This window comes from Burkholderia anthinoferrum (assembly GCF_002925705.1).
Taxonomy (GTDB): Bacteria; Pseudomonadota; Gammaproteobacteria; order Burkholderiales; family Burkholderiaceae; genus Burkholderia; species Burkholderia semiarida.
In genome coordinates, this window is sequence record NZ_LFZP01000056.1 from 115,344 (window position 1) to 173,014 (window position 57,671).

Below are 57,671 nucleotides of genomic sequence, written 5' to 3' on the forward strand. Positions count from 1 at the left end.
ACTCTGCGATCCCGTTTTCGCCAGTGTGTCATTGAGCTGCGTCAGGAACGCCGTGTACTGTGCTTGATCGACTTGCCGAACCGTTTGATTGACGAGTGTAGGCGCTACTGCACTGTTGTCCAGCCATTGGACATTCAGCCGTATATCGCCCTGCGCCGCAATCTGACCGCCTCGGTTCGAGAGAGACGATGCCGTGAGCGAAATCGAATTTCCTGCGGAAATGACGCCCGAAGTACCAGCCTGCTGGCTTGTGACCGTTTCGTGAACAGTCGGCAGCGTGAAGGTCTGCGTAGTGGAAGAAGGCGTCGTCGCGCCCGTTTCGATCGCCCATCTGGGAGCAGCGCTATCAATGGCGTTCCCTGTTCCCAGGTACGCGTTGTACTGGCCAAACGTGATAGCTCCAGAACCAGCCGCGGGCTGTGTACCCACGATAAAGCACCGGTCCAAACCGGCACACTGCCGATTGGCAGAGTCCGTCGACAACCCGGATGGCGAAAGAAGATCTCCCAGGGTCGCGCTGACGGTATGCGGGCTGGGCACATAATATCCACCGCTATCGCCCGGCGCCGGAACACGCTGCAACTGCCACTCGGTCTTCGTCCCTACCGCCCCCGACCATAGCAACTCGGGATCGACAACGTCCCGCGTCGTCGTAGTAGCGACACCCGGGGCCGTCTGATCGTTCACGACCGATGCCGCCGAAATATCGACATTCCGCTGCGCAAAGATCGATCCACCCGTGTTCTGCAGCGTCCCACCCAAGCGAAACACCGCATCGCCCTTCGACTGCGTCGTCGCGCCCTGGTTGTCGTAGTTGCCACCATTGACGTTGAGAACGTTCCCCGCCTCAACCGTCCCGCGGTTCGTCGTATCGCCGTTCAGCGTCAACGCGTTATCTGCATGCATCACCGCCCCGGCCGCATTATTCAGCGTGCCGTTGAACGTCACATCCGACCCGGTAACCTGCCCGTGATTCTCGAAGCTGCCGCCTGCCGTCAGCGTCAACGGCGACGTCCCGGTGATCGTGCCGTCGTTCGTGATCCCGTTCAGCCCCGTCAGCGAAACGCTCTGCCCGCCGTAATTCCACGTGCCGCCGACATTCACGTACCCGGCGGTGATGGACAGGTTGCCGCCCTGGCTGATCGTCCCCTGCGACGGATCGAAGGCCATGTTGACCGCGCTGATCCCCATGTCCCGTTGCGCGAGCAACTGTCCGCCCGCGTTGTAGAACGCGCCATTGCCGCCATTGATCGTCAGCGACACGTCGCCGGTCGCACCGGTCGCGGCCTTCGGATTGCCGGCAAAAACGATCCCGTTCTGGTTGTTCAGCGTACCGGTATTGACGTTGAGTGCGTTCACCGCCATCAGCGAACCACCGACGTTCGTCAGCGCGCCCCCGACGGTGACGTTGGTCGTCGTCCCGTTCACCAGCCCGGCGTTCGCGAAGCTCGACGCATTGACCGTCGTCGTGCCGATCGACGCGAGCGACGCACCGGCCGCGTTCGTCAGGCTCGGCGCCGACACGTTGAGCGATCCGGCCAGCACGTTCGCGGCGTTGTACAGCCCGTTCTGCGAAGCCAGCGTCGCGTTGCCGACGACGTTCACCGCCTTGCCGCCCGCCAGCGTGAGCTGGTTCGACGCCTGCGCGGTGAGCGCGCCGCCGACCGTCGCATTGCCGAGCGTCACGTTCGAGCCGTTCACCTGCAGGTTCTGCGATGCGACGAGCGATGCATTGCCGGCATCGACCGTTCCCTGCGCGGAAACGGTCACGTTCTTCGATCCGACGGCCGAACCGCTCAGCGTGACGTTGCCGCCCGACACACCCAGTTGCCCGGCCACGATGCTGTTGCCGGTCAACGCGACGGTTTGCCCCGCATGCAGCGTCGCGTCGCCGTTCGCCGACACGCCCGCGACCGACACGTTGCCGCCGATGCCGTTGATGTCGACCGTGCCCATCGAACCCACGCCGCCCGCGAGCGACACGTTGTTCGCAGCCTGTACCACGACATTGCCGCCCGACTGCAACAACCCGCCGAAGGACACGCTGCCGGCGGTCGACTTTGCCGACACGTCGCCGACCGCGGTGGTCGCACCGAGCGACATGTCGCCGCCGGACACCGCCGTCAACTTGCCGGCGCCCTGAATCGCGCCGAGCGTGATGCTGTTTCCGGCATTGACGGCGATGTCCTTGCCGTACGTCAGTGCCGCGCCGCCGCCGAGCGCACCGCCCGCGTCGATAGTCGCGGCCCCGAGACCGAACAGCGCGCCGCCGAGCGTCATCGCGCCGCCCGACGTCAACGTCGTATCGCCGTTCACGAGCCCGCCGGAAAGCAGCGCGAGGCCGCCGCCCGCATTGGCCCGGAGATTGCCGGTCGACACGACCGCGCCGCCGACGCCGAGATTGCCCGCCGTCGCGGTCAGCGTCGCGTCGCCGGTCGAATGGATCGCGCCCGCGACACCGAGGTCGCGTCCCGCCGTCACGTTCAGCGCACCGCCGCTGGACGCCGCCCCGATACCCGCATCGCGCGCGGCCGTAATCGTCGTCGCGGTGCCCGACGTCACCGCGCCGTTCACCATCACGTCGCCGGCGCCGTTGCGGCCCTGCGCCTGCAATCCGATCGCGCCACCCGCCTGCACCGAGCCGGCCGACAAGTCGTTGCCGGCGGTCATCACGAGATCGCCGTTGGTCGCGACGTTGCCCGTTACCGCAATATTGCCGCCCGCGTTGACGTTCGCCTGGTGCGCGAACGCGATCGCGCCGGCATTCACCGAGCCGCCCGCCGTCAACGTGCCGCTTTGCTGCGCGCCAACGCCTGCGAGCGTCATGTCGCGGCCCGCGTTCAGCGAAGCATTGCCGCCCGCGACACTCTGCCCGGTCACCGCGATGTCCTGTGCCGCAACGACGTTCAGGTTGCCCTGCGTCGTCAGGCTCGTCGCGCTCGCGTTGCCGCCCGAAGCGGTTACGGCGAGATCGCCGGCCGAATTGACGGCCGAAAGCGCGACACTGCGCGCCGCATTGATCGTCGTCGTGCCGCCGGTGTTGATTGCACCCGCAACGGAAGCGTCCCGTGCGGCTTGCAACTGCATCGCGCCGAACGCGGTGGCTGCCCCGCCGATCGTCACATCGCCGCCGCCGGCAGCGCCCTTGGCGATGACGTCGAGATTGCCGCTGACGGCCTGGATCGTGCCGAGTCCCGCATTGTTGCCGCCCGTCACGTTGATGGCCGCCGCTTGCAGCGCGCCCGTCAGCGCGACGTCGTGCGCGGCATCGAGCGTCGTCGCCTGGGCGAATGCCGCGGAGCCCACACCGTTGATGTCGCGCCCCGCGCTCAGCGTGCCGTCGCGTTGACCCGCGAGTGCCCCCGTCAACGCGATATCGCGGCCGGCCTGCACGTTCGTCGACTTCGCCACCGCGATCTGGCCGCCGAGCTGCGTATCGAGCCCGGAGGTGGCGTTGAACGCGCCCGCGGTCGTGGTCGCCCCCGTGAGCACCACGCTGCCGTTCGCGGCGGTTGCCGTCAGATCGCCGTTCGACTCCACGCCGCCGCCAACCGCCACGTTGCGTTGCGCGCTCAATGCAAGCGCTCCGCCGCTGCCGAGCGTGCCGCTGATCGACACATCCCGCGCGCCCGTCACGTTCACCGCTCCCTGCGCGGACGCCGCCCCCGTGACGCCCGCATCGCCTTCGCCGGCGTTGCCGTTCGCCGTCAGCGTCAACGTGGTCGACGACGACGCATCGTGCACCGTCGCGTTGTTTCCGCCCGTCACCGTGATCGCCGCCGCCTGCATGCCGCCGGTCAGCGCGACGTCATGCTGCGCCGCATAGTTCGCGGTCGCGGCAAACGCCTGCTTGCCGCCGCCGTTGATGTCGCGCGCGGCCGTCACCGTGCCGTTGGCCTGTCCGACCATCGTGCCGTTCAGCGTGGCATCGCGGCCGGCCGTCAGCGTCGCGTCGCCGATCGCGCTGGTGCTCGCGCCGAGCGACAGGTCGAGGCCGGTCGCGATGGCAAGCTTGCCGCCGCTGTTGATGCCGCCGGTTGCGTTGAGGCTGCCTTGCCGCGCGGCCAGCGCCGTATCGCCGACCGACTCGATCGCGCCGCTCACGGCGATGTCCCGCTGCGCGGTCACGCCAACCGTCGAACCGCTCGCGGCCTTGCCGCCGATCGCGACATCGTTCTGCGCGAACGCCGTGATCGCGCCCGCGGCGGCGACCGAACCGTCGATGCGCAGATCGCCTGCGCCCGTTGCGGTGTTCGTACCGTTCGCGCGCAGCGCGATCGTGCCGGTCGACTCGACGTTGTTCACGGCCGCGTTGCCGGCCGCCGTCACGCTGACCGACTGTCCCTGGATCAGGCCGCGCTGCGCGACGTCGCGCCCGGCGTCGAGCGTCGCCTGCTGACCGAACGTCAACGTGCCCGCGCCGACGATGTCGCGCGCCGCATTGACGACGCCTTGTCCCTGCCCGGCCAGCGACCCGCTTACGTTGACGTCGCGTCCGGCCGCGAGCGTCGTGTCGCGCGACACGGTCGTGTTGCCGCCGAGATTGATGTCACTGCCTGCCTGCGCGTCGAACGCGCCATTGCTCGCGATCGCCCCCGTCGATCCGATGCTGCCGCCGGTCGCCAGCAGCGACGTGTTGCCGGCCGACTGCAACGACCCGCTGATATCGATATTGCGCGCCGCGGCAAGCGCCACGTCCGCGCCGCCCGTCACCGCACCGGTCACGCTCAGGTCGTTCGCCGCATCGAGCGCGAGCGTCGACGCCGCCTGCACGTCGTGCAGCGTGGCCGATCCGCCGGCCGTCGTCCGTACGTTGCCGCCGCGCAGCGAGCCGGTGAGAGTCGTATCGCCGCCGGAACCGACGTTGGCCGCGAGCCCGAACGCAACGGCGGCCGCGCCGCCTATCGCGCCGCCGACGTTCAGCGTGCCGTTGCCCTGCGCGACGACGGAGCCGTTCATCGTCAGGTCGCGGCCCGCGTCCACGGTCAGGTTGCCGAGCGACGACGTCGATTGCGCGCCCAGATCCACGGACTGCGCGGCCGTCACCGACAGATTGCCGCCCGACTGGATATTGCCGGTACTCGTCAGCGAGCCGGCCGCATTCGTCAGCGCGACGTTGCCGTTCGACTGGACCGTCCCGCCGATCGACGTATTGCGGCCGCCGCCGATGGCCAGGCCGCTCGCCGTGCGCAGCGTGCCGTTGACGATCACGTCGCGCGCCGCGTCGATCGTCCCGTTCGTCAGCGAGTTCACGTTGCCGCCGATCGAAACGTCGCCCGTGCGGGTCGCGAGCTGAAGCCCCGCGTTGGCCTGCACGTCGTTCAGCGCGATCGAACCGGCTGCCGTCATCGAGACGGCGCGCCCCTGGAACGCCCCCGTCACGTCGATGTCGCGCCCCGCGCTCAACACCGTGTCCTGCGCGAAGCCGCTGGTGCCGCCGGCGACGACGTCGCGCGCTGCCGTGAGCGTCGCGACGCCCTGCCCCGCCAACGCGCCGCCGATCGTGAGATCCCGGCCGGCCGTCGCGGTCACGTCGCCGGTTACAGTGGTCGCGCCGGTCAGCGAGACATCCTGCGCGCCCTGCACCGTCAACGCGCCCGCGCCGTTCAACGTGCCGGCCGACGCGACGCTGCCGCTGGTCGCCGTCATCGCCAGATCGCCGACCGCCTGCACGGTGCCGCTGCCGCCGACGATCACGTTGCGCTGCGCGGCAAGCGCGACCTGCGCGCCGCCGGCGAGCGTGCCGTTCACGACGACGTCGCGCGACGCGTGCACGTCGGCGGCGCCGAGCGCGGCCGCGTTGCCGTTGAATACGACGTCGCCGCCACCGGCGCTGCCGCTCGCCGTCACACCGAATGCGCCGCCCGCCTGGACCGTCGCGAGGCTCGCGCTGTTGCCCGCGTCGACCTGCAGGCCATTGGCGAGCAGCTTGCCGGTCAGCGCGACGTCGTGCGCGGCATTCAGCGCGCCGTTCTGGCCGAACGCGATCGAGCCGCTTCCCGTGATGTCGTTGCGTGCGCTCAATGCCCCGTTGCGCTGGACGATCACGACGCCGGACGTGTCGACGTTGCGCCCTGCGTCCACGCGCGCGTCGGTTCCGACCATCAGCGAGCCGCCGATCGACGCGTCGCGCGCGATATCGGCGGCGAACGTGGTTCCGCTCGCGAGTGAACCGCTTACGCTCAGGTCGCGCCCCGCCTGCACGCTGACGGCGTTCTGCGCGGTCGCCTGCGACGCGACGACGGTGTCCTGTCCGGACGTCAGCGCCAGATCGCCACCGCTCTTCACCGTCGCATGCGTGGCGACGTTGCCCTGCGTCGCCGTCAACGCCAGCACACCGGACGTCTGCAGCGCCGCGTTGACCGTCGCATCGCGTTGCGCGGTCGCGCGCAGCGTGCCGCTGTTCGTCTGCCCGTTCACGTTGACGTCGCGGGCCGCCTGCACGGTCGTTGTGCCGGTCACGACCGACGTGCCGTTCAGGTTGACGTCGCCCGTGCCGTCGGTACCGCGTGCGGTAACGGCCAACGCACCGCCGCCCTGTACGTCGCCGAGCGTGACGTTCGTGCCGCCGGCGACCGTCATGTCGCCGTGCGCCTGTGCATTCGCGACGTTCACGTTGCCGCCTGCCGCCACCGCCAGCTTGCCGCCGGACTGAATCGAGCCCGTCGACGTCACGTCGCCGTTCGCATCGATCGCGTAACCGCCGACCCCGATGTGCGCACCGGTCATCGACACGTTGCCGGCGCTATGAACCGTCGCCTGCTGCTGCGCGGCCGAACCCGCGACCGACACGTCGCCGTTCGCCGATAGCAGCAAGTCGCCCGCATTCGCGGCGAGCTGCGCGTCGGACCGTACGCCCATCCCCGCCGCGGTGCTGATCACCTGGATCTGCCCCGCCGTCATCGCGCCGAACGCGGTCGCGTCGATGGCGAGCGAACGATTCGCGCCGCCGTTCGCGGCATTGATCGCCGCTGCGGAGTTGTCCGAGCCGTTCGCCGCCGTGCCGTATGTGGTGCCGTACGTATCGACGGCGGCCGGCGTCACGAACTGACGCCCGGCGATCACGTTGATGCGCGTGCCCGCATAGAGCGGCGCGTTGATACCGATCGTCTCGCCGATCAGGTCGATCGTGCCCACGGTCCCCTCGATCCCCGCGCCGGGCCCGTTGACGCCGGCATTGCCTTCGATCTGCAGGTGACCGCCGGTCACGTTGTAGCCGAGCGCCTTCGCGTTCGCGAAGTCGGTCGCGCTGCCGCCGACGCCACTGAGGAACTGCGGTGCGCCGGTCGACAACGTCACGCCGATCGTGTTGGTAAAGCCGGTGCCGCGCGTCGTGATTCCGTTCGGGTTCGCGATCACGACGGCCGCGGGTGCACCGAATACTTCGAGCGGACCGTTCAGCAAGCTCGCGTAGGCATTGCCGGTCGACGTGACCTGGTTGACGATCACGCTCGCCGTGCGGCCGTTCAGGTTCGGGTTGGCCTGCACGTTGCCGCCCGTCAGCGACGTGCCCGACATCAGGCTGTTGTTCAGGATCAGCCCGACCGGATCGATGTTGAATTGCTGATACTGGTTCAGCGAAATGCCGGCCGCGTTCGGCGCGGTGATATTGACGACGGGCACGCCGCCGCCCGCGCCGGTCGACTGCGTGATGGCCGGCTGAAATGAGATCGGCGCCGTGGGGTCCGTGATCGGCGCGGCAGCCGCGAGCTGCATCGAGAATCGCACGCGCAGCGACGCGAGATCGAGCAACCGCTGCCATGCGTCGTCGTCGACACGGCGATTGCCCGCGCCGAGCACGCCGGCCGCATCGCGGCACTGCTCGACGGTGACCGTGATCGGCCCGATGAACATCGTCAATGCGACGAGCGCGCTCGTCGCACGCTGCCACCAGCGGTACGATCGCGCGGCCGGCTCGACCGCGAAGCATCGCGGCGCACCTGCCGCCGACTGCGCACGTGCGCCGATTCGCGCCGCGCCGGCGGCGGCAAGCTGCTGCAAGGTCTTACGCTTGGACGTGTTCATCTTCTGTTGTTCGCTTCGTTCGATGGCCCCGCGACGACGCCGTCAGCCGATCCCCGACCGTGGCGCCGCGCGATGCCGGGTTTCCCCGCCCGGCATCGCGTGCGTGTTCGCCGGGTGGCTGCCCGACGCTGCTACGTGCTGCTTGCCGCCTACTGCTGGATCCGCGCGTTGCGGATCAGATCCGCAACGACCTGCGCGGTCGCCTTCTCCATCGCGACCTGCTCGAGTTGCTGGCGCAGCGTGTCTTTCGCCTGGTCGAACGGCGGCACCTGCGTCGGCCGCTTGTCGTCGGCACGCACGATCCAGTACGCATCGCCGACCTGCACGGGCTCGCGCGTCATGCCGCCTTGCGGCAGTTTCACGAGCGCTTCGGCAAGCGGCTGCGGCCAGTTCTGCGTGTGGCCTGCCTCGATCGGCGTCTTGAACGAGATCCAGTTCAGCGCGCCACCCTGCGCCGCGGCCGGCCCCTTGCTGAACTGCCGCGCGAGGCCGCCGAAGTCCTCGCCTTTCTTGAGCCGCGCGAGGATCTGCCTGGCGGTGTCCGCGTCGTTGACGGCAATCACGCTCGGCTTGTATTCGTTCTCGCCGAGCGTCGCGACGACCGCGTCGTAGCGCGCCTTGACGTCCGCGTCCGTGACGGGTGCCGGCTTGATCTGATCGTGCAGGTACGCCTGCGTCATCGCGAGCGCCTTCGCCTGCTCGACGGCGGCCACGACCTGCGGCTTCGTGTCGTAGTGCTGCTTGAGCGCCGCCTGTCGAAACAACTCGCGCGCGATCAGCTGGTTCTTCAGCGCCGCGCGCAGCGCCGGCGTATCGGGCGCCTTCGACGCGCGCACGGCTTCGTCGACCTGCGCTTGCGGAATCGGCACGCCGTTCACGCTCGCGATCGCATCGGCCGGCATCGCGGCGGCTGCATCGGCGGGTTTCTTCGCCGCCTTGGGAACCGCATACGCGTGCGAAGCGACAGCGGCGCACAGCGTCGCCGCGACGAGCGTGACGCCGATCTTGCGAATACGCGCCGACAGGTTGGATTGCATCGCGATCTCGCGACCGTTCGACAGGCGATTCATGAAGTTCTCCATCAGTCCGTCCAGTTGAGTGTGGCCAGCAACACGCTGGCCTTCTTGCCGAGTGCGGCCGGTTGCGCGAGCGCCTGCCCGACCAGCACTTCGGCCGACAGGGTTCCGCCTTTCAAACGCCATTGCGCGCGCGTGCCGACACCCGTGCCGACGAGCGACGGCCAGCCGCCCTGCGCGTTCAGGTGCGTCTTGCCGCCGTCCAGAAACACGTACGGTTCGATGCGCGCGTCGTGCCACGCCGGCACGTTCTGCCAGGCCAGCTCGTTGCGCACGAATGCGCCGCTGTCGCCCGCGATCCCGCCTTCGGTAAACCCGCGGACCGAACCCATGCCGCCCAGGAAGATCTGCTCGTTGCCGAACAGCGCGACGCGGCTGTACTGCGCGCGAAGCGTGCCGCGATACGCCCAGATGGAACCGGCAAGATTGCCGAGCGTGAACTGCAGCGTGCCGGTGGCATCGAGCTTCGTGAACTGGCTGTGCGCATCGTCGATGCCGATGTCCGCTGCATCGTGGTTGGCCGCCAGCCAGGGCAACCCCTGCGACACGCCGACATCCCAGGTCGCCGCGGCGCCCTGGTCGCGCATGACGAAGCGGGACAGCCCGTTCAGCGCGACCCGCAGCACCGTCAGGTTCTGCGGCGACAACGGAATGCCGTTGACGTCGCGCTCGGTGCGCAGCTTGTTGAGCGTGACGTCGACGCTCATGCGCCCGCGCGGCGAACGCATCAGCACGTCGTTCCAGCCGAGCATCTGGCTGAACGTGCGCCCCGCGAGCAGCGCGACGTCGCCGATCGCCTGCTGGTACTCGGACATCGACGCGGTGTAGCTGAAAGTTTGATACCCGTACGGCACCGCCGCCGAAAACACGACCGCGTTCGTGTCGGTCGTCCCGACGTAGCTGAACGACAGCGATTCCTGCAGTCCGATCACGTTGTCGGCTTCGACACCGGCGCGATAGCGCGTCCTGCCGGTCTGCGAGCTGCCGTAGTTGTCGATGCCGAAATCGTAATGAAGACGATCGCCATAGCGGTTCGAGATCGCGACGATCGAATCGCCCGGCGCTTCGCCGGGGAGAATCCGGATTTCGGCTTGATTGCGCCGCAACCGGTTGATCTGGTCGACGCCCTGCTCCAGGTCGGGCAGGCGCAGCACGTCGCCCGGCGTGCTCGCGAACGCCCATGCGGTGCCGGCTTCGGTCAGCAGCCCGCCGCCGCGCACTTCGTACCACTTCTCGTCGGGATCGCGCGGCCTCAGCGGCTTGCCGTTCAACGTCAACGCGGCCACGCGACCGGCGACGAGGTTGATCTTCAGCGTGCCGGACGCAAGATTCTGCGGCCCGAGGTACGCACGCGTCGTGATGTAGCCGCGCGAAATGAACGCTTCGGTCAGCCGGCGCAGCAGCAGGTTGATCCGGTTGCGCCCGAGCTGCTTGCCGATGAACGGCGCCGCGATACGGTCCAGCTCGGGCTGCCCGAGGATCGCGTCGCCGGTGAATTCGATCCGCTCGATCGGGAACGTCGGCGCGACGTCCGGCAGCGTGTCGACGTCGGCGCCCGGCGGCAGGTCGGGCATCGCCGGCTGCTCGGGCACCGCGATCTGCGCCGGCGGTTGCGCGAGCTCGTCGCGGCGCTGCCGGTCGCGCTGCTCCTGCAGCAGGCGCTGCGCGGGATCCTGCTCCGCACGCGGCACCGCGAACCCGGCCGGAAGCGCGCCGAGGCCCGGCGGTGCGCCCGCGAGCTGTGCGTGCACGCACGGCGACATCGCGCCGAGCGTCAACGCGAGCGCGGCGGCGATGCGGTGGTCCGTCTGCGACATCACAGGCCGAACCACGACACGAGGCCCATGTGATTGCGGTTGCCGATCGTCACGAGATCGCGATGGGGCGGCCGGATCGTCACGATGCCGCCCGCCGCGAGCACACCTTCGGGCGCGCTGTACGCGCCGCCGTCGATGTCGGCCTCGCCAGTCAGGCGCACCTTGCCGGTTCCTCCGGTGAACACGCCGCCCGTGTCGGCTGCATAGATTGCCGCCCAGCGATTGCCGAACCACGCTTTCAGGTCGTGGTCGCGGTTGACCACCGTGTAGCCCGGTACGCCCTGCGCGAGCGTTTTCGGTGCGTCGAGCGTCAATGCGCCGAGCGCGAGCACGGTTCCGCCCGTGTTCGTGATCTGCGTACCGGCTTTCAGCTGGATGTCGGCCTTGGCCTCGATCACGCCGCCGAACGCCTGCACGTTCGACGATGCGCTCGCGCGGCAGAACACGAAGCACGAGCGCCGGTACGCTGCCTGCCCGGTGAAAACGGCTTGCGTGAGAATGTTTTCGCGCGCGGCGATATCGATCGCGCCGCCATTCGACAGGATCGATCCGCCGATATTCGTCACGTTCGCGGCGCGCACGGTCACGTTGCCCGCGTCGGCCGTGATGTACGCGAGTTTCGATGCATCGGCCAGCGCGCCATAGTCGACGGTGAAGCCGTCGCTACGATGCTTGAAGAACAGGAAGCGGCCGCCCTGCTCGGAGAAGCCGACCACCGCGCCGTTCTGCACGCCGGTGCTGTGGTCGACGATGTTCTGCAGGTCTCCGCCCGCAGCGATCGAAATGCTCTGGTTCGACAGGATCCGCGCATTCCGGTTGACGACATCGGCGCCCGCGGTCAGCGACACGTCGCCCTGAACGCCGAACAGGATGCCGAGCCGCGTCTGCGGCAACGACTCGTTCAGGATGCGGCCCGCCGCGTTCAGCGTCACCGCGCCCATCGAATCCGGGTCAGCGTCGATCGCGGTCTGCCCTTGCACGAGCGACCCGACATTCACGATGTCCGCCGCGCTCTTGAGCACCACGCCGCTTTGCGACGATGCCACGGTCGCGCCCTTCATCGCATCGTCGGGATTCAGCGCGATGCCCGCGCCGTTCAGCTTCACGCTGCCCGACGCCATCAGGCTGCTGCCCGTCAACGCGATCGCATCGGCTGCCGACACGTTCGCGTGGCCGCCCTTCGCCTTCATGTCGGTACCGGTCAGCGTGATGCCGCCCTGCACGGTCGCGTCGAGATCTCGCGCGACGTCGACCTTCGCATGGGACATCTCGACGTTGCCGTTCGACGCCAGCGTGAAATCCCCGAGCGACGCGTTCATCGCGCCGGCGCTGCGCACGCCGGGGCCGCGGTCCGTGACGATCAACTGCACGCGCCCGCTCGTCACGCTGCCCGCGGCAGTGATGTCGATCGCATAGGACGATGCGGTGTCCGGCTGGGTCGTCGCGGTACGCGAGAGCCAGTCGTTCGCGTTGTCGTTCGGCGACAGCCCCGTGTTCAGCTCGGCACGGCTGCGTCCGGCCAGCAGGCGCACGCCGGCCGTCGCCGACGAAAACGTGTTGTCGATCGCGCCGTCGACGACGATGTTCTTCGCGATCAGATCGAGCCCGATCAGCGCGCCGGCCAGGCCGCCCGGACCGACGACGATCGTGCCGGTCGACGTATCGAGCACGATGTTGCGCTGGACCACGCCGGGGGCGATCTGCAGGTCGTTGAAGCTCACGTTGCCGGTGGACAGCGCGACGTGCCCGGTATTGACGAACGATCCGCCGTTGACCGTGATGCCGTTCGGGTTCGCGAGCACGACGTTCGCGCGCGGCCCCGCCACGGCGATCTCGCCTTCGATCAGGCTGCGGTTGGTGCTCGTCACCTGGTTGACGATCGTGCGCGCGTTGATGCCGGCGTTGTTCAGCGTCGCGCCGGCGGTCGTCACGTTGAACGACGAATACGTGTTGCTCGATACGCCGGCGACCGCCGGCGCAAGATTGACGAGCTGCCGGCCATTCGGCCCGACCGACACGCTCGTGGGCGTGCCGCCGTCCGGGACGATCCCCGCGGCGGCGGCGCAATGCGGCAGCAGTCCGGTTACGGCAAGGCAAAGGCACAGCGCGCGCCAGCCCCCGGTGCCTGCGCGCCCCATTGAATCGGTGCATCCCATTCTGATCCCGCGCACGGCTTCGCCGGCCGTGCGCCCTCGGTTTTTTGGTCGTGTGGTCGTACTGCTTTCGTCATACTTTTTTGAGATACCGAGGAAGAGTAACGGCGGGGCCACGACTTTCTTTAGGGCGCTTTATCGAATAATTTTTCTAATTCGTTCGGACTGGATATTACAAATTCATTTCGCGTCGAGGCAAAATGAAAGCATTCAGTCAATCTCGCGCCTCATGCCCTCTACATCGACGAACACGCCGCTCACCGTCATCCATCTGAACGGCCCGATCAACAGCGGCAAGACGACGATCGGTCGCGCACTCGCACGCGTGCTGCCCGATGCGCGCTTCATCGACGGCGACGATCACGACGCGCCCGAATCCGCGCCGTTCGACGTGCAATGGGCCATCGCGCTGGAGCGGCTCGTCGCGCAGATCGCGCAAGCGCGCGAACGCCACCTCGTGATCGCCTATCCGATCGGCGAAGCGGAATTCGAGCGGCTGCGCACGGCGTGCGCCGTGCGCGATGCGCGATTGTTCGTCGTCACGCTCGCGCCGCCCGAAGCGGTCGCGGCATCGAATCGCGGCACACGCGCGCTGACGGACTGGGAGCGGCAACGGATCGCCGAGATGTATCGGGAAGGGTATGCGTCGCGCAGGTTCAGCGATTGCATGATCGATACGTCGAACGCGTCGCCCGACGTGTGCGCGACGGAGATCGCGCGCCGCGTGGCGCGGCCCGCCCGTTGATGCGGCTGGTTCGGTCGCGCGCCGTCGTCGACGCGCCGCATGGACGTCCGGATCCATGGCCGCGGACGCGCGCCGCACATCAACGATGCTGCTGTACGCGCGACACGATCTGCTCGCGCGCCCCCTTGCGGCTCAGCATCAGCGTGACGACCGCCGATACCGCGAGCGTCCCCGCAACCACATACAGCCCCGCCGCATACCCGCCCGTCGCATGCTTGAGCCAGCCGATCGCGAATGGCCCGACGAAGCCGCCGAGATTGCCGATCGAGTTGATCATCGCGATGCCCGCCGCCGCGCCGGCCCCCGACAGAAACGCGCTCGGCATCGCCCACAGCGGCGCCTTCGCGGCGCTGATCCCGACGTTGACGACGACCAGCGCGAGCACGGTCAGCAGCGCGGTGCTCGCCTGCCCCGCGAACACGAAGCCGACGCACGCGAGCACGCACGGAATCACGACGTGCCATGTGCGCTCGCCGACGCGATCCGAATGCCGCGCCCACACGATCATCGCAACCACGGCGGCAACGCTCGGAATGCCGGTGAGCAGGCCCGTTTGCACCGCGCTGAAGCCGAACTGCCTGATCATCAGCGGCGCCCACAACCCGAGCGTGTACAGTCCTGCCGACGTGCCGAAGTAGATCAGCGCGAGCGCCAGCACGCGCGGATCGCGCAGCGCCTGCCACGCGCCGGCCGTATGCCCGGCGTGCGTGTGGCGCGCGTCCGCCTCCGCCTTCAGCTTCGCGATCAGCCAGTCGCGCTCGTCGGCCCGCAGCCACGCGGCCTGCGACGGCGCATCGGTCAGGTACTTCAGCACGACGAAGCCGAGCGCGACCGCCGGCAGCGCTTCGACGATGTACAGCATCTGCCAGTCGGCAAGCCCGAACATCGGCGGCATCTGCATGATCGCGCCCGACAGCGGCGAACCGATCGCGGTCGAGATCGGCGCGGCCGCCATGAACCACGCGGCGGCCACCGCGCGCTGCTTCGCGGGAAACCACAGGCTCAGGTACAGGATGATGCCGGGGAAAAAGCCGGCTTCGGCCATGCCCAGCAGAAAGCGCAGCACGTAGAAGCTCGTCGGGCCGGTCACGAACGCCGATACGGCCGACACGATCCCCCACGTGATCATCACGCGCGCGATCCAGATGCGCGCGCCGACGCGATGGAGAATCAGGTTGCTTGGCACTTCGAACAGAAAATAGCCGATGAAGAACAGGCCGCCGCCGAATCCGAACGCGGTGGGCGACAGGCCGATCGCCTTGTTCATCGTCATCGCGGCAAAGCCCACGTTGACGCGATCGAGAAAGCTGACGAAGTAAAGCAGCATCACGAACGGAATGATGCGCCACATCAGCTTCCGCGCGACGCGGGTTTCCAGATCTGCTTGCATGTGTCTCCTCCTTCGAGGTCGGGCCGTGCGCCGTCGGTCGGTGGACCGCGGCGCCGGCCGGCGCCCGGCTCGCGTCGGATGCGCGAGTCGCAGGCAGAAAATGCCTGAGTGAAGCGAACGCGAGACGCTCGGCTGCGCGCAGGCGCGGCCGTCAGCGCCACACCGCCTCGCCGCCGTCAGGCCGCGGCGGCCGCGTGCGCGGCGCGCTCGCAGACGGCCAACGTCACCTGCGCGGTCGTCGCGCTGCCGCCGAGGTCGCGCGTATGCAGCGACGGGTTGGCCGTCACGGCCTCGATCGCGTGCATCACGCGCGCGGCGGCTGCCGTCTCGCCGAGATGCTCGAGCAGCATCACGACCGACCAGAACGTGCCGACCGGATTCGCGAGCCCCTTGCCCATGATGTCGAACGCGGAGCCGTGGATCGGCTCGAACATCGACGGATAGCGGCGCTCCGGATCGATGTTGCCGGTCGGCGCGATGCCAAGGCTGCCCGCGAGCGCGGCGGCGAGATCGCTGAGGATGTCCGCGTGCAGGTTGGTCGCGACGATCGTGTCGAGCGACGCCGGGCGGTTGACCATGCGCGCGGTCGCCGCATCGACGAGTTCCTTGTCCCACGCCACGTCGGGAAATTCCTGCGCAATCTGTTTCGCGATCTCGTCCCACATCACCATCGCGTGCCGCTGCGCGTTGCTCTTCGTGATCACGGTCAGCAGCTTGCGCGGCCGCGACTGCGCGAGCCGGAACGCGAAGCGCATGATGCGCTCGACGCCGGCGCGCGTGAGGATCGACACGTCGGTCGCGGCCTCGATCGGATGGCCCTGGTGCACGCGACCGCCGACGCCCGCGTATTCGCCTTCCGAGTTCTCGCGCACGATCACCCAGTTCAGGTCGTCCGGCCCGCAGCGCTTCAGCGGTGCATCGATGCCCGGCAGGATGCGCGTCGGGCGCACGTTCGCGTACTGGTCGAAGCCCTGGCAGATCTTCAGGCGCAGGCCCCACAGCGTCACGTGATCGGGCACGTCCGGGTCGCCCGCGGAACCGAACAGGATCGCGTCCTTGCCGCGCAGCGCGTCGAGGCCGTCGGCCGGCATCATCGCGCCGTGCCGGCGGTAGTAATCGGCGCCCCAGTCGAAATCCTCGAACTCGAACGCAAAGCGGTCGCTGCCGTGGGCCAGCGCTTCCAGCACCTGCTTGGCCGCGGGCACCACCTCCTTGCCGATGCCGTCGCCGGGAATCGTTGCGATACGGTAGGTCTTCATGCGGACATCCTCGATTGGTCGTGAGCGTGAACGCACTTTACCGAACCGGCAGTGCAGAAACCGTGGCTATACTCAAAGCATCTTTAACTTCAATTCACGAATCTCGTCATGGCGGATACCGTTCAGCCGGCCGATCTTGGCTTCTTCTCGACGCTGGCCGCGTCGGGCAGCCTGAGCGCGGCCGCGCGCGAGCTCGGGCTGACCGCGGCGGCCGTCAGCAAGCGGCTCACGCAGATGGAGCGGCGCGCGGGCGTGACGCTCGTCAATCGCACGACGCGGCGGATGATGCTGACGCCCGAAGGCGACGTGTATCTCGAATACGCACGGCGAATCCTCGACCAGATGGACGAACTCGGCGAACTGCTCGGCAGCGCGAAGCAGCGGCCGAAAGGCCTGCTGCGCGTGAACGCGACGCTCGGGTTCGGGCGCAGCCACGTCGGCCCGGCGATCTCGCGCTTCGTCGCGCGCTATCCGGAGGTGTCGGTGCAGTTGCAGTTGTCGGTGATGCCGCCGCCGCTCACCGACGACACGTTCGACGTGTGCATCCGCTTCGGCGAGCCGCCCGACACGCGCGTCGTCGCGCGGCGGCTCGCACCGAACCGTCGGCTGCTGTGCGCGGCGCCCGCCTATCTGGCGCGGCATGGGACACCCGGCACGCCGCACGACCTGACGAGACACAACTGCATCGGCATCCGGCAGGGCGACGAAGGTTACGGCGTGTGGCGCCTGACGACCGGGCGCGGCGCGGCCCGCCACACGGAGGCCGTGCGGATCAACGGCAACCTGACGACGAACGACGGCGAGATCGCGGTAAAGTGGGCGCTCGACGGGCACGGGATCCTGATGCGCGCGGAATGGGACCTGCGCGACTATCTCGCCGACGGGCGGCTGGTCGTCGTGCTGCCCGACCATGAAACGCCGGGTGCCGACATCTACGCGGTGTATGCGCAGCGTCACCAGATGTCCACGCGGATTCGCGCGTTCGTCGATTTCCTGGCGGAAGAATTGGGGCGGCCGAAGGCGACGTAGGGCGTCGGTTACGCCCGCTGCGGGCCAGGCATCGGTACGCGATGCCGGGGCGAGTACACGGCTTTTCGGCTCACGACACGCGTCCGAGCGTATGGCCGCCAAGCGATGGAGTCAATATTCTGGCAAATCTCGCATCGTAGAGCCAAAATATTTACACAAACCAGCGCAGCGCCTCGACGAAAGTCACTGACACGCTGCGCTAAAGTGCTATTATTTTAGCTCTATTGCACCGAAAAAAACTGAAATATTAGCGCCATCATGGCAAAGAAAACCGCCCCTCTCTTGCCCGCATCCAGTCGGTTGCTCGTCGAATTCGGCGAGCGGCTCAAGCTCGCGCGTCTGCGCCGGAAACTGACGGCCAAGCAGGTCGCTGAACGCGCGGGAATGTCGCCGATGACACTTCGCTCGCTGGAGGGAGGCGGTTCGGGGGTCACGATCGGCGCCTATCTTGCCGTCATGCAAGTACTGGGCCTCCAGGGCGATCTGGAGAAGCTGGCCGCAGCGGACTCGTTCGGCCGCCAGCTTCAAGACGCTCGCCTCGTCAAACCGCGATCCGTGAAACGAGTTGCCCTGCGGTCGTCCGCCGAGTCGCCACGCATACCTGATCGGCGCGATCGTGCCACCACGACCACGCCCCCGGCCCCGGCCCCCGCCAGGAAAGCACCGGGATCGGCGTCCAGCATCCCGGCGCCCGACCACCATCGCGGTACGACGGCCGCGGAACTGGCCGCGCTGTTGAAGCCAGCGAGCAAACACCTGGGGAAATCTCGCGAGAAATGACGACCATCTCCGTTTACGCAGACTGGAGCAGCCTGGCCGCTCCCCGGAAACTCGGCCTTCTGCACAGCCGACAGACGCGGGCAAGCGAACATTTCGAATTCCAGTACGACGCAACCGCCTTGAGCGCTCCCGAACTCGCCCGGGTTCAGCTCGATCCCGGCATCGGCCTCTTCGAAGGACCACAATATCCACCTCCGCCGCGAGACTCGTTCGGTGCGTTCGCCGATTCCAGCCCCGATCGGTGGGGGCGCATGCTGATGGACCGTCGGCTGGAGCGAGACATTCGTGCAGGCCTTCGACCGAAGGGCACTCGGCTCCGTGAATCGGATTACCTGCTGGGCGTCCACGATCTCTACCGCGTCGGCGCACTGCGTTACAAGCTCGACGACGAAGGAGAGTTTCTCGACGACCGCGTTGATCTCGCCGCGCCGCCATTCGCGGAAATCCGTGAACTGGAACGCGTCAGTCGGGCGCTGGAAGAGGATGTCGACAACATCGCCCCGGACGGCCGCGACTGGCTCTCGATGCTCATCGCACCTGGCGGCTCGCTCGGCGGTGCACGACCGAAAGCAAGCGTGGCCGACGATCAGGGGCGTCTGTATATCGCGAAGTTCCCCAGCGCAAGAGACGATTACGACGTAGGCGGTTGGGAAATGGTCGTCAATGCGCTCGCGGTCGGCTGCGGCCTGAATGTCGCCCAAGCCGAGGCACGAAAGTTCGCCAGCGACCATCATTGCTTCCTGGTCCGTCGCTTCGACCGGACGGCCGATGGACGGCGCCTGCATTTTGCCTCGGCGATGACCATGACCGGTCACGTCGACGGCGACGATGCCTCCACCGGCGTCAGCTATCTCGAACTGGCGGAAGTCCTCATGCAACATGGTGCGCAACCGAATGCCGACCTCCGAGAACTTTGGGCGCGGATCGTCTTCAATCTTCTCGTGTCGAATACCGACGATCATCTTCGCAATCACGGATTCATTCTGGCACCGGGCAAGGGCTGGCGGCTCTCCGCGGCTTATGACATGAATCCGGTCGCGATCGCCGACGGCCTCAAGCTCAATATCACGGAAGCCGACAACGCGCTGAACCTCGAGCTTGCCCGTGAAGTCTGCGAATTCTTTCGGCTCGGTCTGAGCGATGCCGACGAGATCATCGACGACTTCCGTGGTGTCGTCAGTCAATGGAGAACGCTCGCGACGCGACTCGCGCTGCCGGCTCGGGAACAGGATCGGATGGCCAGCGCGTTCCGCCTCGCAAGCGCTTGAGGATTTTCCGTCCGCATCCCGCCGTCACGCCACCGCCACCAGCCCGCCGTAGCGATCGGGGGTAACGACTGCACCCGGCGCCGGCCGCCACCCCACCGCCCCCGCCGCCGCCAGCCCTGCCTGCTCGTGTCCGACCTGCACGAAACGCTCGGCGATCCAGTCGACGAACGCGCGCACGCCGGGCGACACATGCGGGCGCTTCACGTAGACGACCGACACGGCCAGCGCATCGGGCTGCCAGCGCGCCAGCACTTCCCGCAACCGCCCCGCGTCGATCAGCGCCTGCGCGGCGACGCGCGTCGGCTGGATCAGCCCGAGGCCGTGCACGCCGCAGGCGAGATACGCCTGCTCGTCGTCCACGCCGACGATGCCGTCGAGCCGCACCTTGCGCACCGCGTCGTCCACCGCGAACTCGAGCTCGGCCGGACGCTGGCCGAAGACGTGCGCCCCGCCTACCGCGCGATGCCCGCCCAGATCGTCGGGCGTGCGCGGCACACCGAAGCGGTCGAGATACGCGGGGCTCGCGCACGTGACGCGCTCGAGCGAGCCAAGCCGGCGCGCGACGAGCGACGAATCGGGCAGCGCACCGAGCCGGATACTGCAGTCGATCGCGTCGCCGACGCGATCGCCCGCGCGCCCGGCCACGGCGAGCATCAGTTCGAGATCGGGATGCCGCACATGGAATTCGCCGAGCGCCGGCAGCACGATCGCGCCCGCCACCGACGCCGGCAATTCCACGCGCAGCGGCCCGCTCGGATGCACCGCGGCGCCGCGAATGCTGGCTTCGAGCTCGTCGACGTCCGCGGTGATGCTGACGCAGCGCCGGTAATACGCGTCGCCTTCGGGCGTGGCCCGCAACGCGCGCGTCGTGCGCACCAGCAGCGGCATGCCGAGCGCCGCTTCGAGCTCCTGCACGGTGCGCGTCGCGGTGGCGCGCGAGATGCCGAGCGCCTGCGCGGCACGGGTAAAGCTGTTCATTTCGACGATGCGCGTGAAGATGCGCATCGCGCGGATCGGATTGTCCACCGGACACCTCTACGGGGTTGCGACAGGCCGCGGCGCGCGTTTGCGCACCGCGCGTGCGTGTCGATGTCGACGCAAGCCGCGCGAGCGGCGCGGCCGCCGGGTCAGGCGTTCGCCGCCGCGACGCCGGGCGCCGGTTCGGCGAGCAGCCGTTGCGCGAGCGCCAGCGCGTCGTCGCGGCTCGCCGCCGCGTTCAGCGGATAACCCCAGACCTTCTCGAAGGCGCCCGAAAAGGCATTGAGCGCCACGCGCCGCGCCGCATCGGGCTCGATCGCGATCATCCCGGGGATCCGTTCGCGCGACAGCGCACGGTTGGCCTTGCTCCACTTCGCGAGCTGCTTGCGCATCTCGTGATCGTTATCGGCGCGATCGTCGCCGGACGGCGCATCGTCGGTCAGAAGAACGAAGCGTTCGCGGCGCGCGAGCAGCGCGTCGAGTTCGGCAATCAGGCGGGCAGGATCGGTGTGGGTCGAGCCGCTGTAACGCAGCCAGACAAACGGGAATTCAGTCGTGACGATTTGCATGTCGGCCTCCAGATGAGAACGATTCTCATTTTATGGAGCCGGACCGCCTGCGTCATTTCTCGTCCCGGCCAACTGCTTTTTCAATCCGGCCAAACGGGCACGGGCGCGATCCGGCGGTTCAGCGCTGCCGATCGGTGAGGAATTGCGTCGGCGGCTTGCCGGTCGCCTTGCGGAACATCGTGACGAAGCTGCTTGCGCTCTCGTAGCCGAGATCGATCGCGATCTGGTGCACGCGGCGGCCGGTCGTCAGCATCCGCAGCGACAGCGCGACGTGCAGCCGCCGGCGCCAGTCGCCGAGGCTCATCCCGAGCTCCTTCGTCGCGAGCCGCGTCAGGCTGCGCTCGCTGATGCCCGCACGCCGCGCGAGCTCGGGCAGCGGCGACTTGTCGGCCGGATCGTCGAGCAGATGGTCGATCAGCTTGCGCAGCCGGCGGTCGGCCGGCATCGGCAGGTACAAGTCCTCGACCGGCGCCGCGACGAGCTCGTCGAGCAGCGTCGCGACCAGCCGCCCTTGCGGCCCGTCGACGTCGTACAGGTTCGGGAAACTGGCCGCCTTCAGCAGCAGCTCGCGCAACAGCGGCGACATGCCCAGCGTGCAGCAGCGCTTGGGCAAGTCGAGCGCCGCGTCGGGTTCGACCAGCACCGCGTAGAAGGTCGCGCCGGCCGAGCCGCGCGCCGCATGCGCGACATCGCCGGGAATCCAGACCGTGCATTGCGGCGGCGCGGTCCACACGCCGCCGTCGATCTCGCAATAGACGACGCCGGTCAGCGTGTAGAGCAGTTGCGCCTGGCGATGGCTGTGCCGCTCCAGCCGCCATTCGGGCTCGACGACGGAGCCGCCGAACACGACGAGCGGACGCGGCACGTGATAGACGTCTGCGTCCGCGGCGGGATCGGTGATCGGTGGAAGGTCGCGCATGGAACGGCGGGCTGTGGAAAAGGCCGGACGCCGGCGCGTCCTGTCGTGCTTATACCAGAAAGGCGCCGGCGCAGCCGTGCCGTTCGGGGGCGTCAGCGGCCGCGCGCCGAACCGAATACAATGCGCCGATCCCCTTGCCGCCGCGCCAACCCGCCGGAGCCGCCATGTTCGACCTGACCACGCTGACCACCTTCACGGCCGTCGTTCTGGGCCTGTTCCTGATCCCCGGCCCCGCCGTGCTGCTCGTGCTGAGCCGCACCGTGCAGGGCGGGCGCACGACCGGCATCCTGACCGGCCTCGGCGTCGCGAGCGGCGACTTCGTGCATACGCTGTTCGCGGCCGTCGGGCTGTCCGCGCTGCTGATGACGTCAGCGCTCGCGTTCAACATCGTGAAGCTGATCGGCGCTGCGTACCTGATCTATCTCGGCGTGCGCGCGCTGCTGGAGAAGCCGTCCGATCCGTCGCTGCCGCGGGTGGCGGCCGTCACGCCGCTCAACGCGTACCTGCAGGCGATTCCCGCTGAAGTGCTGAATCCGAAAACCGCGCTGTTCTTTCTCGCGTTCATGCCGCAATTCGTGCATCCGGAACGCGGCTCGACGTTCGTGCAGTTCGCGGTGCTCGGGCTGATCTTCGTCGTGCTCAGCTCGCTCTACACGACGCTGATCGCGTGCTCGATCCGCCCGCTCGGCCGCATCGTGAAGCGGCTCACGTGGCTCACGCGCTGGCAGGGCAGGATCATCGGCTCGATCTTCATCGCGCTCGGGCTGCGCGTGGCCGTGCAGCAGCGCTGATGGGCGCGACCGCATGACGCGCGCCGACGCGGATCTGCTCTACACCGACCCGCGCCTCGTCGCGGTGTACGACCTGTTCAACGCGGGCGATCGGGACTTCGTGTTCTATGCCGCGGCGATCGGCGCCTCCCGGCAACGCATTCTCGATCTCGGCTGCGGCACCGGCACGTTCGCGCGACGGCTCGCGTCGGCCGGGCATGACGTCGTCGCGATCGATCCCGCGCCTGCGATGATCGATTACGCGCGACGGCAGCCGGGCGCCGCCGCCGTCCGCTGGCTCGCGTGCGCGCTCGACGGCCTGCCGCCCGGTGCGCGATTCGATGCGGTCGTGATGACCGGGCACGCGTTTCAGTGCCTGCTGACCGACGACGATATCGACGCGACGCTGCGCGGCGTGCGACGCGTGCTCGCCGACGGCGGCCGCTTCCTGTTCGAGACCCGCAACCCGCGCACCGAACCGTGGCGAGCATGGACGCCCGCGCAGTCGGCACGCAGCGTCGAATCGCACGCATTCGGCATCGTCGATCTCCATCACGCGGTGCGTGCGATCGACGACGCGATCGTGACGTTCGACACGCACTACCGCTTCCGCCGCGACGGCACGGTGCTGACGAATACGAGCCGGCTGCGTTTCATCGCGCATCCCGACTTGCAACGGCGCGTGACGGCGGCCGGATTCGCGTCGGCCGACTGGTGCGGCGACTGGGACCACGCACCGTTCGACGCAGCGACCAGCGCGGAGATCATCGCGATCTGCCGCGCGTAACGGGCGCGGCGCAGACGTCATGCGCCTCGTTCGCCACGCGTCATCACGCGCGATCGAGCGCACGCCGCACACCGCCCCAATCGAGCCCGAACCGCGCGAGATACTTGCGCAGCCGGTCGGCATCGTTCGGCTGCTTCTTGCTCTGGCGCGACACCGCGAACAGCGTGCGCCCGGCTTCCGACAGGCTCGCCGACGTCCGGCACACGTCGAGCACGCGTTCGAGCTGCGCCCGGTCGAACAGGTCGAGTTCCGCCGCACGCGCGCCGAACACCGCATCGACGCACTCATCGGCTACCCCCGCGCCGCCCGGCGACGACCACGTGCGCGTCAGCCGTTCGACTTCCTGCTCGGCAAGCGCCTCGGTAATCCGCCCGGCATCGGCCAGCGTCGCCATCCGCGTGACCGAGGCCGACAATTCGCGGAAATTGCCGGCCCACGCCGCTCGCGGCGATGTCGCGAACGCGAGATAGCGCCGCTTCGCCTCCACGTTGAACCGCACCTGCTCGCCCTGCTCGCGGCCGAAACGGTCGAGCTCGAATTCGAGGTTCGGCTCGATGTCCTCGCGGCGCTCGGCGAGCCCCGGCAGTTCGTAGGTCCACAGGTTGATCCGCGCATAGAGATCCTCGCGGAACGTCCCGGTCGCCACCATCTGCCGCAGGTCGCGATGGGTGCCCGCGATCAGTTCGAAATCGCTGGTCGCCTCGACGTCCGCGCCCACCGGCAGGAAGCGCTTCTCCTCGATCGCCTTCAGCAGCATCGCCTGCTCGTCGAGCCCGAGTTCGCCGATCTCGTCGAGAAACAGCAGGCCGCCGTCCGCGGCGCGCAGCAGCCCCGCCCGCGCCGACTGCGCGCCGGTGAACGCGCCCTTCACGTGACCGAACAGCGTCGACATCGCCGCGTCGCCGCGCAGCGTCGCGCAGTTGATCTCGATGAACGGCCCGGCGAGCCGATGCCGGCCGCGCTTCAGCTCGTACACGCGCTTCGCGAGAAACGACTTGCCGGCCCCCGTCGGCCCGACCAGCAGCATCGGCGCGCGCGAACGCACGGCCACGCGCTCGAGTTGCTCGATCAGCGCATTGAAGCGCGCGTTGCGCGTCGCGATGCCGGCCTTCAGGAACGACACCGTTTCGTCGCGCTCGCGCGTGAAGCGCTGCGCGATCCGGTTGTAGCGGGACAGGTCGAGATCGATCACCGAGATCGTGCCCGGCCCGCTCGGCCCTTCGTCGGTCCGCTGCGGCGGCCCCGTCTGCACGAGGCGCGCGGGCAGGTAGCGCGCTTCCGCCAGCAGGAACCAGCAGATCTGCGCGACGTGCGTGCCGGTCGTGATGTGGATCAGGTAATCCTCGTGTTCGAGGTCGAACGGATATGCGCGTGCGTAGTCGTGCAGCGTCGCGTAGACCTCCTCGAAATCCCACGGATCGCGGATCGTGACCGGCGTGAGCCGCACGTCGGTATGCGGCGACACGCGCGCGAGATCGTCCCGCACCTGGTTGGCGAGACGCGTGTAGTCCGGCGAATGCAGCAGTTCCAACCGATCGATCGGCAACTCCGGCTGCTCGCACAACGAAATCGTCGGCCGCCATTTGCGGTAACGGCGCGGCGCGCGGCCACCCTGGTCGAGCACCGTGCCGAGAAACCCGATGGCGACAGTCTTTCGCATATTTATCTCGCAGGATAAGAGGCGATCCGATTATATCGTATTATCGTGATGACCCTTTGGGCACGACGTCGATCTCCAGCCACGCACAATAGATAAATCCCTTTTGTTTTCAATCGTTTAAAAAATCCACAAAGCCCCGACACGCCCGCTGGCACGCTCCTCGCTAAATAGAAGACGCCGGATGTCCCGCTGGCCCACGAGCCAGGGTTCAACAAGCCCTGCTGGTGCGCCGCCGCCGAACCTCGTTCGTCGCCGCAGCGCATGCCGCCATGGACAGACGAAGGCAAACGGGCGCGCGTCAGGACGCTTCGTCCGGGTTCGAATCCCGGAGCGCCCATTGTTCGGAAGCTCAGCCAGGTGGAGCAGCCGGCGAAAGCCGGCCGGTGGCGGGTTCGAATCCCGCTCGAACGCTGTCCGCAAGGACGGTCTCGTATGAAAAGCAGTACCCGCCGGTGCGGGCCGCGAGGCCCGCCGCGCGTCGGACCGGTTGCGGTTCCGCGCGATCGGCCGGGCGGCCGCACGGCCAGCGCACGGAGGCGCACGACGACGCAATGCCACACGCGTCGCCCTGTGCTTCGACGCCGGCCAGCGCGCCGCCCGCCCGATTGCGTCGCACCGCGATCCGCACGATGCGCGTCACCCGGCGGCCATTGAAGAAAAGGACAAGAATATGTGGATGCGACATGTAGTGAAAAAGAACGAGCGCGCGCTGCTGATGAATGAGGGCGATTTCGTGAAGGTGCTGGAACCGGGCGTGTTCAAGGCCTTCGATCCGTTCAAGCGTTTGTCGGTGCAGACCGCGCGTCTCGACGCGCCGCTCGCCGACGAAGCGTTGGCCGACTATCTGCGTCACGACGCACAGGATGTGCTCGCGCAGTATTTCGTCGCGATGGATCTCGCCGACGATGAAGCGGGCCTGCGCTACGAAGACGACGTGCTCGTCGAGATCCTCGCGCCGGGCACGCGCCGGCTGTACTGGCGCGGCCTGACCGCGCATCGGCTGGAACGTGTCGATCTCGCGCGGCACAGCATGCTGCCCGACGCGCTCGTGAAGCGCATCGCGCAACCGGCGCTGCGTGCGCGCGGCGTGGCTGGCCTGACGGGCGTGCTGCTGGCGCAGGTGCCGGCGCACCACGTCGGTGTACTGAAGATCGACGGCAAGATCGAGCGGTTGCTGGACGCGGGCACGTCGGCGTTCTGGCGCTTCAACCGCGACGTCGCGGTCGAGCTGGTCGATCTGCGCGTGCAGGCGATCGAAGTCGGCGGGCAGGAAATCCTCACGCGCGACAAGGTCGCGCTGCGGCTGAACCTGTCGGCGACGTGGCGCTATGCGGACGTGCTGCATGCGTTCGGCCAGTTGCAGAAGCCGGTCGAACACCTGTATCGCGAGTTGCAGTTCGCGCTGCGCTCGGCGGTCGGCACGCGCTCGCTCGACGAGCTGCTGGAGGACAAGCAGTCGCTCGACGACGTCGTGATCGCGCAAGTACGCGCCCGTCTCGACGGTTCGGGCCTGGACGTGCGCAGCGTCGGCGTGAAGGATATCGTGCTGCCGGGCGACATGAAGACGATCCTCGCGCAGGTGGTCGAGGCCGAGAAGTCCGCGCAGGCGAACGTGATTCGCCGCCGCGAGGAAACGGCGGCCACGCGTTCGCTGCTGAACACCGCGAAGGTGATGGAAGAGAACCCGACCGCGCTGCGGCTCAAGGAGCTGGAAACGCTCGAACGCGTCGCGGAACGGATCGACCGCATCTCGGTGTTCGGCGGCCTCGATCAGGTGCTGAACGGACTCGTCAGCATCAAGGGCACGTAATGCGGGATCCGGCGCGATGCAGGTGACTCGCGCCGGATACCGAAATGAATCAGGTGAAGCAAATGACAGACACGGATTACCAGGTAATGGAACTGGCGAACGGCAAGCCGGTGAAGATGTGGACGCAAGGCGTCGCCGTCGAGGAGGAAGCGCGCGCGCAACTGCGCAACACGGCACAGATGCCGTTCATCTTCGGCCACGTCGCGGTGATGCCGGACGTGCACCTCGGCAAGGGCTCGACGATCGGCAGCGTGATTCCGACGAAGGGCGCGATCATCCCGGCCGCGGTCGGCGTCGACATCGGCTGCGGGATGATGGCCGCGCGCACGACGCTGACGGCGTCCGACCTGCCGGATTCGCTTGGTGGGCTACGCGGCGCGATCGAACGCGCGGTGCCGCACGGCCGCGCACCGGGCCGCCGCGACCCGGGCGCATGGGGCGATCGCGCGCCGGCCACCGTGACCGAAGCATGGAAGTCGCTGCAACCGGGCTTCCAGCGGATCGTCGACAAGTATCCGAAGCTGGAAAAGACGAACCACTACGCGCATCTCGGCACGCTCGGCACCGGCAACCACTTCATCGAAGTGTGCATCGACGAAGCGGACCGCGTGTGGTTCATGCTGCACAGCGGCTCGCGCGGCGTCGGCAATGCGATCGGCAGCCTGTTCATCGAACTCGCGCAGGCCGACATGCGGCAGCACATCGCGAACCTGCCGGACCGCAATCTCGCGTATTTCACCGAGGGCAGCCGGCACTTCGACGATTACGTCGAGGCGGTCGGCTGGGCGCAGGACTACGCGCGGCGCAACCGGCAGGCGATGATGGACGCGGTGATCGGCGCGGCGCGCGGCGTGATCGCGAAGCCGTTTTCGGTCGACGAGCACGCGGTGAACTGCCACCACAACTACGTGCAGCGCGAACGCCACTTCGGCGAAGAGGTGCTCGTCACGCGCAAGGGCGCGGTGTCCGCGCAGAAGGGGCAGCTCGGGATCATTCCGGGGTCGATGGGCGCGAAGAGCTTCATCGTGCGCGGGCTCGGCAATCCGGAAAGCTTCTGCTCGTGCAGCCACGGCGCGGGCCGGACGATGAGCCGCACCGAAGCGAAGCGCCGCTTCACGGCCGACGATCAGGCGAAGGCGACGCAGGGCGTCGAATGCCGGAAGGACGCGGGCGTCGTCGATGAAATTCCGATGGCGTACAAGGACATCGACGCGGTGATGGCGGCCCAGCGCAGCCTCGTCGAAGTGGTGCATACACTGCGCCAGGTGGTGTGCGTGAAAGGATAGCGCGGTGCGCGGCCAATGGCCGGCGGCCGCGCGCAACAAAAGGGAAACAACAATGAAAACGGAACAATTGACGCCCGTGCGCAGCGCGCACCCGGTCGATCCGGCCGTGCGGGCGCGCGTGATGGCAGAACTCGCGGAAGTCGAGCGCCGCCACGACGTGACCGTGCTGTTCGCATGCGAATCGGGCAGCCGCGGCTGGGGCTTCGCATCGCCGGACAGCGACTACGACGTGCGCTTCGTGTATGCACACCGGCGCGACTGGTACCTGAGCGTCGAACCGCAGCGCGACGTGATCGAGCGGCCACTCGACGACGAACTCGACGTCAGCGGTTGGGAACTGCGCAAGGCGCTCCAACTGCTGCGCCGCTCGAACCCGACGCTGCTCGAATGGCTCGACTCGCCCGTCGTGTATCGCGAAGACGCGCGCTGGGCGCCGCGGCTCAGGTCGCTGGCGTCAGCGTTCTTCTCGCCGGTGCGCGGGCGTCATCACTACCTCGCGATGGCCAAGAAGAACTTTCGCGGCTACCTGCAAGGCGACACGGTGCGTTACAAGAAGTACCTGTACGTGCTGCGGCCGCTGCTCGCGGTACGCTGGATCGACTCCGGGCTCGGGATGCCGCCGATGCGCTTCGTGGATCTCGTCGACGGCACGGTGCACGAGCCGGCGGTGCGCGCGGAACTCGACGCGTTGCTCGCGCTGAAGATGAGCGCGAACGAAAGCGAATACGGGCCGCGCCGGCCGGCGATCCACGCGCTCGTCGAGACGATGCTCGCCGATGCCGAACACGATCGCGAATACAAGCGACCGTGGGGCGACGTGGCGATGCTCGACGCGTTCCTGCGCGACGTGGTCGATGATCGATGAAAGGCGAACGGCGCGACGCCTGCGGGCATCGCGCCGTATTTGCATCCGCACCTGCCCGGCCCATGCACGCGAGCAACGGTCGTGCCCGCACACTACGCGTCGTCTTCACGATCGCAACGCATTGCGGCGGTATACTCGATGCCGTTCGGTGACGCGCGCCGCCGCATGCGCCGCAGCCTTCGACCTGCCCGCTTGCTGACGATGCGCTTGCAGCCCGACGTCTTCCGCGCGCCCATCCACAGTCGATACGAAACGTCATGTCGCACCGCCTTTCGCTCGCCATCGCCGCCCTCCTCGCCGTTTCCCCGATCGTTGCCCAGGCTCGCCCGCTCGCGCGGCCGCCGGTCGAGCGCGAATTCAAGAGCTGGTCGGTCGTCTGCGACAACGGCAATCGCTGTATCGCGGAAAGCCATGCCGACGATATCGACGATGCACGCACCGGCCTGATCCTGCGCGTGACGCGCGATGCCGGCCCGGACGCGCAGCCCTCGCTCGATCTCTACGCATCGGCGCCGATCGACTTGCGCACCGCACGCGTCGATGGCCGGCCGTTCGATGCGATGCCGGCGCAATGGCATGCGTTCGGCGACAAGTCCAGCGATCAGGCGCACCCGTTCCGGATCCGGACCGACGATCCGGCAACGGTGGCTGCGTGGCTCGCCGCGGCGCGCAATGCGCAACTGCTGAGCTTCGGCGATCCGGCATCGGCGCCCGCCGCTCGCACGCCGTTGTCGGGACTGAATGCCGCGCTGCTGCTGATCGACGACACGCAAGGCCGCGTCGGCACGGTCACGGCGTTGCTGCGCCCGGGCCTCAAGCCTGCGTCGTCGGTACCGGCCGCGCCCGCGTTGCCGCCCGCGGTCACGCCCGCCCCGCCGCCCGTGTCGAATCTGTCGGCCGCCGAACAGCGGCCGCTGGTCGACGCGGTACTCGCGAAATTCGGCGCCGACGTGAAGCAATGCGCGGCCGATGTCGAAGACGAAATGTCGGCGAGCGATCGCAGGAAAGCGTCGAGAGCCGTCGCGATTTCGTCCGACGAGGCGCTCGTCGCGATTCCGTGCCAGACAAGTAGCCTATATAACCACACCGACCTGTGGTATCGCGTGCGACGCACCGCCCCCTACGCGCCGGCCGCGATGAACTTCGGCGAGAACGCGAGCGCGGGTCTCGATGCTGCGTCGTTCGCGAACGAACTGACCGACGCCGGCTACGATCCCGCGAGCGCGACGCTGTCGAGCACGGTCCGGCTGCGCGGCGCGGGCGATTGCGGCTCGACCGCGTCGTGGGTCTTCGACGGTCGGCGCTTCGTACTCGACGGCCTCGCGACGCACAGCACGTGCAACGGCCTGTTCCGGGACCAGTGGCCGCGCCTGTATCGCCGGGCCGATGCGGCAGGAAACCGCTGACGCACGCATCGCACCGAAACACGCCGGCAGACATAACCGATAACAAACCGAGGGGCCGTACCATGTATCTCCCGTTCATCGACGCGTCGCGCAACCCGACCGCGACGCGGCGCACGCGCGGCTGGCGTGGCGCGCGTGCGTTCGCGCTGGTCACCGTCACCGCAGTCACCGCGTTCGCCTTCTCGCCAGCAAACGCGGCAAGCACCGGCGATTCAGTCGAAATCCCGTTCTGGTCGCGTAACTGGACCGGCACGATCGGCAACCGGCATGTCGAAGTCTCGCTGTCGCGCGTGGCCGACACGGTATCGGGCTCGTACTGCTACGCGCCCTGCACGTCCGACAAACGCTATCGGCTCGCGTTGAAGGGAACGCTCGACGCGCACGGTGTCACGCTTTCGGAACGCGACAGCGGCGCGAAAGCCAACGCCGATCGCGTAACGGGTACGTGGCGCGCGGCATCCTTCGACAACGCCGTGACCGGCACGTGGGCATCGCCGGACGGCAAGCGCACGCTGCCCGTCTCGCTCGCACCGAAACAGGACGGCAGGCCGTTCCCTTACGAGGTCCGCCTCGTCGCCGACAAGCTGCCGGACGACAGCAGTTCGTGCAACGACCCGCCGCACGTCTTCGCGATTCGCCTGTACGACCGCGGCCGCCTCGTGCAGACACTGCAGACGGATTCGCAAGGCACCTGCGGCCTGCCCACGCCCGAATTCGCCGACGTGAACTTCGACGGCTGGCCCGACCTGATGCTTGCGCAAGGGATGGGGGCGAGCCCGAACATTCCGTACCAGACGTGGATCTTCAACCCGAAGACGCGGCGCTTCGTCGATGCGCCGCAGGGACTGCAAGACATCACGTCGCCGGATTTCGATCCGGTGCACCGGATCATATGGACGAACTGGCGCGCGAGCTGCTGCGAGCACGGCGTGACGACGTACCGCTGGCAGGGCAACGACGTGAAGGAGGTCGACTCGGCGAGCAGCTACTTGCTGCCCGTGCTCGACGGGAATACGCGTCGCTATTGCTACGTCGTACCCGGCTACGGCGACGGTTACATCGAGTTTCCGCAACGCATCGAGCAGACCGATGCCGGACTGCGCTCGACGCTCGGTGCACCGAAGGATTGCGAGGTGGGCGATTCGCCGCAGATGTCGCGCGTGTATATCGACATCTGGAAACCGGGCGCGGCGGGCAGCGCCCCGACGCTCGTGCGTACCGAAAAGGTCGCTTGGAAACGCACGTCAACGCGCGCCGGCATGAAGTTCTGCCCCGACGTGCCGTTCTACGACAACGGCCGCATCCGCCGCATCCTGTTGCGCGACGATCCCGACCAGTGCAGCGACTCGAATCCCGACGAGAGCTAGCATGCGGTACGCCCGCACGGGCGTACCGGCGTCATGTCACGCGGCGCCGACGATCGAAATCGACGGCACGAGCGTTGCCGAGAAGTAAGCATCCAACTGGTTCCAATGATCCTGATTCATCACGTATCCCTTGTGCGCGGAAGAAGGCATTTTATGCACCGCCCCGCCATAAGCAACAAACCATTCGTTCTAAGGGTTGCCGCGTACGTGCTCCTATAATCGCTCGACCATCACAACAACAGAAGGAGCACCCATGACCGATCAGGCCGTATCGAACTGGCGTCTCGAAACCATCGCCGTGCACGGCGGTTATCGTCCCGACCCGACCACGCGCGCGGTCGCCGTCCCGATCTACCAGACCGTTGCGTACGCATTCGACGACACGCAGCACGGCGCCGACCTGTTCGACCTGAAGGTCCAGGGCAACATCTACACGCGGATCATGAACCCGACGACGGACGTGCTCGAGCAGCGGATCGCCGCGCTCGAGGGCGGTATCGGCGCGCTCGCGCTCGCGTCGGGGCAATCCGCCGTCACGTACGCGATCCAGACGATCGCCGAAGCGGGCGACAACATCGTGTCCGCGAGTTCGCTGTACGGCGGCACCTACAACCTGTTCGCGCACACGCTGCCGCAATACGGAATCACCACGCGCTTCGCCGACCCGCGCGACCCCGCGTCGTTCGAGCCGCTGATCGACGCGCGCACGAAGGCGATCTTCGCGGAATCGGTCGGCAACCCGCTCGGCAACGTCACCGACATCGCCGCGCTCGCCGAGGTCGCGCATCGCCACGGCATCCCGCTGATCGTCGACAACACGGTGCCGTCGCCGTACCTGCTGCGCCCGTTCCAGCACGGCGCGGACATCGTCGTGCATTCGCTGACGAAGTATCTCGGCGGGCACGGCACGAGCCTCGGCGGCGCGATCGTCGATTCGGGCAAGTTCCCGTGGGCCGAGCACGCGGACCGCTTCAAGCGGCTCAACGAGCCGGACGTCAGCTATCACGGCGTCGTCTATACCGAAGCGTTCGGGCCGGCCGCGTATATCGGCCGCGCCCGCGTGGTGCCGCTGCGCAACATGGGCGCGGCGATCTCGCCATTCAATGCGTTCCAGATCCTGCAGGGAATCGAGACGCTCGCGCTGCGGGTCGAGCGCATCAGCGACAACGCGCTGAAGGTCGCGCAGCATCTCGCGCGCCACGAACACGTCGAATGGGTGAATTATGCGGGCCTGCCCGATCACCCCGACCATCCGCTCGTCGCCCGCTACCTGTCGGGCCGTGCGCCGGGCATCCTGACGTTCGGCGTGAAGGGCGGCCGCGACGGCGGCGCGAAGTTCCAGGATGCGCTGAAGCTGTTCACGCGGCTCGTCAACATCGGCGACACGAAGTCGCTCGCGACGCATCCGGCATCGACGACGCACCGTCAGTTGTCGCCGGCCGAACTCGCGAAGGCCGGCGTGAAGGAGGAAACGGTGCGGCTGTCGATCGGCATCGAGCATATCGACGACCTGCTCGCCGATCTCGACCAGGCGCTCGCGCAGCTTTGAGCGAAACGGGCGCGCCGGCTTGCCGGTGCGCCCGCATCGAACCGCTTGACCCTGGAGCGGCTTCAAGGTGTTCAATCCCCGGTTGATGCCGGGGCGACGCCCGGCGCGTACGATCGTGCAACGCCCCCTGCGCTGCGACACGCCAACCGCCAAGAGGCCCCATGACACCGACCGCGAAGCTTGCGCTGCTCACGTTACCGCCCGTGCTGGCGGCCTGTTTCGGCGCCCTCGCGGCCGCGTGGCGCGCTCCCGGCCCGAAAACGTCGAGCTCGATTCAGCATTTCACCGGCGGCATCGTGTTCGCGGCCGCCGCGCTCGAACTGCTGCCGCAGGACCGCGCGCATGCGCTGTTTCCGGTCGTCGTCGGTTTCGTGCTCGGCATCGCGCTGATGCTCGCGATCCGCGCGCTGTCGGGCGCGATCGAGACACGTTTCGAGGAAGCGCGCTTGCCGGCGAGCCTGATCATCGTCACCGCGATCGACCTCGTCGTCGACGGCCTCGTGCTCGGCATCGCGTTTTCCGCGAGCGATGAAAGCGGGATCATCCTGACCGTCGCGCTGACGCTCGAGGTGCTGTTCCTCGCGCTGTCGGTCAGCGCGGCCTTGGCCGCGGCCGGCATCGGCCGCATGCTGTCGATCGTCGTACCGGTCGTGCTCGCGGCGCTGCTGAGCGTCGCGGCCGTTGCCGGCAATGCGGCGTTCGCCGGACTGCCCGCGAATATCTATGCTGCCCTTCTGGGGCTGGGTACCGTCGCGCTGCTGTACCTCGTCACCGAAGAACTGCTGGTCGAAGCGCACGAGGTGCCCGAAACGCCGTTCGCGACGGCTTCGTTCTTCATCGGGTTCATCGTGTTCTTCCTGATCGAAGGATCGGTGAAGGCCGGGTAAGCCGCGTGCGATGGCGCGACGGTTACCACGTCGTCGCGCCGGTCGGATAGGTATCGACGATACGTGTGCCGTTGACCGGCGTGACGCCCTCGTTGCGCAGCGCGGTCCACAGGTCGATCGCATGTTCGCGCGACTTGCGGCTGCCGTCGTCGGTCAGCACGTTCAGCGCGATCACTTCGTCGCGCGTCGTCAGTTGCAGTTGTTCCTTGAGCTTGCGCGACTGATGCGACGCGCTACGGACGTCGCCGAGCACGATCCGTTTCTCCGCGACGGTCGGCGCGTCGCCGGCATCGGCCGGCACGAACGTCAGCCGGCCGCTGGCGACTTCGCATTGCCCGCGCGCGAATGTCGCGGTCCACGCGCCAGCCGGCACGGCGGCCAACTCGCAGCGCATCCGCTCGTTCACGCGACTGCCAATGTCGTGCGCCGATGCGTGCGACAGCGCACGTTCCGGCCAGCCTGCGGCCATTGCCGCCGTCGACATCAGACACGCCGCCAGCACGATCCCTTTTGCGATAGTACGCATCGTATGCTCCTCTTCGTATGGAGTGCGGTGGCCGGCGCAGCGCCGGCTGACAAAAATGTCATGTTGCGATCAGGTTCGCGATGCGCCGCGTCGCTACCATCGAACGCGTCACGGGCCCTGCCCGTTCCCACCCACGCAGCGGGTCGCTGCCGCACGGCACGATCACGCATTAGGCCCGGGCTCGTCGAGTGTCGGGCCGTTTTTTTACGCGTGTCCGACACTCACCGCACCGAATTGCGCTGCGGGTACACGCACGGATGCGTTTTCACATACAGGTTCGGATTGCCGCAGCGATGCCCGGCATAGTCGACCTGCTCGCCGGGCATCAGGCCGGACGGCACGGGTTTGCGGCCGACTGCGGCGGCAGTGGTCGCAGTGTCGGAACGTGTCGGCGCACAGCCCGCGAACAACGGGACGATCAAGGCTGCGGTCAAGGCGAGGCGAATGACGGGATGATGCAATTTTCGGTCCGGAATGAAGAGCTGAACGGCGCCGCCCGCGATCGATGCCGCTATCGCGACCGGCATGCACGCCGCCGGCACGCTCGGCCAACGGCAGACTTCATGTTCCGCTTCCCGCTCATCGCACCCATGACGCGAACATGACGGTTGCGTCATGTCGGGTGTGTCCACACGGGGCCCGCTCGCGCCCCGCAATCTGACGCATTTTTCATCTCGCGATCACGATCACGCATGGCTGCTTTCGCATACTGGGTCCATGGTTCGCCACCCCGGCGGCCCTGATCTAGGAGAGCATTCAATGAAAAGCGCAAACCTCGCAGCATGGTTCGTCGTCGCCACGCTGTCGCTCGGCATGGCCACGCACGCCGCGGTCGCCCAAACGCAAACGCAGGGCAAGACCCGCACGCAGGTCGTCAATGAACTGAAGCAGGCGCAGCACGACGGCATCGTGCCGATCAGCAAGACGCAGTACCCGCCGACCGGCGAGCTCATCGCGCGCAACAAGGAGCTACACGAGATCTCGGTGCATGGCGGCGAGCAGAAGCCGCAGACCGACAACCACGACAGCCTGGCCGCGAAGCAATGATGCGCGGCCGCACGGGCGCCGGCAGCGCGCAGCGCGCGGCAGCCTCACCGCGAACGCGCGGGCGTGGCCGCCCGCGCCGTCAGGTGCGAGTGGCGGCCGGCCGTTCCGGTTCGGCCGGCCTTCGCGGAAAGCGCAGCCAGAAGGTCGTGCGGCGGCCCGGCTCGCTGTCGACGCCGCATTCGCCGCCGTGGTTGTCCATGATCGACCGGACGATCGCGAGGCCCAGCCCCGTGCCCGACGCCGAATTGTGCCGCGACGGATCGACGCGATAGAAGCGCTCGAAAATCCGCCCGACATGCTCCGCGGCGATGCCGGGCCCCGTATCGGACACGGCGATCGTCGTCGCGCCGCCCTGCTCGACGCAATCGATCGTCACGACGCTGCCGCGCGGCGCGTACGTCAGCGCATTCGACAGCAGATTGCTCAACGCACGCTGGTACAGCGTCAGATCCGCATCGACCCACGCGTGGCCGTCGACCTTCACGGTCACGCCTTCATCTTCCGCCAGCGGCTCGTAATAGCCGGCCACCCGCTCCGCCTCCTCCGCCGCATTCAGCCGCCGCACACTGATCGACGTGCCGGCCTGTTCCGAACGCGCGAGAAACAGCATGTCCTCGATCATCCGCGACAATCGCTGGTATTCGTCGATGCTCGACTCGATCACGCTCCGGTATTCGTCCGCGCCGCGCGGTTGCGACAGCACGACCTGCGCGGCCGCCTGCAGGTTCGTGAGCGGCGTGCGCATGTCGTGCGCGAGATTCGACGAGAACTGGCTCAGCCGCGTGAACGATTCGTTCAGCCGTTCGAGCATCCCGTTGAACGCATGTTCGAGCTCCTTCAGCTCGCCCGACGTATCGAGTTCCGGCAGCGGATGCGCGAGCCGGCTCGTCGACATTTGCTCGGCACGCGCCGCGAACCGCCGCAGCGGGCTCAGCCCGAGCGCCGCAATGCCGTACGCGATCGCGGCCGCGAGCACCACGCCGAACACCTCGATCACGACGATCGTATAAGCATGCGTGCGCAACAGCAGCACGTCGGCGCTGCGATCGTACTGCACGGCGACGCGCACCACGGGCGCACCCGCGCCGGCGAGCGGGACGGCCGTCAGCAGGTACTGGTGCCGTGCGCCCGGCGGCGCGACGCCGACCGGCACGCGCCCGGTGTTCATCGACAGCAGCGGCGCGTACGGGCGAAAGCGGGGCGTGCCGACGACGCGCGCGCCGCCGGCATCGAAGATCGCGAGGTCCATGTTCGGGTGACCGTGCAACTGGTCGATCCAGATGTCGGTGTCGCGCGCGACGTCGGCCGTCGTGCGCGCCTCGGCCAGGTGCGCCCCCAATGCGGCCGAAATGCCGGCCATCTGCTCGGCTGCCGTCGTTTCGACGCGGTTGCTCAGCGCTTCGTACAGTGCGACGCCGCTCGACGCGAGGATGACCGACGTCGACAGGATGATCAGCGCGGTCAGCCGGCCGCGCAGCGTCCGCGGCAGCAGGCGCGCGATCATGCGGCCGCGCCGCCGCGCGCTTCGAGCACGTAGCCCATCCCGCGCACCGTGTGGATCAGCTTCGGTTCGTACGCGTCGTCGATCTTCGATCGCAGCCGGCGGATCGCCGAATCGACGACGTTCGTGTCGCTGTTGAAGTTCATGTCCCACACCTGCGACGCGATCGTCGCGCGCGGCAGGATCTCGCCTTCGCGGCGCATCAGCAGCCACAGCAGCGCGAACTCCTTCGCGGTCAGCAGGATCGTGTCGCCCTGCCGCGTGGCCTTGCGGCGCGTCAGGTCGAGTTCGAGATCGGCCACGCGCAGCGTGTTCGAATCGCGCGGCTGGCCGCGCCGCAGGATCGACTTGATGCGCGCGGTCAGCTCGACGAAGTCGAACGGCTTCGCGAGATAGTCGTCCGCGCCGAGCTCGAGCCCCTTCACGCGATCGCCGACGTCGTCGCGCGCGGTGAGGAACAGCACGGGCGTCGACTTGCTGCGCCGCAGGTTCTGCAGCAATGTCCAGCCGTCCTGCCCGGGCAGCATCACGTCGAGCACGAGCAGGTCGTACTCCTCCGTTTCGGCCTGATGCTGGCCCGTGATGCCGTCCTCGACCCAGTCGACGACGTAGCCGGCCTCGGTCAACCCCTTGCGCAGATACGCGCCCGTCTTCGGTTCATCCTCGACAATCAGAATTCGCATCACGCATTACCCTTGAAGAAACGCAGCCGGCGCATCATGCCCGCGCCGAACCCGCCGCGCAACGCCGCGCGCCACGACACCGCGTGGCTGACACGGTACAGCACCGGCAGCACCAGCAGCGTCAGCGCGGTGGACGACAGGATACCGCCGATCACGACCGTCGCGAGCGGGCGCTGCACCTCGGCGCCGGTGCCGGTCGCGAACGCCATCGGCAGGAAGCCGAGCGACGCGACCAGCGCGGTCATCAGCACGGGCCGCAGCCGCGTGAGCGCGCCGCCGCGCACCGCGGCGTCGAGCGGCATCCCTTCGTCGCGCAGGTTGCGGATGAACGAGATCATCACGAGACCGTTGAGCACGGCCACGCCGGACAGCGCGATGAAGCCGACCGCCGCCGTGATCGACAGCGGAATCCCGCGCAGCCACAGCGACACGACGCCGCCGCTCAGCGCGAACGGAATGCCGGTGAATACGAGCAAGCCGTCCTTCACGTTGTTGAACATCACGAACAGCAGCACGAACACCATGAACAGCGCGAGCGGCACGACGAGCTTCAGGCGCTCGCTCGCGCTTTGCAACTGCTCGAACTGCCCGCCCCACGACACCCAGTAGCCGGCCGGCACGCGCACGTCCTGCTGCAACTGCTCGCGCGCATCGGCGACGAACGAGCCGACGTCGCGCCCGCGCACGTTCGCGCTGACGACCACCCGCCGCTTGCCGTCCTCGCGGCTGATCTGGTTCGGGCCGGGCGCCACGTCGATCGTCGCGAGCTCCGCGAGCGGCACGTACGGCGCCGCCGCGAGCGGCGCGCCGGCGCCGGCCGTCGGCGCGGGCAGCGCGATCGGCAGCCGCTTGATCGCCTCGATGTCGGTGCGCAGCTCGTCGGGCAACCGCACGACGATGTCGAAGCGGCGATCGCCCTGGAACAGCGTACCGGCCTTCTGCCCGCCGACGGCCGCGGCCACCGAATCCTGCAGGTCGGCGACGCTCACGCCGTAGCGCGCGAGCTTGTCGCGGTCGAGGTTGACGGTCAGCACCGGCAGGCCCGTGGTCTGCTCGACCTTCACCTCCGACGCACCCGGCACCTTCCGCAACGCGGCCGCGATCTGTTCGCCGGTCTGGTTCAGCACAGCCATGTCGTCGCCGAAGATCTTCACGGCGACGTCGCTGCGCACGCCCGAGATCAGTTCGTTGAAGCGCAGCTGGATCGGCTGCGAGAACTCGTAGGCGTTACCCGGCAGCTCGGCGAGCGCTTCCTCGATCTCGCTCACGAGCTGCTCGCGCGGCTTTTTCGGGTCGGGCCACGTGTCGGCCGGCTTCAGCATGATGTAGCCGTCCGACAGGTTCGGCGGCATCGGGTCGGCCGCGATCTCGGCCGTGCCGGTGCGCGCGAACACGCGCTCGATCTCGGGGAAGCGCGCCTTCAGCGTCTTCTCGATCGACTTCTGCATCTCGACCGACTGCGACAGGCTCGTGCCGGGAATTCGCAATGCGGCAACGGCCAGGTCGCCTTCGTTGAGGCTCGGGATGAACTCGCTGCCGAGCCGCGTGGCGAGTCCGAGCGTGGCGAGCACGATCGCGCCCGCCCCGATCATCACGCGTGCCGGGCGCGTCATGAAACCGGCGAGCACCGGTTCGTACGCACGCCGCGCCCAGCGCATCAGCCGGTTCTCCTTCTCCTCGACCCGCTCGCCGATGAATAGCGCGACGGCTGCCGGAATGAACGTGACGGTGAGCACCATCGCGGCAGCGAGCGCCATCACGACCGTGATCGCCATCGGATGGAACATCTTGCCCTCGACGCCGGTCAGCGCAAAGATCGGCAGGTACACGACCATGATGATCAGTTGCCCGAAGATCAGCGCGCGGCGCGCCTCCTGCGATGCGCCGAACACTTCGGCGAAGCGCTCGTCGCGCGTGAGCGGCCGCCCGGCCGCCGCCTGCGCATGCGCGAGCCGCCGCACGCAGTTCTCGACGATCACCACCGCGCCGTCGACGATGATCCCGAAGTCGAGCGCGCCGAGGCTCATCAGGTTCGCGCTCACCTTCGCGTTGACCATCCCCGTGAAGGTCATCAGCATCGACAGCGGAATCACGAGCGCGGTGATCAGCGCCGCGCGGATGTTGCCGAGGAACAGGAACAGCACGGCGATCACGAGCACCGCGCCCTCGAGCAGGTTCTTCTTCACGGTCGCGACGGCCTTCTCGACGAGCACCGTGCGGTCGTACACCGGAATCGCCTTCACGCCGGCCGGCAGCGTGCGGTTCACGTCCTCCATCTTCGCGGCGACGGCCTTCGACACCGTCCGGCTGTTCTCGCCCATCAACATGAACACCGTGCCGAGCACGACTTCCTCGCCGTTCGACGTCGCGGCGCCGGTGCGCAGTTCGCGGCCGACGTCGACGACGCCGACGTCCTTCATCCGCACCGGCACGCCGCCGACGTTGGTCAGCACGACGTTCGCGATGTCGTCGACGGTGCGCGCCTGGCCCGGCACGCGCACGAGATACTGCTCGCCGCGCTTTTCGATGTAGCCGGCACCGACGTTGTCGTTGTTGCGCTCGAGCGCCCGCACGACGTCGGCGAGCGTCAGCCCGTACGACATCAGCTTCGCCGGATTCGGCGCGACGCGATACTCCTTCACGTAGCCGCCGATCGAGTTGACCTCGGTCACGCCGCGCACGTTGCGCAGTTGCGGCCGCACGACCCAGTCCTGCAGCTCGCGCAGGTCGGCCGCCGTGTAGCGCGTGCCGTCGGGCTTGCGCGCATTGGCGTCGGCTTCGACAGTCCACAGGTAGATCTCGCCGAGGCCCGTCGACGTCGGGCCCATCGCGGGCGCGACGCCGGCCGGCAGCTTGTCCTTCGCTTCCTGGATGCGCTCGTTGACGAGTTGCCGCGCGAAGTAGATGTCGGTGCCGTCCTTGAAGATCACGGTGACCTGCGACAGCCCGTAGCGCGAGATCGAACGCGTCTGTTCGAGCCCGGGCAGCCCGGCCATCGCGGTCTCGACCGGATAGGTGATGCGCTGCTCGGCCTCGAGCGGCGAGTAGCCGGGCGCGGACGTGTTGATCTGCACCTGCACGTTCGTGATGTCGGGCACCGCGTCGATCGGCAGCCGCTGGTAGCTGAACACGCCCAGCGCGGCCACGGCCGCGATCGCCAGCATCACGAGCCAGCGGTGCGCGATCGCAAAGCGGATCAGGCGCTCAAACATGTCGGGATTCCTTGAAACGGGGCACGGTCGCACGCGCCGGACGCGCTGCGCGGCCGGTCAGGCGGCGGATCGGAAAGCGCGCCGCATATCGGGCCGCCAGTCGCGCCACGGCGCACGCGTATTGCTGCTCATTCATGTTCCGCGCTCCCCTTGCCGAGTTCGGCCTTCAACACGAAGCTGTTCGTCGCCGCGTATTCCTGGCCCGGCTCGAGCCCCTTCAGCACTTCGGTCGCGCGTTCGTCGCGCCGCCCCGTTTCGACGGCCTGTGCGACGAAACCCTTCGGCGAACGCACGAACACCGACGGCGCGCCGTCGACGTCCTGCAGCGCGTCGCTCGCGACCGCGAGCGGCACGCCCTGGCGGCCCGCGTCGACCGACACGTTCACGAACATCCCCGGGCGCCACACGCCGTCGGGGTTCGGCAGCACGACGCGCGCCGGCGCGGTGCGCGTCTGCTCGCCGAGCAGCGCACCCACATACGCGATCGGGCCGCTCGAACGCGATTCGAACGCGGTCGCGCTGACGGTCGCATCGCGGCCCACGCGCACGTCGTTCAGCCGCTGCGCCGGCACGGCCATCTCGGCCCACACGGTCGACAGGTCGGAGATCACGAACATGCTCGCATCGGCGGCGATCGCCTCGCCGGGCGTCGCATGCTTCTCGACGATCGTGCCGGCGAACGGCGCACGCAGTTCATACCGGTTCAGCGCGCCCGCGCCCGCCGGCGCGTTCAGCGCGGCGAGCTTCTGTCGCGCGTTCTGCACGGCGATCTCGGCCTCGCGCAACTGCACCTGCGCCTGCTGATAATCCTGTTCGGCCGAGATGCGCTCCTGCCACAGCGTGCGTTCACGCTCGTAGGTTGCGCGCGCACCCGATAACCGGCGCTCGGCCGTCAGCAGTTCGCTTCGGCGGTCCGCCAGATCGGTGCTCGCGATCACGGCAAGCACCTGCCCCTTCGCGACGTTCTGCCCGAGCGACACCGATACCTGTTCGACGATGCCGGCCACGCGCGGCACCACGTGCGCGGTGCGATCCTCGTTGAACTTGATCTCGCCCGGCAACTGGAACGGCGTCGCGATCTGCGCGGGGCCGGCCTTCGCGAGCGCGATCTTCGACGTCGCCAGTTGCGCGTCGGTCAGCACGACCGCGCCGTCGGCGCGCGCGAACGGGAACGATGCGGCGTCGTTGCCGGCCTTCACGTCGATCGTCGCATCGAATACGTGCGGCTTCGCGATCGACTGCGCGGACACGAACTTCTGGCCGGCCGCGTCGAACCGCAGCGGCTCGTGCGTGCGGTCGTACCGCACCAGCGTGCCGGACACGGTCACGCCGTGGGTCGCGGGCTTGCCGTCGACGAACGGATAGACGACGAGCCGCGCATCGCCGGGCTTTTCCGTCATCACGATCTCGACGGACAGCTTGCCGCGCTTGAGCACGACACCGCCGTGCGCGCCGGCGCCGTCGGCCGCCTGGGCGGATTCGGCGGCCGTCGGCGCCGATGCGCCGCTCCCGCCCCGCGCGACGGCGAGCGCGCCGATCACGATTCCTGCGCCGCCGAGCACGGCTGCCGCAATGATGAAGATTCTGCTGCGTGACATGATGATCCTTCAGTCAAGAGGGGCGCTCATTGCGCGCGGACCGCGAGCGGCGTGCCGACGAGCCGGCCGATATCGGCACGGGCCGTATGCGCGTCGGCGAGCGCACGGACGTATTGCGACTGCCCCTGGAACAGCGTGCGCTGCGCGTCGAGCACGTCGAGGAAGCTGAACTTGCCGAGTTCGTAGCCGCGCGACATCGCGTCGAGCGCGACGCGCGCGGCTGGCAGGATGTCGGACTTCAACCGCTGCGCTTCCTGATCGGCGGCCTCGAAATTCGCGTATGCCTGCGTCAGTTCGAGCCGCAGACGTGTGCGTTCGCGGTCGAGATCGGCGTTCGCGCGCGTGGCCTTGTGCATCGCCTCGAGCAGCGCGCCCTGGTTCGTGTTGAACAGCGGAATCGGGATCGACACGCCGACCACCGCCTGGTTGTCCGGCACACCGCCGGTGGTCACGCGCTTCACGCCGGCGCTGACCGTCACGTCCGGAATGCGCCGTGCGCGTTCGAGCGACACGGCCGCGTTCGAGCGCAGCATTTCGGCACGCGCGATTCGCGCGAGCGGTGCATCGTCGAGCCGCGCGGTCAGCGCGGACAGCGGCTCGACCGACGGTACGGCTTCGAGGTCGCCGAGCACCGCAAGCGGGGCGTTGCGCGCTTCGCCCATCACCGCGTTCAGCTTCTCGCGCGCAACGTCGACACGGCCGCGCGCGGTCACGACTTCGATCTGTACGCCGGCCGCCGCCACCCGGGCCTTGGTCGCCTCGACCGGCGACACCTTGCCGGCCTGCGCGCGACGGGCCGCCAGATTCGCGGAGCGCGCGGCGATCGCGGCCGATTCCTCTGTCACCTGAAGCTGACGCTGCGCGGCGAGCAGCCCGTAGAAGGCTGCGATCACGTCGGCGCGCACAGCCGCGCCCTGCTGGTCGAGCGACGCGCTGGCCGATTCGCTGCCGTACGACGCGACGTCGAGCCGCGCGCGACGCTTGCCGCCGAGTTCGATCGTCTGGTTGATCAGCGCGGTCGACGTGCGTTCCGCTCGGCTGAAACCTTCCTGCAGGAACGACACTTCGGGGTTGGGCCGCGCGCCGGCCTGCATCAGTGCGCCGGCCGATGCATCGACATCCGCGCGCGCGCCGCGCAGTGCCGGGTTGTTGCGGGCGGCGACGGCGAGTGCGTCGGCAAGCGTCAATGACGACGCAGGACGTGCGCCGGATGGCGGTGCGCCGATCGGGGCGGCAGCAGCCGGAGCCGTGGCCGGCCCCGGCGACAGCGATGGCTGCGCATGAGCCGTCGCGGCCATCGCGAAGACGGCGGCCACGGCGAGGTTGAGCTTGAACATGTTCGGTTCTGCGGTAACGGTTTGCGACCGATGCTACGGACCGGCCGCAGTGCGAACATGAGGCGAAGATGATATTTCCGTCATGTTGGGCGCAACCGTACGCAGACGTGCGGTGCCCTGCGGGGACGGCGTCCCCTCTCGACGATCAGGAAGATGCGGTGAGCGCGCGGCACGATGGCCGCACGAAAGAATGCAGACGTTCGGAAATGCGACACGCGCGGGCCATACGCCCCGCGCGCGAATCAGGTGACGTGCTGCTTTCCCCGCCGCCGCTGCACGAGCCAGTCCAGCAACTGCCGCCCGTCGCGTTCGCCGAACCACCTCGCGTGCCCGATCAGATAACCGTCGTACGCCACGTCGACGATATCGGGCGCGTTGACGATACAACCGAAATACGCGACTTCCGACAGCGCGAACTCCGTATGTACGATCGGCAGCAGCGCGACCAGCGCCGCATATGCGTCGTCGCTCAGCGGTTCGAGCGATTCGTAGCCGTCGAGCAATGCGTCGATCTGCTCGTATTCGATGCGCCGTGCATCGGCCGGCGCCATCCAGTCGACCGTGTTGCGCTCGATCGCGAGCGCGAGGTCCATCACGGCGCAAGTACGATCCGACAAGCCGAAGTCGAGCACGGTCCGCACCTGCGCGCCGGGCCCGGCGTCGGTCCACAGCAGGTTCGACGCATGCCAGTCGCCATGCGTCCACAGCGGCGGCAACGCAGGCAGCAGCGGCACGAGGCGCGCGTGATACGGGCCGATCGCGTCGGCCACGTCGCCACGCCAGTCGCGTGCGCCGAGCGCCCTGACGAGCAACGGTTGCGCCGTGACCCAGCGTTCGAGCGCACCGACAAGATCGCTCGATGACAACACGCGAAAACTCGACAGCAGCGGGCGAACCGGCCGCGCCGGCGCATCGTAGCCGGCCGACGCGCGATGCAGCCCGGCGAGCGCGCGGCCGGCCGCATACGCATGCGAAGGATGCGTGAACGGCTTCCACGACATCACGCCGCGATACGCGTCGACACCCGGCGCGACCACGTGCACTTCATACGTCCAGTCGCCGGATGCGAACGCGGTTGCGCCGTCGCGACCGGCGAGCACGTCCGCCACCGGCACGCCGTGTGCGCGCAGATGCGCGATGAAGCGATGCTCTTCCTCGAGCCCCGCGACGTCGCGCAGGCTCGCATGATGACGCTTGACGAACAGCGCGCGCTCGTCGGTCGTGCGCACCAGCACGGCCGCCGAGAACGGCCGCGGGCTGTGCCACGTGAGGCGCGCGGGCGCGCCGGCGCCATCGATCCGCGCGAGCACGGCCGCGACTTCGTCGTGCGTCATCAGCGGCCAGTCGCGTTCGGCCTGTTCGCCGTCGACGCCGAACTGCGGCGGCGCGACCTCGCGCGCCTGCGCGGCGTCACGCGATGCCGGCACATCCGGTTCGAGGGGAAAAGACATGAACGTCGTGGCTCCGTGGTTGAATCGGCTGCGAATCAGCCGGCCGGGCTCGCGCTCGCGCGCAGCGTCGCGGCCGTGCGGCTCCAGTCGCGCCAGCCGACCACGGCCAGCCCGATGAACAGCGCATAGAGCCCGGCCGTCAGATACAGCTCCTTGAACACGAACATCCCGACGTACACGACGTTCACGACGATCCACAGCCCCCACGACGCGATGTAGCGCCGCGCCGTCCAGTATTGCGCGACGAGGCTGAACGCGGTCAGCGACGCGTCGACGAACGGCAGCGCCGCATCGGTCCAGCGCGCCATCATCCCGCCGAGCAGCGCGCTGCCGACGACGGCCGCGACCAGGTCGGGCAGCATTTGCATCGGGCGCACGCCAGTGACTGGCGCGACATCGCCGGCAGGCGCCGCCTTGCCGTCGGCCTCGCTCGCCCGCTGCGCGAGCCAGCGCTGCCAGCCGTACACCTGCAGCACCGCGAACGCGCCCTGCAGCAGCATGTCCGAGTACAGCTTCGCATCGAAGAAGATCCAGCCGTACAGCGCGACCGACGCAAGGCCGACCGGCCAGCACAGCATGCGCCGCTTCGCGGTCAGCCAGATCGCGAGCGCGCTGACGATCACGCCGGCGATTTCGAGTGGGGACATCGTCCGTGCTCTCCTGGTGGGCTGCCGGGGCCGCGCGTCATGCGCCCGTTTCCGGCCGATCAGAAATCATAGGTCAACGACACGCGCGCGGTGCGCGGCGCACCCGGGAACAGGTACGCATCGCCCTGCTGCTCGCCTGCGTCGCGCCAGTAGAACTTGTTGAACAGATTGTCCACCGACACGCGCAACACCGTGCGATGGCCGCCGATCTTCGTCGTATAACGCGCGCCGAGATTGAACACGAACCACGACGGCACGCGCGCGGTACCCTCTTCGTTCGCGTTGCGCGCCGCGCTGTACTCGACGCCGCCGAGCACGTTCAGGCCCGCGACGCCCGGCACCGCGTAGTCGGCATACAGCGACGCGCGCAGCGCGGGCACGTTGATGATCTGGTGCCCTTCGTAGGCCGGCGACCCCGAATCGTATGCGCGGGCGCGAATCGCCGCGACGCTGGCCGTCAGCCCCAATCGTTCGGTCACGCGCCCGGCCGCGCCGAGCTCGATCCCCTGGTGCCGCTGCGTACCGCGCTGTACGAACGTGTAGGACGTGCCCGACGCGTCGGGATCGGCGAACTGAAACGGCTTGCTGATCGAGAACACGGCCGCCGTGAGGCTCAGCCGGTCGAGCCAGTCGTATTTCGCGCCGACTTCGATCTGGTGCGATTCGACGGGCGGCAGGAACGCGTACGCGTTGGTCGCGCGCACGGGCGCCTGGTCGCCGAGCGACAGCGCCTTGCTGTACGACGCATACAGCGACAGCACGTTCACCGGTTTGTAGACGAGCGCGACCTGCGGCAGGAACACCGAGCGGTCGGTGTGCGTCGTCTCGCCGTCGAGACTGCTCCAGCTACGCTGGCGCAGCAGCACTTCCTTGCCGCCCGCGAGCACCTGCCAGTGTTCGCCGAGGCTGATGCGGTCGAGCCCGAACACGCCGTACTGCCACGCATCGAGGCGTGGATACGACGGCCCGGGCGAATTCGGCGACGGCGGGAACGTCAGGTCCGGCCCGTAGATATTCTCGCTGCCCACGTAGTCGTACACGGCGTCCGCCATGCTCACGACGCGGCGCTGCACGCTCACGCCGAGCGTCAACTCGTGCCGCAGCGGCCCCGTCGCGAACTTGCCCGTCGTGACCGCGCGCAAATCGTCGTTGCGCCGGTATTCGCCGGGGCTGCGGAAGTCGTACACGTCGTAGTCGCCGTTCGCGCCGAAGAAGAACGGCGACGTCGCACCGGCCGCGCAGCTTGCCGCATACGAACAGCCGTACGCGAACGCGCTGTTGTCGTCGATCATCGTGCGGCTGCGGCCGGCGGCGATGTACGCCTTCCAGTCGTCGTTGAACCGATAGTCGAAACGCGCGTTCAGGTTCAGCGCGTCGGTCGTCACCGGTTTCGCCCACGGCTGCGTGCCGAGCGCTTTCGACGTCGTCTTGACCGACGGCACGACGGTGCCGCCAAGCAACTGGTAGCCGGGCGCGGAACGCTGGATCCACTGCTGGAATTCGGCGTTGAGCTGCAGGCTCGCGCGCGGGCTGATGTCCCAGTCGGCGGCGATCGACCCGAACGTGCGCCGCCCGTTCGTGCCGTCGATATAGGAGTGCATGTTCTCCTTCGCCGCATTGATCCGGAACCCGAACTGATGGTCGGCGCCGAAGCGGCGGCCGAGATCGACGGACGCCGACGTCGAGCCGCGGCTGTCGACGCCACCCGTCACGCTCGCGACGTTCGCGGAGCGCTTCGTCACGAAGTTGATCACGCCGCCCGGCGCGACGACGCCGCTGTCGATGCCCGCGAGCCCTTTCAGGATCTCGACGCGCTCCTTGTTCTCGAGCGGCACGTTCTGCTCGCCGGACACCGTCAGCCCGTCGATTCGGATCGCGCTCGCGAGATCGACCGGAAAGCCGCGGATCGCGAAGCCTTCGAAATAGCCGACCGGCGCATAGTCGTTGACGACCGACGCATCGTTGCGCAAGACGTCGCTCAAGCGCTTCGCCTGCTGATCGTCGATCAGCGCACGCGTGATGACGTTCACCGACGCGGGCGTGTCGCGCAGCGGCGCGTCGTCGAGCCCCGCGACCGACGCTTCGCGCGCCCGCAGCGGGTGGCCGCGCTCGCCGCTCACCGTGATCGCGGGCAGCGTCGCGCTGCCGGCCGCGTCCGCGCCCGATGCGGGCATGTCGCCCGGAGCCGCGGCGGCCTGCGCCGCGAAAAGCGTGACACCGAGCCCGACGCCGAGCCCGACTGTCGCGCGCCGCCGCCGTGCGCGTGCCGCTGTTGTTCTATTCACCGTCATTGTTCTGGATGGAAAACTCGCCACTCGACCCTGTCGAAAACCGTTACGAAGCTGCAAATCGTGCGCCCGCGAACGCCGCCGCGCCCGTCTCCGGACGCGTGCGTCGATACGATATTCATCAGACGAACCGGACGATGCAGCCCGCGAGCGGGCCGACCGATCGGAAACACGCAGGATGGGACATCGGATTCGGATGACGCGCCGGGAACCGACGCAGCGGCCGACAGGTTCGTCGAGGGCGGGTCGGAAGGCCGGCTGCATCGCGCGGTCGTCATGCGGGGGACGCTTCGAACGCCCCGGTGCGGGCGGCGGACACTGGCGCCGGCCGTTCAACGGAACGGCGGCGTGCCCGGCTCGCGCGACATCGCGGCGTGGCGCGCATTTTACCCCGGGCGGGGCGAAGGGCCGCGGAACCGGGCGGAACGGGGAACAGGAGACAGGAAAGGCGGGAACGGGAACAAGCGGCTCGGGCAGCGCGACAACGGCGGCAATGCGGTCGCGATGCGCGTCGTGCGTGCCGGCCTCCGGCGCCGGCGTCGTATGCGCCGGTCGAGCGGCCTGAAACCGGAGCGGAGAAAGCGGCCCGCTACCGGTTCGCCGGCCGTTCGCTCAAAAGCCCTGCATCGTCACGGTCGGATCGACGACCAGATGCACGACGCCGTAAATCACCGCGCCAACCAGCAGCGCAAGCAAAATCGCGACGAACGGCAACAGCGTGAAGTTGGCGTTCGCGAGATCGGTCGCGTGCGCCTTGCTGTTGCGCACGCCGAAGAAACTCCACAGGACCAGGCGGACCATGCCGAGCAGTTTCATGATGAGCTCCTTTCATCGAATCGGTTGACGCTATCGTCGATCCGGACGGCATCCGAAAAAAGAAGCAGTTGCGCGCGCTTTTCGCGCAGCAGGCGGTCTGCGGCGGCATGTCGCACACGCGTCAGCAGTCGAGCACGAGCGGCTCCCTGGCCCCTTGCGCGGGCCGCGCGACGCACGGCAGCGCGCAGCCCGGTTCGATCGCCGCATCGGGCGCTCGCTCGTAGTCGACCGCGCCGGACAGCACGCGTGTCGCGCACGTGCCGCACGAACCGGAGCGGCATTCGGACGGCACGCTCACGCGCTGCCCTTCCGCGAATTCGAGCAGCGTGCCGTCGGCGGGCGTCCACGCGGCCTCGCGCCCCGTGCGCCGAAATACGACCGGCACGCCTGCCGCCGCGCACGTGGCAGCCGCGCGGGTCGCACTGCGCGAGACGCTCGACGGCCCGAATGCCTCGAAGCGGATGCGCTCGTCCGGCACGTTCAGCGCGCGCAGCCCGTCGTACAGGTCGCGCATGAACGCCGCCGGCCCGCACAGGTAGAAATCGTAATCGTCGAACGAAAGGAGCCGCTTCAGTTGCGCGACGTCGATCCGGCCGGCCCGCGCGGCCGAGCGTTCGTCAGGAAGACTGTCGAACCAGTGAAGCGACATGCGTGCATCGGCGGCCGCGATGCGCGCCAGCTCGGCGGCAAACGGCCGGTCGGCCGCTTCGCGCGCGCCGTGCACGAACACGATGCGGCGCGACGGCGTATCGTCGGCCAGTACGCGGCGCAGCATCGCGACCATCGGCGTGATGCCGATACCGGCAGACACGAGCACGGCCGGCCGCGGGCTCGCGAGATCGAACGTGAAGCGGCCGCGCGGCATCTGCGCATCGAGCGTCATGCCGGCCTGCGCGTGGTCGTGCAGCCACGCCGATACGCGCCCATCGCGCTTCACGGTGATCCGGTAATGCGCGCCGCCCGGTGCGTCGGACAGCGTGTAGCTGCGGATCGTCGGTGCATCGCTGCCCGGCAGCGCGATGCGCAGCGTCAGGTGCTGCCCGGCTTCGTACGCAGGCAATGCGCCGCCATCCGCGGGTTCGAAATGGAACGACCGGATCGCGCGCGCTTCGTCGACGATCTTCGCGATCCGCAGCGGCCGCCATGCGGGCGCCTTTACCGGCGCGGTCGCGGACGGCACCGGCCCGGCCGTCGCCGCCGCCGGCCTCGACGCCGCCGCCATCGCCGCGAACTGCGGCGCACGCTCGACCGCCGACCACCGGAACGGCAGCACCGCCCGCATGCGCCGCACTTCCCGCACATGAAACCGCACGACGCGCTGCGCGCCGTCGAACGACGCGACGACCGGCCCGTCCCACACGATCTCCGCGTGCGCGGCGACATACAGCAAATCGCCGCTTTCGAAATCGATGAACAGCAGCCCCGCGCGCGGATCGTGCCGCAGGTTGCCGAGCGTATTGAAGAACCGATTGCCGCTGAAATCCGGCGTGGTCAGCGTGCGCGCATCGTCGACGCGCACGAAGCCCGGCATCCCGCCGCGATGCGACACGTCGGCGCCGCGCGCCGCACCGGCCTGCGCCGACGTGTTCGCGCTCGCGACGAAGAACGTGTCGGCCTGCGCGAGCAGCGCACGATCCGCGTCGCTCAGCGCATCCGACACGTCGGGCGCGACGGCGGCCCCGACCTCCCGCGCGACGAAAGTCGGCTTGCGGCCCTGGATGTATTTCGCGCAGTTGCCGAAGCTCTGCTCGACCGCGATCGTCAGCGCATCGCCGTCGACCGCGCGCACGACGCCGTTCACGCGATTGCGGCGCCGCGTATCGAATTCGATGCCGAGCCCGCCGAGCGGCGCGCCCGCGTGCCATGCGCCGGCGAGCGGATCGCCCGGCAGCGCGGGCGCCGCGATGCGCAGCGTGCGCGGGTCCGGCGACGTGACGAAACCCGGCGCACCGGCCCGCAGCGTCGCCCACGGCTGGCCGTGCGCATCGACGCCGCCGAGCACGAAGAACGGCAGTTGCGCGAAAAACGTCCGGTGCTGGTCCGGCATGAAGCGCCGGATCCCGCGCCGGCCGGCCGCGCCCGCCGCGTCCGCCACGCCTGCGCGCTGCTGCACGGCAAGCTCGCCCGCGTGAAACGGCGCGGTATCGAGTTCCCACCCCGGTACGACGGCGGTCGGCGCGTTCATCTCGTTCTCCGTGGACAGATGCGTTGGCGGCAGGCGTTACGCGGCGAGCAGGCCCGCGCGCGTCGTCGGCATCGCGACGAAACCCGGCAGCGCCTCGATACGCGCCAGCCACGCGCGCACGTGCGGATACGGTTCGAGCGACACGCCGCCTTCCGGTGCGTGCGCGATGTACGTGTACGCGGCGACGTCCGCGATCGTCGGCTGCGCGCCGGCCGCGAACGGCTTGCCGGCCAGCTCGCGATCGATCACGTCGAGCACCTTCGCGGCCGTACGCTTGGCCGCTTCCGCGTCGAGTTGCGCGCCGAACACGGTCACGAGCCGCGCGGCCGCGGGGCCCGACGCGATCGGGCCGGCCGCGTACGACAGCCAGCGCTGCACGACGGCCGCGCCGACCGCGTCGTCCGGCAGCCAGTGTGCGTCGCCGTAGCGCTTCGCGAGATACACGAGGATCGCGTTCGAATCGGCGATCACGGTGCCGCCATCGTCGATCACCGGCACCTGCCCGAGCGGATTCAACGCGAGAAACGCCGGTTCGCGTTGCGCGCCGGCCGCAAGATCGACGTCGATGGTCTTCGACGGCAACCCGAGCAGCGACAGGAACAACCGGACACGGTGCGCGTGCCCGGACAACAGGAACGAATAAACGCGGATCGGCGAGGCAGGCTTGCTGGCGGCAGACATGGAAACACTCCGGAATCTCGCGTCGCCGGGAATCGGCGACGAACGGCTCCAGCGTAGCGCTCGCCGTTCGTCTCCATAAGACGGATAATCGCGGAAACATTATCCGCTTGCATAGGACAATCGACGATGGCTGATCTGCGCGACGTGAACCTGAACCGGCTGGCGATCTTCGTCGCGGTGGTGGAGGCCGGCTCGCTGACGGCCGCGGCCGAGCGGCTCGGCCTTGCGAAGACGGTCGTCAGCACGCACATGCAGCGCCTCGAATCCGAGGTCGGCGCGAATCTGCTGGTGCGCACGACGCGGCGGCTGAGCGTGACCGACGCCGGACGCGTGTTCTACGACGCGTGTCGCGACATCGTGCGCGCCACCGAAGCCGCGCTCGACGCGGTGTCGTCCGACGCCGGGCCGCTGCGCGGCACGCTGCGCGTGAGCGTGCCCATCGACTACGGCGCGCTGGTCGTCGCGCCGGCCGTGGTCGCGCTGCGCGACCGGCATCCGGCGCTCGCGGTCGAACTCGTCGCGAACGACCGCGTGGTCGATCTCGTCGCGGACAACCTCGACGTCGCGATCCGCATCGGCCGCCTCGCCGATTCGAACTATCGCGCGGTGCAGCTCGGCACGTACGAGAAATGGCTGGTCGCGAGCCCGGCGTTCGTCGCGCGGCACGGGCTGCCGCGCGATCCGGATGCGCTCGCCGCGCTGCCGTTCGTGATGTTGTCGTCGCTGCCGCGCCCGCATACGCTCGAACTCGATCACGTGCGAGGCGGCCGCGCGTCGGTGCGCTGCGTCGCGCCGGTCGTGTCGAATACCGCGACCGCGTGCCGCGCGATCGTGCTCGCGGGCGGCGGCTTCGGGCTGCTGACGGATTTCTCGGCCGCGGACGACGTCGCGACCGGCCGGCTCGTGCGGCTGCTGCCGGGCTGGCGCACGGCGCCCGCCGGGATTCATGCGGTGTTTCCGTCGACGCGGCTGCCGTCGCCGAAGGTACGGGCGTTTGTCGATGCGATGAAGGCGAGGCTCGGGGTGACGGCGGCGGCACCGATTACGCGGCGCGCAAGTTCGAAACCACGGAGGGCGGGATCGTGAAACGAGGAAGAATGGCGATCGCGCTCAATGAGCGACCACAAGCCGCCTCATCAGCAAGGACTTCAGATCCCTGCGCGTATCGCAAACGATATGCACGTGAATGGTGTCGCCTCGCACGTCATAAATGATGCGGTTCATTCCGGCAATGACTTCGCGATACTGACCGAGGCTGATATTCGCGAGTTCATCAGGAATCCTGCCGTGATTCGGAAAAGCGCGAATCGATGCAATGGCGTCCTTGATCTGCCGGTAGCTCGTTTGCCAGGTAGCCGAACCGAAATTCGATACGAGATAGCGCTTCAACCTCTTCAGATCTTCTTCCGCCGAACGAAGAACGACAACCCGCAGTGTCATTGATCGTCGTCCTTGTCGAGGTCCGCAAAGACATCCTCGACTGGACGGAAGTGGCCCTGCTCGATCTCCCGATTGCCGAGTGCAAGCAGCCGAAGAAGCGCAAGCGTCTCTTCATGCTCCTCATACGACTTGACGTCCATGACAACGAGCTTCGCCTCTCCGTTCTGGGTAATCAGCATCGGCTCGCGGCTTTCCGAGATGTCCCTGACGATATCGGCGGCGTGGCTCTTGAGATAGCTGATGGGCTTGACCTGGGTAGAGAATTTCATGGAACACGTCCTGTGCCAGTCCATAACAAGACTGATTATAGTCCGAATTTGGTCTCGTCCGGCCAATGAGCCCCGTTTTCCCGCGCGTCCCTAGTCGCGCGCCTGCAACGTCCCCAGCAGCACCTTCCTGCAACTGGAAATCATCAGTGCCTCCGGATCGCGATAGTCGGTCAGCAGCCACGCCGCGCCGACGTTCGTCATTGCGCCCACCAGCGCGAGCCCGATCAGCCGCTGCTCACTGCGCTCGCCAGGCGTCGCGGCCTCGCCCGGCGCGCCAATCGCCATGATCAGCTTGCCGAAGTCGATCAGCATGCGCTGATACGTCATGTCGGTATCCGCGCTCACGCCCATCACCTCGAGCAGCAGCACGCGCGCCGCGCACGGGTCGCGCAAAAACGCGAAGAACGCCGCGAGCCCCGCGTCGACGCGCTCCCGCAGATCGCCGCCGCGCGCGGCGACCGCCTGCGCGACCGCGTCATGCAACTGCTGCGCGTGATGCAGGTAGGTGCAGCGCAGCAAATCCTCGGTGCTGTCGAACGCCGCATAGAAATAGCGGTCGTTCAGCTTCGCTGCCTGGCAGATCGACCGCACGGTCGCCTTGCGAAAACCCACCGTACCGAACACGCGCGTCGCCGCGCGGATCAACGCGTCGCGCCGCTCGGCGGCCCGTACCTCGGGCGCCACGCCGCCATACGACCGGCCCCTTCTTTCCGTTTCGAGTGCTTTCTCCATTCCGCTATTTGACATCAGGACACCCGAAAACTAAAGTGGTGACGAACAACACCACAATAGATGCGCCGCCGGTACAGCGCAAGCGGAACGGGAGGAACGACGGATGAAGGGATTTTCCGGCAAGGTCGCCGCGATCACGGGCGCCGGTTCGGGCATGGGCCGCAGCCTCGCGGTGGAGCTTGCGCGGCGCGGCTGCGAGGTCGCGCTCGCCGACGTCAACGATGTCGGGCTCGCCGGCACGGCGGCCGCCTGCGCACGGCACAGCGTGCGCGTGAGCACGCGGCGGCTCGACGTCGCCGATCGCGACGCGGTGTTCGCGTGGGCCGAGTTCGTGCGCGCCGAGCACGGCAAGGTCAACCTGATCTTCAACAACGCAGGCGTGTCGCTGGCCGCCAGCGCCGAAACCGCGCGCCTCGCCGATCTCGAATGGATCGTCGGCATCAATTTCTGGGGCGTCGTGCACGGCACGCAAGCGTTCCTGCCGCATCTGCGCGCGTCGGGCGACGGCCATGTCGTCAACACGTCGAGCCTGTTCGGGCTCGTCGCGATGCCGACGCAAAGCGCGTACAACGCGACCAAGTTCGCGGTGCGCGGCTTCACCGAGGCGCTGCGGATGGAACTCGAACTCGACGGCGCGCCGGTGAGCGCGACGTGCGTGCATCCGGGCGGCGTCGCGACGAGCATCGTCGATGCTGGCCGCGTCGACACCAGCATCCACGCGCTGACGGGCCAGGACGAAGCGACCCATCGCCGCCAGGCCAACCGCCTGATCAACGCGACGACGGCCGACGAGGCCGCGCGGCAGATCCTCGCAGGCGTCGAGCGCAATGCGCGCCGCGTGCTGGTCGGCGCCGACGCGCGCCGGCTCGACCGGATCGCGCGGCTGCTCGGCGCCGGTTACCAGTGGCTGATGCTGCGCCATGTGCGCCGCGCTCGCGCACGCAACCTCGAACGCGCCCACGCTCCGGCCGCGCGCCCGACCACGCCGACCCAGGACCCCGCATGATCTCGACGACGACCGACCGGCGCGACGCGCCGCCCGCCCCCGACGCCCGCCGCGACAGTGACGAAAACCGCGACCTCGACGTGCTGATCGTCGGCGCAGGCCTGTCCGGCATCGGTGCCGCGTATCACCTGAAGCAGCGCTGCCCGCATGCGAGCGTGGCGATCGTCGAGGCGCGCGACGCGATCGGCGGCACCTGGGACCTGTTCCGCTATCCGGGCGTTCGTTCGGATTCCGACATGTTCACGCTCGGCTACAGCTTCCGCCCGTGGCACAGCGACAAGGCGATCTCCGACGGCCAGACGATCCTCGACTATATCCGCGACACCGCGCGCACCTACGGCATCGACAAGACGATCCGCTACGGCAGGAAGGTCGTCGCGGCCGACTGGGATTCGAGCCGCGCGCGCTGGACGGTACGCATCGAGCGCACGCAAAACGGCGCGACCGACACGCTCGTCTACACCTGCCGCTTCCTGTTCATGTGCAGCGGCTACTACGACTACGACGCAGGCTATCTGCCCGACTGGGCCGGCATGGACACGTTCGAGGGCAAGCTCGTGCATCCGCAGCACTGGCCGAAGGATCTGTCGTACGCGAACCGGCGCGTGGTCGTGATCGGCAGCGGCGCGACGGCCGTCACGCTCGTGCCGTCGATGGCGGCCGACGCGCGGCACGTGACGATGCTGCAGCGCTCGCCGACCTACATCGTGTCGCTGCCCGCGCGCGACCGGATCGCGAACGCGCTGCGCCGCGTGCTGCCGTCGCGGCTCGCGCACCGGCTGGTGCGCGTGAAGAACGTACTGCTGACGATGTACCTGTACAACGTGTCGCGCCGCAAGCCCGAGCAGACGAAGAAGTTCATCATCCGCGCGGCCAGCAAGCAGCTCGGCCCCGACTTCGACGTCGCGAAGCACCTGACGCCGCGCTACATGCCGTGGGACCAGCGCGTGTGCCTCGTGCCGAACGGCGACCTGTTCAAGGCGATCCGCGCGGGCCGCGCGTCGATCGTCACCGACGAGATCGAGCGCTTCACGCCGACCGGCCTCCGGCTGAAGAGCGGCCAGCAGCTCGACGCGGACGTGATCGTCACCGCGACCGGGCTGAAGGTGAAGATGCTCGGCGGCGCGCGCGTGACGGTCGACGGCCGCGTGGTCGATTTGCCCGAGACGGTGTCGTACAAGGGCATGATGTACAGCGACGTGCCGAACCTCGCGTCGTCGTTCGGCTACACGAATGCGTCGTGGACGCTGAAGGCCGAGCTGATCGCGCGCTACGTGTGCCGGCTGCTCAACCACATGCGCGCGAACGGGTACGACACGTGCGTGCCGCGGCTCGGCGCGGGCGATCTCGGCGACGTGCCGGCGGTCAACCTGAGCTCCGGCTACATCCAGCGCGCGGCCGGCATCCTGCCGAAGCAGGGGCGCCGCAAGCCGTGGAAGTTCCACCAGAACTACGTGCTCGATCTCGCGTCGCTGAAATTCAGCGCGCTCGCCGATTCCGCGATGCATTTCGAACGCCGCGCCACAACCGGCCCGGCCGCCACCGCGCCGGCTGCCGAACCCGCACTCGAAACCCGCTGAGGCCGACATGACTCCTACGCTCCATCTGATCCAGAACGTCCTGCTCGGCGTCGTCGCGGCGCTCGCCGCGCTCGCGCTGTTTTCCGCTTACGTGGCCCGTCGCGTGACGCGCGCGTTTCCGCCCGAAGGCCGCTTCGTCGACATCGACGGCGACCGCATCCACTACGTCGAATACGGCAACGGCCCGCCGATCGTGTTCGTCCACGGGCTCGCGGGGCAATGGCGCAATTTCGCGTACCTGCCGCTCGCGCGGCTCGCGCAGCAGCATCGCGTGATC

At 68.2% G+C, this 57,671-nt stretch carries 44 protein-coding genes and 1 tRNA gene (2 of these 45 cut by a window edge); 19 read left to right on the forward strand and 26 right to left on the reverse strand.

The window, feature by feature from the left end:
- From C5F75_RS27030 to C5F75_RS27045, 4 genes are all read right to left on the reverse strand, one after another.
- Positions 1-8,025 carry the 5' portion of a two-partner secretion domain-containing protein gene (locus tag C5F75_RS27030; protein ID WP_104012970.1) on the reverse strand. Its footprint begins 3,414 nt before the window's first position, so 8,025 of the gene's 11,439 nt are visible here — the first part of the coding sequence; its start codon is at positions 8,023-8,025; its stop codon lies off the left edge, out of view.
- A 149-nt stretch (positions 8,026-8,174) separates the two neighbouring features.
- The gene (locus C5F75_RS27035) at positions 8,175-9,095 is read right to left on the reverse strand and encodes a peptidylprolyl isomerase (protein WP_104012987.1); all 921 of its coding nucleotides are present in this window, start codon (positions 9,093-9,095) and stop codon (positions 8,175-8,177) included.
- Positions 9,096-9,106: 11 nt separating this feature from the next.
- Positions 9,107-10,918 (reverse strand): ShlB/FhaC/HecB family hemolysin secretion/activation protein, encoded by a 1,812-nt coding sequence (locus tag C5F75_RS27040; RefSeq protein WP_104012971.1) that lies wholly within the window; start codon positions 10,916-10,918, stop codon positions 9,107-9,109.
- On the reverse strand, positions 10,918-13,056 hold the full coding sequence (locus C5F75_RS27045; protein WP_258048601.1) for a filamentous hemagglutinin N-terminal domain-containing protein: 2,139 nt from the start codon (positions 13,054-13,056) through the stop codon (positions 10,918-10,920). Before C5F75_RS27045 ends, C5F75_RS27040 begins: the two co-directional genes overlap by 1 nt.
- A gap of 244 nt (positions 13,057-13,300) precedes the next feature.
- On the opposite strand from C5F75_RS27045, the gene C5F75_RS27050 reads away from it, so the two are divergent.
- On the forward strand, positions 13,301-13,816 hold the full coding sequence (locus C5F75_RS27050) for a shikimate kinase (RefSeq protein WP_104012972.1): 516 nt from the start codon (positions 13,301-13,303) through the stop codon (positions 13,814-13,816).
- A 79-nt stretch (positions 13,817-13,895) separates the two neighbouring features.
- Here C5F75_RS27050 and C5F75_RS27055 read toward each other — a convergent pair whose 3' ends face one another.
- Positions 13,896-15,206, reverse strand: a complete 1,311-nt coding sequence (locus C5F75_RS27055; protein ID WP_104012973.1) for an MFS transporter — start codon at positions 15,204-15,206, stop codon at positions 13,896-13,898.
- Positions 15,207-15,382: 176 nt separating this feature from the next.
- Positions 15,383-16,465 carry a tartrate dehydrogenase gene (locus C5F75_RS27060; RefSeq protein ID WP_104012974.1) on the reverse strand — a complete coding sequence of 361 codons (1,083 nt, stop codon included), beginning with the start codon at positions 16,463-16,465 and terminating at the stop codon, positions 15,383-15,385.
- Positions 16,466-16,573: 108 nt separating this feature from the next.
- Here C5F75_RS27060 and C5F75_RS27065 point away from each other — a divergent pair, with 108 nt between their 5' ends.
- From C5F75_RS27065 to C5F75_RS27075, 3 genes are all read left to right on the forward strand, one after another.
- Positions 16,574-17,494, forward strand: coding sequence for a LysR substrate-binding domain-containing protein (locus C5F75_RS27065; RefSeq protein WP_104012975.1), 921 nt, complete (start codon positions 16,574-16,576; stop codon positions 17,492-17,494).
- 258 nt (positions 17,495-17,752) lie between these two features.
- On the forward strand, positions 17,753-18,274 hold the full coding sequence (locus C5F75_RS27070; RefSeq protein WP_059580292.1) for a helix-turn-helix domain-containing protein: 522 nt from the start codon (positions 17,753-17,755) through the stop codon (positions 18,272-18,274).
- Positions 18,271-19,542, forward strand: a complete 1,272-nt coding sequence (locus tag C5F75_RS27075; protein ID WP_104012976.1) for a type II toxin-antitoxin system HipA family toxin — start codon at positions 18,271-18,273, stop codon at positions 19,540-19,542. The genes C5F75_RS27070 and C5F75_RS27075 overlap by 4 nt, the downstream gene beginning before the upstream one ends.
- 24 nt (positions 19,543-19,566) lie before the next feature.
- On the opposite strand, the gene C5F75_RS27080 is transcribed toward C5F75_RS27075, so the two are convergent.
- The 3 genes from C5F75_RS27080 to C5F75_RS27090 all read right to left on the reverse strand — a co-directional run bounded on the left by C5F75_RS27080 (position 19,567) and on the right by C5F75_RS27090 (position 22,008).
- Entirely contained in the window at positions 19,567-20,568 is a 1,002-nt protein-coding gene (locus C5F75_RS27080) for a LysR family transcriptional regulator (protein WP_059580289.1), read from the reverse strand.
- A 101-nt stretch (positions 20,569-20,669) separates the two neighbouring features.
- Positions 20,670-21,089 (reverse strand): hypothetical protein, encoded by a 420-nt coding sequence (locus C5F75_RS27085; protein WP_059580286.1) that lies wholly within the window; start codon positions 21,087-21,089, stop codon positions 20,670-20,672.
- A gap of 118 nt (positions 21,090-21,207) precedes the next feature.
- On the reverse strand, positions 21,208-22,008 hold the full coding sequence (locus C5F75_RS27090; RefSeq protein WP_059580284.1) for an AraC family transcriptional regulator: 801 nt from the start codon (positions 22,006-22,008) through the stop codon (positions 21,208-21,210).
- Positions 22,009-22,172: 164 nt separating this feature from the next.
- Between C5F75_RS27090 and C5F75_RS27095 the strand changes: the two genes are divergently transcribed.
- Positions 22,173-22,799: a LysE family translocator gene (locus C5F75_RS27095; protein WP_059580281.1), complete on the forward strand. Its 627-nt coding sequence runs from the start codon at positions 22,173-22,175 to the stop codon at positions 22,797-22,799.
- Between the two features lie 13 nt (positions 22,800-22,812).
- Entirely contained in the window at positions 22,813-23,565 is a 753-nt protein-coding gene (locus tag C5F75_RS27100) for a class I SAM-dependent methyltransferase (protein WP_059580279.1), read from the forward strand.
- A gap of 43 nt (positions 23,566-23,608) precedes the next feature.
- Here C5F75_RS27100 and rtcR read toward each other — a convergent pair whose 3' ends face one another.
- A complete protein-coding gene (gene rtcR / locus C5F75_RS27105) occupies positions 23,609-25,225 on the reverse strand; it encodes an RNA repair transcriptional activator RtcR (protein WP_059580276.1) in 1,617 nt (538 codons plus the stop codon).
- Positions 25,226-25,563: 338 nt separating this feature from the next.
- Between rtcR and C5F75_RS27110 the strand changes: the two genes are divergently transcribed.
- The 8 genes from C5F75_RS27110 (at position 25,564) to C5F75_RS27150 (ending at position 34,395) form a co-directional block, all read left to right on the forward strand.
- A tRNA-Phe gene (locus C5F75_RS27110) sits at positions 25,564-25,636 on the forward strand.
- Between the two features lie 259 nt (positions 25,637-25,895).
- Positions 25,896-27,035, forward strand: a complete 1,140-nt coding sequence (locus tag C5F75_RS27115) for a slipin family protein (protein ID WP_059580273.1) — start codon at positions 25,896-25,898, stop codon at positions 27,033-27,035.
- Between the two features lie 62 nt (positions 27,036-27,097).
- Complete coding sequence (locus C5F75_RS27120; RefSeq protein WP_059580335.1) at positions 27,098-28,321, forward strand: RtcB family protein; 1,224 nt, start codon at positions 27,098-27,100, stop codon at positions 28,319-28,321.
- 52 nt (positions 28,322-28,373) lie between these two features.
- The gene (locus C5F75_RS27125; RefSeq protein ID WP_059580270.1) at positions 28,374-29,186 is read left to right on the forward strand and encodes a nucleotidyltransferase domain-containing protein; all 813 of its coding nucleotides are present in this window, start codon (positions 28,374-28,376) and stop codon (positions 29,184-29,186) included.
- A 257-nt stretch (positions 29,187-29,443) separates the two neighbouring features.
- Positions 29,444-30,592: a DUF1176 domain-containing protein gene (locus C5F75_RS27130; RefSeq protein WP_059580267.1), complete on the forward strand. Its 1,149-nt coding sequence runs from the start codon at positions 29,444-29,446 to the stop codon at positions 30,590-30,592.
- 62 nt (positions 30,593-30,654) lie between these two features.
- Positions 30,655-31,959: an XAC2610-related protein gene (locus C5F75_RS27135; RefSeq protein ID WP_059580264.1), complete on the forward strand. Its 1,305-nt coding sequence runs from the start codon at positions 30,655-30,657 to the stop codon at positions 31,957-31,959.
- A gap of 253 nt (positions 31,960-32,212) precedes the next feature.
- Positions 32,213-33,508: an O-acetylhomoserine aminocarboxypropyltransferase/cysteine synthase family protein gene (locus tag C5F75_RS27145; protein WP_104012977.1), complete on the forward strand. Its 1,296-nt coding sequence runs from the start codon at positions 32,213-32,215 to the stop codon at positions 33,506-33,508.
- 161 nt (positions 33,509-33,669) lie between these two features.
- Positions 33,670-34,395 (forward strand): ZIP family metal transporter, encoded by a 726-nt coding sequence (locus tag C5F75_RS27150; protein WP_104012978.1) that lies wholly within the window; start codon positions 33,670-33,672, stop codon positions 34,393-34,395.
- A 22-nt stretch (positions 34,396-34,417) separates the two neighbouring features.
- Here C5F75_RS27150 and C5F75_RS27155 read toward each other — a convergent pair whose 3' ends face one another.
- Positions 34,418-34,921: a hypothetical protein gene (locus C5F75_RS27155; RefSeq protein WP_104012979.1), complete on the reverse strand. Its 504-nt coding sequence runs from the start codon at positions 34,919-34,921 to the stop codon at positions 34,418-34,420.
- 221 nt (positions 34,922-35,142) lie between these two features.
- A complete protein-coding gene (locus C5F75_RS27160) occupies positions 35,143-35,538 on the reverse strand; it encodes a hypothetical protein (protein WP_258048602.1) in 396 nt (131 codons plus the stop codon).
- A 142-nt stretch (positions 35,539-35,680) separates the two neighbouring features.
- Here C5F75_RS27160 and C5F75_RS27165 point away from each other — a divergent pair, with 142 nt between their 5' ends.
- On the forward strand, positions 35,681-35,968 hold the full coding sequence (locus C5F75_RS27165; RefSeq protein WP_104012981.1) for a DUF4148 domain-containing protein: 288 nt from the start codon (positions 35,681-35,683) through the stop codon (positions 35,966-35,968).
- Between the two features lie 79 nt (positions 35,969-36,047).
- Here C5F75_RS27165 and C5F75_RS27170 read toward each other — a convergent pair whose 3' ends face one another.
- The 11 genes from C5F75_RS27170 to C5F75_RS27225 all read right to left on the reverse strand — a co-directional run bounded on the left by C5F75_RS27170 (position 36,048) and on the right by C5F75_RS27225 (position 52,367).
- Positions 36,048-37,472: a heavy metal sensor histidine kinase gene (locus tag C5F75_RS27170; RefSeq protein ID WP_104012982.1), complete on the reverse strand. Its 1,425-nt coding sequence runs from the start codon at positions 37,470-37,472 to the stop codon at positions 36,048-36,050.
- Positions 37,469-38,152, reverse strand: coding sequence for a heavy metal response regulator transcription factor IrlR (gene irlR, locus C5F75_RS27175; protein WP_006490455.1), 684 nt, complete (start codon positions 38,150-38,152; stop codon positions 37,469-37,471). Before irlR ends, C5F75_RS27170 begins: the two co-directional genes overlap by 4 nt.
- On the reverse strand, positions 38,152-41,364 hold the full coding sequence (locus C5F75_RS27180; protein ID WP_104012983.1) for an efflux RND transporter permease subunit: 3,213 nt from the start codon (positions 41,362-41,364) through the stop codon (positions 38,152-38,154). The genes irlR and C5F75_RS27180 overlap by 1 nt, the downstream gene beginning before the upstream one ends.
- A gap of 128 nt (positions 41,365-41,492) precedes the next feature.
- A complete protein-coding gene (locus C5F75_RS27185; RefSeq protein WP_181035480.1) occupies positions 41,493-42,962 on the reverse strand; it encodes an efflux RND transporter periplasmic adaptor subunit in 1,470 nt (489 codons plus the stop codon).
- Between the two features lie 26 nt (positions 42,963-42,988).
- Positions 42,989-44,299: a TolC family protein gene (locus tag C5F75_RS27190; RefSeq protein ID WP_104012984.1), complete on the reverse strand. Its 1,311-nt coding sequence runs from the start codon at positions 44,297-44,299 to the stop codon at positions 42,989-42,991.
- Between the two features lie 242 nt (positions 44,300-44,541).
- The gene (locus tag C5F75_RS27195; protein ID WP_104012985.1) at positions 44,542-45,750 is read right to left on the reverse strand and encodes a phosphotransferase enzyme family protein; all 1,209 of its coding nucleotides are present in this window, start codon (positions 45,748-45,750) and stop codon (positions 44,542-44,544) included.
- Positions 45,751-45,785: 35 nt separating this feature from the next.
- Positions 45,786-46,397, reverse strand: a complete 612-nt coding sequence (pnuC, locus tag C5F75_RS27200; RefSeq protein ID WP_059580234.1) for a nicotinamide riboside transporter PnuC — start codon at positions 46,395-46,397, stop codon at positions 45,786-45,788.
- 59 nt (positions 46,398-46,456) lie between these two features.
- Positions 46,457-48,688, reverse strand: coding sequence for a TonB-dependent siderophore receptor (locus tag C5F75_RS27205; protein ID WP_104012986.1), 2,232 nt, complete (start codon positions 48,686-48,688; stop codon positions 46,457-46,459).
- A gap of 609 nt (positions 48,689-49,297) precedes the next feature.
- Positions 49,298-49,501, reverse strand: coding sequence for a DUF2970 domain-containing protein (locus C5F75_RS27215; protein ID WP_006486164.1), 204 nt, complete (start codon positions 49,499-49,501; stop codon positions 49,298-49,300).
- A 121-nt stretch (positions 49,502-49,622) separates the two neighbouring features.
- Positions 49,623-51,686, reverse strand: a complete 2,064-nt coding sequence (locus C5F75_RS27220; RefSeq protein WP_060011762.1) for a pyridoxamine 5'-phosphate oxidase family protein — start codon at positions 51,684-51,686, stop codon at positions 49,623-49,625.
- A gap of 36 nt (positions 51,687-51,722) precedes the next feature.
- Positions 51,723-52,367, reverse strand: coding sequence for a glutathione S-transferase family protein (locus C5F75_RS27225; RefSeq protein ID WP_059580227.1), 645 nt, complete (start codon positions 52,365-52,367; stop codon positions 51,723-51,725).
- 126 nt (positions 52,368-52,493) lie between these two features.
- Between C5F75_RS27225 and C5F75_RS27230 the strand changes: the two genes are divergently transcribed.
- Positions 52,494-53,453 carry a LysR family transcriptional regulator gene (locus C5F75_RS27230; RefSeq protein WP_059580224.1) on the forward strand — a complete coding sequence of 320 codons (960 nt, stop codon included), beginning with the start codon at positions 52,494-52,496 and terminating at the stop codon, positions 53,451-53,453.
- A 24-nt stretch (positions 53,454-53,477) separates the two neighbouring features.
- On the opposite strand, the gene C5F75_RS27235 is transcribed toward C5F75_RS27230, so the two are convergent.
- From C5F75_RS27235 to C5F75_RS27245, 3 genes are all read right to left on the reverse strand, one after another.
- Positions 53,478-53,807, reverse strand: a complete 330-nt coding sequence (locus tag C5F75_RS27235) for a type II toxin-antitoxin system RelE/ParE family toxin (RefSeq protein WP_050014473.1) — start codon at positions 53,805-53,807, stop codon at positions 53,478-53,480.
- Complete coding sequence (locus C5F75_RS27240) at positions 53,804-54,076, reverse strand: type II toxin-antitoxin system Phd/YefM family antitoxin (protein ID WP_050014516.1); 273 nt, start codon at positions 54,074-54,076, stop codon at positions 53,804-53,806. Before C5F75_RS27240 ends, C5F75_RS27235 begins: the two co-directional genes overlap by 4 nt.
- Positions 54,077-54,166: 90 nt before the next feature.
- Positions 54,167-54,823 carry a TetR/AcrR family transcriptional regulator gene (locus tag C5F75_RS27245; RefSeq protein ID WP_063892428.1) on the reverse strand — a complete coding sequence of 219 codons (657 nt, stop codon included), beginning with the start codon at positions 54,821-54,823 and terminating at the stop codon, positions 54,167-54,169.
- 88 nt (positions 54,824-54,911) lie between these two features.
- Between C5F75_RS27245 and C5F75_RS27250 the strand changes: the two genes are divergently transcribed.
- The 3 genes in view from C5F75_RS27250 to C5F75_RS27260 are tightly spaced (at most 7 nt apart) and all read left to right on the forward strand, a layout consistent with a single transcriptional unit that may run on beyond the window.
- Positions 54,912-55,814 (forward strand): SDR family NAD(P)-dependent oxidoreductase, encoded by a 903-nt coding sequence (locus C5F75_RS27250; protein WP_059580219.1) that lies wholly within the window; start codon positions 54,912-54,914, stop codon positions 55,812-55,814.
- Positions 55,811-57,394: a flavin-containing monooxygenase gene (locus tag C5F75_RS27255; RefSeq protein WP_059580218.1), complete on the forward strand. Its 1,584-nt coding sequence runs from the start codon at positions 55,811-55,813 to the stop codon at positions 57,392-57,394. The genes C5F75_RS27250 and C5F75_RS27255 overlap by 4 nt, the downstream gene beginning before the upstream one ends.
- 7 nt (positions 57,395-57,401) lie before the next feature.
- Positions 57,402-57,671, forward strand: partial view of an alpha/beta fold hydrolase gene (locus C5F75_RS27260; protein WP_059580216.1) — the start only. It continues 714 nt past the right edge of the window; the window shows 270 of its 984 coding nt (coding positions 1-270); the start codon lies at positions 57,402-57,404; its stop codon lies off the right edge, out of view.

Coding starts and splice junctions, on each gene's coding strand:
- C5F75_RS27160 (WP_258048602.1), bottom strand. CDS start 35,538: ATGACGCAACCGTCATGTTCGCGTCATGGGTGCGATGAGCGGGAAGCG.
- C5F75_RS27085 (WP_059580286.1), bottom strand. CDS start 21,089: ATGCAAATCGTCACGACTGAATTCCCGTTTGTCTGGCTGCGTTACAGC.
- C5F75_RS27045 (WP_258048601.1), bottom strand. CDS start 13,056: ATGGGGCGCGCAGGCACCGGGGGCTGGCGCGCGCTGTGCCTTTGCCTT.
- C5F75_RS27060 (WP_104012974.1), bottom strand. CDS start 16,465: ATGAAGACCTACCGTATCGCAACGATTCCCGGCGACGGCATCGGCAAG.
- C5F75_RS27125 (WP_059580270.1), top strand. CDS start 28,374: ATGAAAACGGAACAATTGACGCCCGTGCGCAGCGCGCACCCGGTCGAT.
- C5F75_RS27095 (WP_059580281.1), top strand. CDS start 22,173: ATGTTCGACCTGACCACGCTGACCACCTTCACGGCCGTCGTTCTGGGC.
- C5F75_RS27215 (WP_006486164.1), bottom strand. CDS start 49,501: ATGAAACTGCTCGGCATGGTCCGCCTGGTCCTGTGGAGTTTCTTCGGC.
- C5F75_RS27190 (WP_104012984.1), bottom strand. CDS start 44,299: ATGTTCAAGCTCAACCTCGCCGTGGCCGCCGTCTTCGCGATGGCCGCG.
- C5F75_RS27255 (WP_059580218.1), top strand. CDS start 55,811: ATGATCTCGACGACGACCGACCGGCGCGACGCGCCGCCCGCCCCCGAC.
- irlR (WP_006490455.1), bottom strand. CDS start 38,152: ATGCGAATTCTGATTGTCGAGGATGAACCGAAGACGGGCGCGTATCTG.
- C5F75_RS27065 (WP_104012975.1), top strand. CDS start 16,574: ATGGCGGATACCGTTCAGCCGGCCGATCTTGGCTTCTTCTCGACGCTG.
- C5F75_RS27100 (WP_059580279.1), top strand. CDS start 22,813: ATGACGCGCGCCGACGCGGATCTGCTCTACACCGACCCGCGCCTCGTC.
- C5F75_RS27240 (WP_050014516.1), bottom strand. CDS start 54,076: ATGAAATTCTCTACCCAGGTCAAGCCCATCAGCTATCTCAAGAGCCAC.
- C5F75_RS27250 (WP_059580219.1), top strand. CDS start 54,912: ATGAAGGGATTTTCCGGCAAGGTCGCCGCGATCACGGGCGCCGGTTCG.
- C5F75_RS27220 (WP_060011762.1), bottom strand. CDS start 51,686: ATGAACGCGCCGACCGCCGTCGTACCGGGGTGGGAACTCGATACCGCG.
- C5F75_RS27225 (WP_059580227.1), bottom strand. CDS start 52,367: ATGTCTGCCGCCAGCAAGCCTGCCTCGCCGATCCGCGTTTATTCGTTC.
- C5F75_RS27195 (WP_104012985.1), bottom strand. CDS start 45,750: ATGTCTTTTCCCCTCGAACCGGATGTGCCGGCATCGCGTGACGCCGCG.
- C5F75_RS27090 (WP_059580284.1), bottom strand. CDS start 22,008: ATGCGCGACCTTCCACCGATCACCGATCCCGCCGCGGACGCAGACGTC.
- C5F75_RS27035 (WP_104012987.1), bottom strand. CDS start 9,095: ATGAATCGCCTGTCGAACGGTCGCGAGATCGCGATGCAATCCAACCTG.
- C5F75_RS27180 (WP_104012983.1), bottom strand. CDS start 41,364: ATGTTTGAGCGCCTGATCCGCTTTGCGATCGCGCACCGCTGGCTCGTG.
- C5F75_RS27050 (WP_104012972.1), top strand. CDS start 13,301: ATGCCCTCTACATCGACGAACACGCCGCTCACCGTCATCCATCTGAAC.
- C5F75_RS27075 (WP_104012976.1), top strand. CDS start 18,271: ATGACGACCATCTCCGTTTACGCAGACTGGAGCAGCCTGGCCGCTCCC.
- C5F75_RS27165 (WP_104012981.1), top strand. CDS start 35,681: ATGAAAAGCGCAAACCTCGCAGCATGGTTCGTCGTCGCCACGCTGTCG.
- C5F75_RS27120 (WP_059580335.1), top strand. CDS start 27,098: ATGACAGACACGGATTACCAGGTAATGGAACTGGCGAACGGCAAGCCG.
- C5F75_RS27130 (WP_059580267.1), top strand. CDS start 29,444: ATGTCGCACCGCCTTTCGCTCGCCATCGCCGCCCTCCTCGCCGTTTCC.
- C5F75_RS27145 (WP_104012977.1), top strand. CDS start 32,213: ATGACCGATCAGGCCGTATCGAACTGGCGTCTCGAAACCATCGCCGTG.
- C5F75_RS27040 (WP_104012971.1), bottom strand. CDS start 10,918: ATGTCGCAGACGGACCACCGCATCGCCGCCGCGCTCGCGTTGACGCTC.
- C5F75_RS27150 (WP_104012978.1), top strand. CDS start 33,670: ATGACACCGACCGCGAAGCTTGCGCTGCTCACGTTACCGCCCGTGCTG.
- C5F75_RS27205 (WP_104012986.1), bottom strand. CDS start 48,688: ATGACGGTGAATAGAACAACAGCGGCACGCGCACGGCGGCGGCGCGCG.
- C5F75_RS27230 (WP_059580224.1), top strand. CDS start 52,494: ATGGCTGATCTGCGCGACGTGAACCTGAACCGGCTGGCGATCTTCGTC.
- C5F75_RS27070 (WP_059580292.1), top strand. CDS start 17,753: ATGGCAAAGAAAACCGCCCCTCTCTTGCCCGCATCCAGTCGGTTGCTC.
- C5F75_RS27135 (WP_059580264.1), top strand. CDS start 30,655: ATGTATCTCCCGTTCATCGACGCGTCGCGCAACCCGACCGCGACGCGG.
- C5F75_RS27055 (WP_104012973.1), bottom strand. CDS start 15,206: ATGCAAGCAGATCTGGAAACCCGCGTCGCGCGGAAGCTGATGTGGCGC.
- C5F75_RS27235 (WP_050014473.1), bottom strand. CDS start 53,807: ATGACACTGCGGGTTGTCGTTCTTCGTTCGGCGGAAGAAGATCTGAAG.
- rtcR (WP_059580276.1), bottom strand. CDS start 25,225: ATGCGAAAGACTGTCGCCATCGGGTTTCTCGGCACGGTGCTCGACCAG.
- C5F75_RS27185 (WP_181035480.1), bottom strand. CDS start 42,962: ATGTCACGCAGCAGAATCTTCATCATTGCGGCAGCCGTGCTCGGCGGC.
- C5F75_RS27245 (WP_063892428.1), bottom strand. CDS start 54,823: ATGTCAAATAGCGGAATGGAGAAAGCACTCGAAACGGAAAGAAGGGGC.
- C5F75_RS27115 (WP_059580273.1), top strand. CDS start 25,896: ATGTGGATGCGACATGTAGTGAAAAAGAACGAGCGCGCGCTGCTGATG.
- C5F75_RS27170 (WP_104012982.1), bottom strand. CDS start 37,472: ATGATCGCGCGCCTGCTGCCGCGGACGCTGCGCGGCCGGCTGACCGCG.
- C5F75_RS27155 (WP_104012979.1), bottom strand. CDS start 34,921: ATGCGTACTATCGCAAAAGGGATCGTGCTGGCGGCGTGTCTGATGTCG.
- pnuC (WP_059580234.1), bottom strand. CDS start 46,397: ATGTCCCCACTCGAAATCGCCGGCGTGATCGTCAGCGCGCTCGCGATC.